The sequence below is a fragment of the Roseibium sp. genome (assembly GCF_048260565.1).
Taxonomy (GTDB): domain Bacteria; phylum Pseudomonadota; class Alphaproteobacteria; order Rhizobiales; family Stappiaceae; genus Roseibium.
The window spans coordinates 1-56,209 of record NZ_JBLXGP010000014.1; the positions used below are offsets into that span (position 1 = coordinate 1).

The window sequence follows — 56,209 nt, forward strand, 5'->3', positions numbered from 1 at the left end:
GCCTGTCACTGGTCTCCCGGAATTCCGCTCCGGGAGACCAATCCCATCATAACATCGCTCAAAACAAACAATCCCGGCCGCAGCGAAGCGGAGAGCCGTGACCCAGTACTCCGTGCCCTTTCGGATCGCACACGGATCTCTCCGTTCAAACAACAGCCCTCACGGAGTACTGGGTTCCCGCTTTCGCGGGAATGACAACAGAAGGTATGGCACGTCCGTGCCTCCCTCATATCACCATCGCACGGCAAGGCTCGGGTGATCCAATTCACCTCGCCGCGCGTCCCGAAAGCGCAAGGGAAAGCCTTTTCCCCTACTGACCGACGTTGAATTCCGTCTTGACCATCGCGGGGATATCGAGGTCCCCCTCCAACCCGCCATAGGTCTTGAGGATCTCATAGGACTCGGCCACTTTCGCGGTCTCCACGCTGCACAGGCCGTTCTTGGCCGTGTCCGCCGACTTGACAAAATTCTCTTCGAGCGCCAACTGGCGTTTCTGCTGTTCCGGGTTGAGTTCCGGATTGCGCGCCAGAACCGCGGCCACGGCTTCTTCCTGATGGCTGAACGCATAGTCCCAGCCTTTGGCCGTGGCGGCTATAAAGCCCTTGATCAGATCCGCATTGGCGGCTGCGAAGTCGGCCGTGGTGAAAATCGTCTCCGCATAGGCGTTGACACCGTAATCGGCCGGAACCAGTGTCGCCGTCTCGTAGCCCTGGACCTGAAGGGCAACCGGCTCGTTGACGACGAAGGAGGTCTTCGCATCGACCTGACCGGTCATCAGCACCTCGTTGCCGGCCATGACCACCTTGTTGACCTTGTCCATGTCCACACCGGCGGCATTCAGCATGGCCTGGGTGTAGGTCCATGGCCCGCCTTCGGTATAGGCAAGCGTCTTGCCCTCCAGATCCTTGGGCTCCTTGATCCCCGTCTTGGCGAGCGAGAGAACGCCGGCCGGATTCTTCTGAAAGCAGGCGCCGACGATCACCAGGTCCATCCCTTGCGCATTGCCGAACAGGATCGAGCTGACGTCGTTGGTGCCAAAGGTGTTCTGGCCGGAGGCGACCATGGCGGTCGAGTTGATGTTGGGGCCGCCGGGGAAAATCTCCAGGTTGATCCCGGCATCTTCGTAGAAGCCCTTTTCCAAGGCCATCACATAGCCGGCATTCTGCACATTCATCAGCCAGGAAATGCGCAAGCTGACGTCTTCTGCGGCATGGGCCGGCAGGACGGCGGACAGGGAAAGGGCCGAAACGACGGCGGCATGGCGGCAAAAGCTGGTGACTGACTGCATGGGATGGTTCTCCTCTGGGATGCGGTTTCGGTTTTTTGATTTTTCAGTTTTCGATGTCGGCCCCCGGCCAGAACAGCGCGAGCTTTTCCAGCAGGACGACGGCGTAGAAAAAGATGACGGTAGCGGCAGACGTGACGAAGATCGCGGAAAACAGCATGACCGCGTCCTGCCGGTAGCCGGCATTGACAATGATGGTGCCGATGCCCTGGTTGGCGCCGGTGAACTCGGCGACGATCGCGCCGATGACCGACATGCCCACGGTGATCTTCATCGCCGAGAACAGATAAGGGAGCGCAGCGAACAGGCGGGCGTGGCGCAGCAGGTCCGCCGGTTCGGCGTGAATGATGGCCATGAAGTCGAGCACCGACTTGTCGAGACTGCGCAACCCGCGTGTCATGTTGACGAGCGTGGGAAAGACGCAGGCGATTGCGGCGATGGCGATTTTCGGGGCGATCCCGAAGCCGAGCCAGATGGTCAGAAGCGGCGCGATCGCCAGAATCGGAATGGTCTTCAACACGATCGCCCAGGGGAAGACCGCGCGTTCGAAACTGCGCGAGTAGAGGAAGCTGATCGACAGCAGGATCGCAACCGTCGTTCCGATCACGAAGCCCAGCGAAGCAGCAAGCAACGTGATCCCGGCATTGACCGCGAGGCTATGCCAGTCCGTAATCATGCGCGCGATGATGACCGACGGTGCCGGCAGCAGGAACTTAGGAATATCCCGGAAGACCACCATCGCCTCCCAGGCGATCCCGAGGGCCAGGAACAGCAGCAGCGGCGGCCCCTTGCTCTTGAGCTGCGCCCGGAAGACATCCCCGAGTTTGCTATCCTTGCAGCTCATGACCCTTCTCCGAATATCAGGGCCTCGAGTTCGGCCACATAGGCTGCGAATTGCGCACTGGAGCGCACCGCGCTGCCCCGGGGCCGCTCCAGCTCGATCGGAATGATCTTTTCCACGCGGCCCGGGCGTGGCAGCAGCACCACGACAAAATCGGACAGGAGCACCGCCTCGCTCAGCGAATGGGTGACGAACAGCACCGTTGCCTGGCGCTGGGCGTAGATGCGCAAGAGCTCATCGCCCATTTCCCGGCGGGTGAAGTCGTCCAGTGCGCCGAACGGTTCGTCCATCAGAAGGACGTCCGGCCGGTAGCAGAGCGACCGGGCGATGGAGGCGCGCTGGCGCATGCCGCCGGACAGATGCGCCGGATACCGGTCCTCGAATCCGTTCAGATGCACAAGGTCCAGCATTTCGCGTGCGCGACGGTCACGGATCGCCGGCGTCTCGATATTGAGGATATCGAGCGGCAGGCGAACGTTCTCAAGCGTCGTCTTCCAGGGCAGCAGGCCCGCATCCTGAAACACGAAACCGAACGGCCGGTCCTTGCTGAATTCGGCAGGGCTCATGCCGTCGATCTCGATCAGGCCGGACGACGCCGTTTCCAGGCCACTCACGATCCGTAGAAGCGTCGACTTCCCGCAGCCGCTGTGTCCGACGATGGAGATGAAGCTGTTGCGCGGAAAGGAAAACGAGATCGACCTCAGCGCTTCGACGGCGCCGTCATTGCCTTTGCTACTATGGGGAAAGGTCTTGGAAATTCCGCTTAAGGTGATGAATGGGCGTGACGAACCGGTCCGGGCGGATGGCGATGGAAGGTGCGCGTCCATGGGCTTCATAAAACAACTCTCGCTCAACCGGTCGTAAAACCGGTGGTTCCCGCCTCTCTCCCTTGTTGTTTTCGATGCGTCCGGCGCCGCGAAACGCCGATCTTGACCGCTTTATTTTCACCAATTGTTATGGGCCCGACGGGAGGCGGGCAATTTGCATTTCGTAATAATACGTATAGCGAAATTCGAATGGACGACTGCGAAACCCGACGCCCCGTCCAAACCCCTGTGTCAGCTCAGGCCATGCGAATGCAGTCCCGCGCGACTGCAAGGCTCAGGAGGTGCATAGGTGATGCAAAAGAACGAGGTGGTGCGGGCGCCGAAACGCCAACCGCCCCGCCCCGTACCGCCTTCAGACGGTCGGGGCCGGGGTCAGGCAGGACCTGAGCCTCAGGCCGTCGCGGCCAAGTTACTGCCGGTGCCGTCGATATAGGCGCGCCAGCCCTTCAGGCCGGTGATGTCTTCCGCCCCGGCGACGCCGGCAGCTTCGCACACGAACCCCTGAACCTTACGGCCGTCGGACAGGGCGAGGGTTCCAAGGCCCAGCGGGGCCGGAATGGTGGCCAGGAAGGAGCCGACCTCTTTCAGCGGGACCGCCCAGATTTCCACCTCGATCTCGCTGCCCGAACCGGGTTCGGCGCGGACCAGACCCGGACGGCTCGGCGGGCCGCCGGCAAGGGCGTAGAGCCGATAAGCGTCGCTGGTCTTTGCCGCTTCCAGGAAGCGGGCGCCGCGCGAGGTCAGTTCGTGGTTCAGGGACATGCCGGACATATGCGCACCGCAGACGGCGAGTGCCAGTTCGTCCGGCTGCGCGACCGGGGCCGTTTCCGGCGCGTCGGGCAGTTCCCATCCGGTGGCGCCCAGTTCATGGGGACAGGCCTGCTCCAGCTGGATGCCGATGGAGGCGAGCAATCCGTCCTCGCCGGCGGCCGCCAGCAGGGTGACACTGCCAGGCCGCCCGTCGGAGCGCGGCGACACCGGCACGGCGAGCCCGCACATGTCGAGCAGGTTGACGAAATTGGTGTAGGTGCCGTAGCGCGAATTCGGGCCGATCGGATCGTCGATCAGATCCTGAACGGAATAGAAGGTCGGCGCCGTCGGCACGCACAGCAGATCGAGACCGGCCAGCACGGACTCCGTCTTCCGTCCCAGTTCCTTCAGCCGGTAGATGCCGCGGAAGGCATCCGTCGCCGTCAGGCCGATCGCCTTGCCGACGACTTCGCGCGTCACCGGATGCACGGCTTCCGGCTGGGTTTCCATCAGCTCCTGCAGAACGGTGTGACGCTCGGCGACCCAGGCGCCCTCATAAAGCATCTTGGCCACGTCATAGAACGGGGTGAAGTCGATCTTTTCCACCGTGGCGCCCAGCGCCTTCAGGGTCTCTATCGTTTCGTAGAACGAAGCTTCCTGCACGGTATCGCCAAAAAACTCGATGCTGGCGTCATCCGGAATGCCGACGCGCAAGGCGGGCGGCATGTCGCCCAGGGGCGCGACGCGGATGTCCCGCGAATAGGCATCTTCCGGGTCGTAGCCGGCAGCGGCGGCGAAGGCCTCATAGGCATCGGCGACAGTCAGGGCAAAGATCGAAATCGTGTCCAGCGTCCGGCAGGCCGGAACCACGCCGCTGGCAGACAGCGCGCCAAGAGTGGGTTTGAGCCCCGCGATGTTGTTCATCATCCCCGGAACCCGGCCCGAACCCGCCGTATCCGTTCCGAGCGAGAAACTGACGATGCCGTGACCGACCACGACCGCGGAGCCGGAGGACGATCCGCCCGGAACGATCTTGGGATCGACCGCGTTCAGCGGCGACTGATAGGGCGAGCGGACGCCGACGAGGCCGGTCGCGAACTGGTCGAGATTGGTCTTGCCGACAAGCAGCGCACCCGCCGCCTTCAGCCGGGCGACGGCGAAGGCGTCCGCTTCTGCCGTATATTCGAATACCGGACAGGCGGCGGTCGTCGGCTTGCCGCCATCGTCGATGTTGTCCTTGATGGCGAAGGGAATGCCCCAGAGCGGCTTGTCCGGATCGTAAGGACCAAGAGCCTTCGCGGCTTTCAGCACCTCGGCCTTGTCGTAGAGAAGAATGAAGATCCCCGGATCGTCGACCTCGGCAATGCGCCGGTAGACTTCCTCGATCACCGCTTCGGGGCTGGTTCCCGAGGCATAGGCGGCTTTGAGGGCGGAAAGGGTGAATGGAAGGTCGTTCATGGGGTCTTCGTACCTGAGTTTATGCAATGTTTTCTTTGAATTCAGGCGCGGCCAGGCCGGCCGCTGCGGGCGGATGGGGGGCGGCTGAAAGCAGCTCGCGCGTGTAGTCCGACGACGGGTTCTGCATCACCTGTTCCGACGATCCCTCCTCGACGATCTCCCCGTCCTTCATGACGATCACATGGTCGCATAACAGGCGAACCACGTGGAGGTCATGGCTGACGAACAGATAACTGATACCGAGTTTGGCCCTCAGATCCACCAGAAGATTGAGCACAACCGCCTGAATGGAGACGTCAAGCGCCGCCGTCGGCTCGTCGAGAATGAGGAATTTCGGGTTGAGCGCGATGGCGCGCGCGATGCCGACACGGGCCTTCTGACCGCCGGAAAGCTGATGCGGGAACCGGGTCAGGAGCGGCCGGGGCAGACCGACCAGATCGGCCAGCTCCTCCACCCGCGCCTTCTTTTCCGCCTTGCCGAGATCCGACAGCCGGTCCAGCGGTTCCTGGATCAGTTGCTGCGCGGCATGGCGCGGATTGAAACTGTCGGTCGCGTCCTGAAACACCATCTGGATGCTGGAGCGGCGCGGATCCCTGGCAAAGGCGCGCGCCGGCGTCTTCGCCAGATCCTCGCCGTCGAACAGGATTTCGCCGCTGGTCGGATCATCGAGACGCACCAGCATGGAGGACGTGGTCGACTTGCCGCAGCCGCTCTCGCCGACAAGCCCGACGCATTCCCCTTCCCTGATCCGGAAGGAAATCCCCTTGACTGCATGCACCGGGCCGGACTTGCCCTGGTAGGTTTTCTTGAGGTCACGCACCTCCAGAAGCACTTTGTCGGAGCGCTTCGGCGGCGCCAGCGGCGTGCGCATTTCTTGCGGAAGCAACTCGCGCACCGAGGCGCCTGCCCGCGGCGTCGCATCGACGAGCTTGCGGGTATAGGCATGCTGCGGCGAAAAGAACAGCGCTTCGGGCTTCCCGGTCTCCACGATCGCGCCGTCCTTCATGACGACGATGCGGTCGCAATATTGCGCCGCCATGCCGAGATCGTGGGTGATCAGGATCGAGCTCATGCCGCGCTCCCGGATGAGGTCGCTGACCAGATCCATCACCGCCTTCTGGGTGGTGATGTCGAGACCGGTGGTCGGCTCGTCGGAAATCAGGATATGGGGATCGCAGGCGAGCGCGATGGCAATCACGATACGCTGGCACATGCCGCCGGAGAGTTCGAACGGATAGGCGTGGTAGCGCTCTTCCGGATTGCGGATCTTGACCGCCTCCAGCGCCCGGATCGCTTCCGCCTTGGCGGTGGAGCGGGTCGCCCTGGCGTGGCGGCGCAGAACATCCTCCAGCTGATGGCCGACCTTGCGGATCGGGTTGAGCGCCGCGCGCGGGTTCTGGAAGATCATGGAAATCTCCCGGCCGCGAATGTCGCGCATGGCGGCCTCGGTTGCCGCCTTCAGGTCGACGCCCTCGTAGTTCAGTGCGCCGCCGGTGATCGTCCCGCCCTTGTCCAGGATGCGCATCAACGCATAGGAGGTGACCGACTTGCCGGAGCCGGATTCCCCAACGATGCCGAGGGTTTCGCCCTTCTCCAGCTCGAAGGAGACACCGCGCACCGCATCGACCTGCCCCCGGCGGGTCTGGAAGGAAACCTTGAGATCCTTGACGTTCAGCATCCTCAGGTCCTTTGCCGCGGGTCGACGATATCGCGCAGGCCGTCGCCCAACAGGTTGAATGTGAACACCGCGAACATCAGCATTGCGCCCGGAAAGAGCGCCAGCCACCATTCGCCGGAGACGATGAAATTCGCCCCTTCCGCGACCATGATGCCCCATTCGGCCGTGGGCGGGCGCACGCCGAGGCCGATGAAGCTCAGGCCCGCCGCATTCAGGATCGCCCAGCCGAGGTTCAGCGACACCTGCACCATCATCGGTGGCAGGGCGTTGGGGTAGATGTGAAACGCGAGCACCCGGAGATCCGAATTGCCGGCAAGCTTCGCGGCCTGGGCGAACCCGGATGTCCGGCGGATATTGACCTCCGCCCGTACCAGCCGCGCATAGAACGGAATGTTGATGACCGCCGTTGCGTAGACGATGTTTTCCACCGTGTTGCCGAGCGCCGCGACAATGCCCATGGCCAGAACGAACAACGGGAAGGCCATGATCGTGTCGAAGACCCGGTTCAGGACGCCGTCGATGAGACCGCCCCAGTAACCGGCAACAGCGCCCAGGAACGAGCCGAAGACGAAGGAGAGCGCCACGGCGGCCACCGAGATCATCAGGTCGAGGCGGGCTGCGACCAGCGTCCGGCTGAACACGTCCCTGCCCAGGTTGTCCGTGCCGAACCAGTGGGCGAGCGACGGCGGCTGCAGGGCGGAAGCCGCGTCCGACTGCATCGGATCGTAGGGCGCGATCACCGGGCCGAAGACGGCGACGAAGATCAGAACGCCGAACATGGCGAAGGCGATCAGCGTGACCGGGTTGTCCTTCAGCACGTAGACGAGATGATCCAGCGCGCCGTTCGACTTCTCGACGCCTGAGGATGTGGCAAGGTCGCTCATTGGCTGCTGAACCCTATGCGGGGATCGATCGCCGTATAGGCAAGGTCGATCAGGAGATTGAGAACGACGAAGAGCAGCGCCATAGCGAGCACGAAGCCCTGCACCGCCGCATAGTCGGAGACGACCAGCGCCTCCACCGCGTAGGAGCCAATACCTGGCCAGGCATAGACCTTCTCCACCAGCACATTGGCGCCCAGCGTGAAGGAAAACACCATGCCGAGGGTGGTGATCACCGGAAGCAGCGCGTTCCGAAACGCATATGTGAAAAGCACCGTCTCATCGGTGAGCCCGGCCGCCCGCGCTGTGCGGATGAAGTCGGAGGAAAGCGTGCTCAGCATGGCCGCGCGGGTCATGCGGGCAAGCGGCGCCAGCGTGAACAGGGCCAGCGTGATCGCCGGCAGGGCGAGCTGCTTCAGCGCGCCCAGCCAGGTTTCCCAGTCGCCGGCAAGGGCCGCGTCGATCAGGTAGAAGCCGGTGACGTGGTCCGGCTCGATGTAGATGAAATCGAGCCGGCCGAGCGGCGACGGCGCGATGCCGAGCAGGTAGTAGAACACGTAGATCAGCACGATGCCGGTAAAGAAGGTCGGCAGCGAGACACCCGCGGTCACCAGCACCCGGCAGACATGGTCGATCATGGAGCCGGGATGGGTGGCCGCGAGTACGCCGAGGGGGATCGCGATCGCGCAGGAGAGGATAAGCGCGGTCAGCGTCAGTTCGAGCGAGGCCGGCAGGCGGCTCGCCAGGTCCTGGGCCACCGGTTGTCCGGTGGAAAGCGATGTGCCCATGTCGCCGGCGGCAAGATCGCTCACATAGACCAGGAACTGCTCGGGCAGGCTTTTGTCCAGCCCGAGCTTTTCGCGCACCTGCGCGATGGAGGCTTCGTCGGCGGTCATGCCGGCGAAATAGACGGCCGGGTCGCCCGGTAATGCCCGCGTCAGCACGAAGCTGATGATCACGACACCGATCACGACAGGGATCGCCTGCGCAATTCGGGTCAGCACTGTTTTCAGGCGGCCCGGCATGGCCGTCAGACCTTCTTCAGGCTGCGGCCGTCGAGCTGGCGGTGGAACCAGTACTCGTAGCCTTCGACATTCCGCATGCCGACGTTGACCGCGGGCTGCCACAGGGCGATGCGCGGAACCTCGTCCCAGGCGATCTCGATCATGCGCTTGATCTTCGGCGCGTAGTCCGGATCGTCGACGGAGAGATACAGCGTCTCGCCCGTCAGCTTCTCGATCTCCTCGTTGCGGTAGTTGGAGGCGTTGAAGAGATGGCCGTCGAGATAGGCCCAGAAGAAGTAGTAGCAGGGATAGTTCAGCCAGCCACCGAAGGTTTCCAGCGGCAGGGCCAGGCGCTTTTCGACCAGCGAGGCCGTGCGCCAGTTGGCGCCGGGGATCTTGTCGATCGGGGCCTTGATGCCGATCTTGGCGAGGTTCTCCTGGATCAGCAGCGCTGCCGGTTCCATCCAGTCGGACTGGTCCAGGGCGATGGAAAGCGGCACCTCGAAGCCGTCCTTGTAGCCGGCTTCCTCAAGCAGGGCCTTCGCCTTGTCGAGATCGGTCGAATAGGGAAATTTCTGCGGCCAGGCGATATCGGCCGGGCTCGTGCTCTCCCCGCCCCACATGGGGTTGCCCCGGCCATAAGCTGCCGTCTGGAACACTTCCTCGTAAGGCACCGACCAGGCGATGGCCTGACGGACGCGCTTGTCCTTGAACGGCTCAAAAATCAGGTTCGGGCACAGGCAGTAGATGGCGTTTTCGACCGGCGTGGTGTTCACGGTCAGGCCGTCGGTGCCGGCCAGTTCCTTGGCGTCCTTGTTGGGCATGTCGAAGGAGATCTGGATGTCACCGCGTTCCAGAAGCGCGCGGCGGGTCGCCGGGCTCGGAACCTCGCGGATAACCACCCGCTTCACCGCCGGCACCGGACCGGAGGTGTAGTTGTCGTTGCGCTCGTAGACGAGCTGCTCGCCCGGCTTCCAGGCCGCGACCTTGAACGCGCCGGACCCGGCCGGGTTCTTGTGTAGGTATTCCATCGCCCAGGGATCGTCGGCGGTGGCGTGTTCCTTGGCGACCTTGGAGTTGATGATCATCGGCACCGGCACGGCGAGATCCGGCAGGCTGAGCTTGGAGGCATGGGGCAGCGTGACCACGAAGGTCATGTCGTCGACCGCCTCGAACTGCTCCGGCTTTTCCAGGGAGCCGGCCTTCATCTGCACGGTCGGGAAGCCGCCGACGGAGACGGCCCGGTCGAAGGACCATTTCACGTCATGGGCGGTGATCGGCGAGCCGTCCTGGAACTTGCCGTCGGGGCGCATCTTGAAGGTGATCTTCGTGCCGTCCTCGGAGATTTCCCAGCTTTCGGCGGCTTCCGGCTCGATCACGGAATAGTCGTAGGACAGGCTGCCGTCCGGCAACGTCTTGGTGCCGAAGCTGACCAGCCGGTCATAGGCATTGACCGCGACCTGGTAGCTGGCGCGGTTGGTGCCGGTGCGGTGCAGGTCGAGACTGTTGATGGTCTGGCCGGTCACGGCGACGATCACGTCATTGCCGGCGGCAGCGGCCGGCAGGCTTTTCAGGAAAGGCAGCATGGTTGCGCTGAGCACCGTGGCGCCGCCCGCTTTCAGGAAGGATCTCCGGGAAGTTTCAAGTGTCATTTCTGGTCCCCTCTTGGCTGAACGAAGCCACCTGGAAGGCGATGGCCGCGCCCTTGGGGGAAAGCTTGATTGGAAAAAGCGCTTCTTTCTAATGCTATTTTTGCAGTAACCTGCTTCCGAAAATGCAGCACTCGACAAATTGGCGCGCGATATGAAGCACTTGACGACCCTGTCCCTGATCGAGGCCGTGGCGAAAGCCGGTTCGATCCGCAAGGCGGCGGAAGACATGAACATCACCTCGTCGGCGCTGAACCGGCGGATCCAGAGGTTCGAGGAGGAATTCGGCGCGCCGATCTTCGAGCGCCTGCCCCGTGGCGTGCGCCTCAACCCGGCCGGCGAGCTTCTGATCCAGCATATCCGCGCCCAGATGGCGGATCTGGAACGGGTGCGCAGCCAGGTGGCGGATCTCTCCGGCCTCCGCCGCGGCCATGTCTCCATCGCCTGTTCCCAGGCGATCCAGCCCTATTTCATGCCCCGTCACATCGCCGCCTACCGCACCGAGCATCCGGGCGTGACCTTTTCCGTCCACGTGCGCGACCGCGACAGCGCCGAGGAGGACCTGCGCAGCTTTCAAAGCGATCTCGCCCTGGTGTTCGAGCCGCAGCACCTGGAAGAATTCGACGTGATCGTGTCGGTGGAACAGCCGGTCTATGCGGTCATGGCGGTGGACCACCCGCTGGCAAGCAAGGAAACGTTGCGCCTGCGCGACTGCCTGGAATTCCCCCACGTGGTCCCGTCGCGCCACATCGGCATCCGCTACCTGCTCGACCTCGCCACCGGGCGCATGACCAAGAAGCTCGCCCACACCATCGAGGCGGATTCCTTCGAATTCATGCGCCACTACGTCCAGAACGAAAAGGCGGTCGGCTTCCAGTTCCCCATCGGCCTCGACATCGCCAACGACACCCGCCTCGCCTTCCGCCCCCTGCCCCGCCGCGACATCGACTTCGGCCACCTGGCGCTGTTACAGGCCAAGGGCCGGACACTGTCGGTGGCCTCGGCACGCTTTGCCAACCAGCTGGCGCTGGCGTTGAGTGAGGAGGGGTTGGGGGTGGGTTAGGATTGGTGCCCGTTCTAGACCGGATCACCAAGAACTCCTTATCTGCCAAGCCATGCTACTACCGGCATTCAGGAACCCAAGAGAGTACGGAATTGTTTTATTTCGTGTCAGTATAGACAAAATCAATTATAGGTTGTTAATATATTTTAATTGCATCATTTATTTATTTTACGAGGGAAGTGAGATGGAATTGCTTCGCGACTATATGAATGAACACTATGCCGCAGCACGAAATCAGCAAATGTTGCGCATGCAAGGAATGGCGCTTTATGTATCTGCATCATCCATTCTTTTCGTTCAGGCTATTTTGAATTTCAGAAACGATTTTGCCGTTTATACAATAGGGGGCGTTTTAATCTTATTGGCTGCGCTTTGCTTGTATCAAAACTTGGTTTTTCATCGCACCAATCGCTACCATGTTGAGATAGCACGCCACTCTAGAAAACAAATCACCAAAATCTTATCGGGCGGCTCTAGTTTAGCTCAGAATGACCCCAACCTAATTGGAGAGGTGGTTCGCAGTAATCGTGGATTACGGTTGGATGATGAAGAATTTGAGCATCAATTAGATTGCGCGGTGCGTAAGACCCTCAAAAAAAGTAATTTTAAAGTCGAGAGTCGTTTGCATCGATCTCTATTTGCAATTCCTGTAATAATAGGGTTCGCAGGATTGATGCTTGTCGTTTCCATTAATTGGATTAATGAAGTAATCTGCGGGCTATGCTCGATCTGCCAGTTCGGACATTAGTCGGCTTGCCTTCTAACTTTTCGGTTCGATTTCTGACGAACATGGTTAGAAATCAAAAAAAGCCTCAATCAATTACCTGACATTCATGACGCTCCTCCAGATCAAAGACCGGACGTGGCGTCGGCCCACTCTTCCAACCAGTCGGCTCTGGCGTTGAGTGCGGAAGGGTTGGGGGATAGGATTGGTGTGGGAACGGCTAGAAAATGGCCGCTTTTCGAATGTCCTTCGTGGGTGAAAAATGAATACCGATAGCATCTTGAGATTTCGAAGCTATTCAATTCGGGTGGCATTTTCGGCAATACGCTGGAAAAGATACTAAAACGCATTCAGGCAAGGAAAAGAAATCTTGCTAGTGCTATTAGTCTGGCAATATGCCAACCTGAGGCAGATGTCTCTCAACGTTAGGCTGCTTCAGAGAACGCAATAAATGCGACCCGATCGACAAATCTCAACTATTGTTATTGGCTTCTGCCTCTCACTTATTTCATCAATTGCATCTGCTCAGTCTGAGGCAGAAGACGCGGCTATCCGCTTAAAGCGGGCCCACGTTATTCGCTACCTTGAAAAATGTATCGATCGCGGGCGCTCTGATGTGGAATGCCGCGCTGAGATATCTGCCTTACATCCGCGCGAAAAAGCGGCGCTTAACAGCATCATGATCAACTCCGGCCATTATGATGAATTCGAGGTGAGCAAAGCCAGCGCCGCCTGCTACGATCCTGCCCACGATTATAGGGACCTGATTGAATGCTGGGAGCGACTTGCGAGCAAGATGACCGCTGGGCAAAACATTGAACCTGAAGCGCCCAAGCCCGTTGTAAGTCTGAGTGAAAAAGCTGCCGAATTATTCTCAAAACTAGCTTCAGTCGAGCAGAAATCGGTCATTTTGTGTGTTCGAGGAAGGGTCAATCTTAACTATCGGGATACAGTCGCCCACAACCTCCAACTCGGAGGAAGCGACGCGTTATGGGCACTTAAGATATACGGCATCGAGAATGCTCAGATGTCGAGATTGGCAAAAGCTGCGAATTGGACGGTAATGGCGAGCTACTATGAGCTGGAAGCGGAGAACGTTTCAAAACTCATTCGCGGCGAGATAGAATTTGACAATTATCGGACGATATCCAAGGACAGCCAAAAGCTCCTAAGTGCTGCGCTTGCACCTGAAAGCTCAAAACAGTACGTGCATAGCAGGAACTTTGAAAAGTTTGCGGATGAATGCGGAGAATTGGCCACGGAGGTAATCGGCAGCGCAAAGGTAGCTGCTTCCAATTAGCACCAGTCGAAAGGCGCTGGTTCGTTCAACAAGACTCCCCCTAAAACCGCCCCCATCATTGGCAGGCTCCTCTGGCAGCGTATGCCTCAAACCCACGCCCTCACTTGACCGGACGCAGAGGCGGCAGGCGGCTTTCGAAGATCGAAGACTTCACGATCGACGTATGTGTTTCGGCGCGCTCGTGGAACGGGAGCAGGATGGCGTCCAGTTCCGCCACATCCGCCAAAGCAAGGCGCGTGACGTAACAGTCGTCTCCGGTCACACGGTCGCAGGATAGGAACCGGGGCTGTTCCTCGATCATCTTTTCGACCACGTGAAGCGGACCGCTGCGGGGCTTGATCCGCACCAGCGCCTGGATCGTGTAGCCGAGCGCGCGCAAATCGACCTTCACGACAGCGGCTGGCCCCACGGCGGCGCCTTCACCATCCGCCAGGGCGAAGACATGGGCACCCCCTCCCTGATCCGGGTGACCATGGACGACACCAAAGGCGCGCCCGTGCGCGTGTCCGGAGGAACCCGGGCGATCGGGTGATGGCCGGTTAGCTACGGAGAGACAGTCATTAAGTCTCTCGCGTGCGCAAAAGGCACGACCTCCCCTCCCCGCAGGCCGTCATCACACGGCGAAGTCCGGGTGATCCAATCCACCTTGCCATACGGGAGATAGAGGAAAAGGACCTGAGCGCAAGCAACCCCCTCCAGCAATAGAGCCGCGCCGCTCTGGAAACGAGTGGATCACCCGGACTTCGCCGGGTGATGACACCTGGAGGAAACGCCCTCCTCCCCCTCGGGCAGTCATCCCGGGCGAACGTAAGTGAGACCCGGGACCGGCGAGCCCGGATCTATGCCGAGACCGATATCACCCCTCGCCCGGGCAATGGCGAACGATCACGAAACCTTCGGACTCGGACGGGACGACAAAGTGCCTGGTGAGTTGGTCGAACTGCTCGTCCGTCACGGAAAACGGATGCGCGCCGCTGGCGTTCCGCGCCCGCAGCCGTGCCTTGCAGATGTCGTCCGGGACATCCAGGAAATGCAGCCGATGCGCCGCCTGCGCACCTTCGGCAAGGCTCAGCATCCAGGCCCGGGTCGCGACCGTGTTAGCCGGAAAATCCAGCACGACCGACAGGCCGGCCCTGAGCAGGGAGACCACATGCGGCCCCATGATAGCGCGCAATTTGGCGGAACAGCGCACGTAGTCGGAAATCGACACCATCTCATCGCCATAGAGCGCGGCCAGCCAGTCATCTTCGGCAATGACGACCGTTCCCGCGGCCTGACCGAGGCTGGCGGTCAGGGTCGATTTGCCCGAGGCGGCCTTGCCGCAAACGAGGTGAAGTGTTGGAAGAGCTTGTGTCATGAAAACCCCTGTCCGGCGCGTGGCGCACCAATGCAATTTCGGAAACAGTCGGCCCGGCCCGGCTGATCAGGCCGGGAGAATAATTCGACCGGGACGGTCGCCAAAAAGGATCCGAACAAAGGGTTTCATAAGCGGGAGATGTGACACGGCCCCGGCCCGATGTCCAGATCGGCATCGGACGCGGGCCTGTGTATCCGGAGGCCTTTTGAGGACAGGACCCCGGGGTCAGTAAGCCCGGTCGCCCAGGACCGAGCCGACCGGCAAATAGGAAGAAAAGACGCTACCGTCAGCATAAACGCCGATCGTGATTTTCGTCTGGAGCTCCCTGTAAACAAGCAGGCTACGCGAATCCGACCCGTGCGGACCACTGGACGACGGCCTCGCCAATCGGAATTCACCCGACCCAGGCGTTGTTGCCGTTTTTTCTGAAGAGCCCCACTTGCTGCCCGACCGGCTTTCGAATGGCAAAAGCCGTCAGACCGCCCGGCTTCTTTTGTTGCGCGGCCGGCCGCACGCAATCCGTCCCGTCGCTGTTGGCGACCAGCGGCCGCGTACATCTGAGGATAATCTGCTGCGCCTGTGCGGGGCTGGACAGAAGGCCCGAAAACCCTGCGACCAAAGCAAGGGCAGCCACGGCCGGAAGTTGAACGAAACTACGTGGTCGGACCCTTTCAAAAGCATATGTCATGCCTTCTGTTTCAGGAAAGTTTGGCGTGAAAAGCACTGTATCGAAGCACGGCGAACTTCAAATAAGCCCTAGATGAACCGGCGATGAACGGTTGGCCGCGGGCCGATACGAGGGGGAAAGGGCTGTAGACGGCGACGTCTTCGAACGTCCTTTATGGGCGAAGAGGGATCAAACCGATTTGCCCTGAGGAACGACCGGTTTTCAAGCCTGGAGCTGTCCTCGCTGGAGCCGCAGTTTCATGTTGATCACACGCTCATCGCCGGCGCCAAACACATTCGGATCGACATACCGCTCAAACCCCAGACTCTCGTACAACGGCAATGCCTCGCCTTCGCCTGTCCTCCATGGGCGGGAAGATGCCGACCAAGCAAAGAGACTCGTCCGTTACATTTGGTAAGGGTACGAAACAACGCGAACAAAATCAGAGAGACCCGAATAACGCTTGGGACGATGGTACTTACAGCCCAGTGGGCAACATGATCATGGCTGTGTGGATTGATCATCTTTCCTTATTGGCTGTAGCGACTCCGGCATGATGAGCTTCCGCCTGACCGCATTAATAGTGGCAGAGATTTTGCTGTTTACCCCCATCTTGCTGAAGATGTTATTCCAGTGAAATCGTACAGTTGCTGTCGAAATTCCGGTTATTTTGGCAATCTCCCAGTCGGTCTTTCCTGATGCGGACCAGCAAAGCACATCCTTCTCGCGTTGCGTCAGACGGGGCAGGCATTCTGTTTCGTAATAGCTCATATATTTTTCGTGAAGAACTGCGGCCAGAAAATAGATGTCCGCCAAGCTCCTGACGTCCTGATCGCTTTCACAATGCGGGCGGGAAACGCCAATTCCGGCAACCTCCCCCCAAGCATTAATAATTGAAACGCCAATACCGTCAGCCATACCCGCATCCCCGGCTTCCCGCATCATTTTCTGAGATTTTTCGAGTACTGATTCATCAAATACCTGATGATCGCGTAATGAAGCGATCGCCTGCGACCAGAAAAACCCGCCTGGTTTGTTGAGGATAAGCTGAAAGACCGGGTCGATGGTGTGAAAGTCTTGTTCCCGGTAGTGTGCCATCCAGTCATCAGGATAGCTCGTCGATACTCCGTGAAATGCTTTTTCACCGATAGAAGGGTGATCTGAGATCAAAGAGAAGGCTGCTCTGTCGTAGCCGTATTCTCTGATGAAATCACAAAATCTACCAAAAGCCTCTGCCTGCGACTGTGCATTTTGAATGGCTTCGATCGCGGATTGCAGCTTGCTCATCGGCCCTCCTAATAACGTTGCTAGGTTTTGCGTCCGGCGTGGAGCTGCTAAATGCACCCTAAGAGCAATTAGGGGTTACCGCACTTTCAATAGGCAACAAGGGTTGCCAAAATCGATCTAAAGACAAGGATTTTAGAGCTCCATCCAATCCTTTAATAGTAAATAATGAGTTTTCTTTATCAATGCTGGAAATCTTTAGACCTGAACTCTTGACGTTATACGCTCTCATAGCATCCTTTATGGCCACTATGACTTATGCGGAAGGCAGGGGTAATGGCTGGAGCCTATACCGCGTCCTCGGGTTATCACTGTCGCTTGTCTGGCCGCTTGTGATTGTCGTTTTTACCCTACTGGTTATGCTAGGCGTAAAGCATCAATCTCGTAAGAGCTTGAACAACTAGGCCCACATTTCCCGCCCGTCATATTGAAAACGAAAGCGAACTCGGTATCGGTTCCGGTCGAGAACCGCATTGCAATACTGCTTTTCGATCTTCTCCGCTGTCCGCTTTGGCAGATTGCTCGCCTGTAAGCCACCGGTCAGCAACCGGTTCCCATTCCAGATTGGCCGGTCGCGGCATTCGCTGCCGGTGACTTAGAAACCCGCTTTGTGCGTAAAACCGTTGTCATTTCTGCCCTTCGGGGCCTGAAGCCCGCTAAAACAACCTCACTCGATGACAAACCCTGCCATCAACTTTGACAATCTTTGCCATTCTCTCGTAACCTGAACAGAGAAGGAGCAAAGCACGATGGCAACGATGAATGTGTCTCTTCCCGATCCGATGAAGGACTGGGTGGAAGCCCGGTTGAAAGACGGGAAGTTCGCCAACACCAGCGACTACGTGCGCCACCTGATCCGTTGCGATCAGGAGCGCGTCGAAGCCATTGCCGATGTCCAGCAGGCGATCGACGAAGGTCTGGAAAGCGGCGAGCCTCGCCCGTTCGATTTCCGCGAGTTCAAGGCGCGCATGCGGGAGCAGCATGGCAAGCGGTAGGCTCTCGCATTACCGCCTGACCCCGGCAGCAGAACGCGATCTGGAAGATATCTGGCTTTACACCGCTCAAAACTGGTCGATGGAGCAGGCAGACCGCTACACGGACGCGCTGGAAGATGCCTTCGCGACCATCTTGTCCATGTCGGAAATCGCACGGGAGCGGCTGGAATTTACCCCACCCGTCCGCATTCACCCCAGCGCGCAACATGCGATCATCTACCGGATTGAAGCCGATCGCATCGCCATAATCCGCGTACTTGGCGGACAGCAGAACTGGAAAGTGCTGCTTGAAGATTAATCGAGGTTAGCCTGCCGGTCCCCGGACCTTTCCGGGAACCGACTGTTTCCAATCCCTCAGAACGACATCACGCGGGTATCGTCCGCCATGATGGCGCCGGCGATTTCCGGCGGCTTGGCGACACCGATGCCGTCGAGAAGCGCGTCCGCGGCAGCGCCCTTGTTCGGCAGATAGATCGCGCAGACCTCCACCCTGGCGCCCGCTTCCATGATCTTCTTCATCAGCCCTTGCGGGCTCATGCCCTTCGGCGCCTGGGGCGCGGTGGCGCTTTCCGGTGCGTCCTTCAGGGCGAGATCGCCGGCCGGACCGCACAGCAGGATCCGGGCGGAGGCCTTCTGCTGGACGGACTGCATGGTCAGCACCATGGCCATCAGCTGGGTCTGCGGCTCCGGTGCGGTCACGATGGTGACCAGCTTGTCGGGCCCCTCCGCCTTGACCGGCGCCAGGGACATCACAACGCCCGACATCAGGACGCCCGTCATCAGGGCCGCGGTAAAGAGTTTCCGTTTCATGGTCCGATCTCCTATTTGAGATTATTCAGGCAGGCAGATTTCCCGGCGGCTGATCGCCAGTCCGGTTCGGGCAAGCAGGAAGACGATGATCGCGGCAAGCAGCGCCAGCGCCAGCGTGCCGATGATCCGGTAGGCGTCCGAGCCCGTATGATGGGCGTGCAGGAAACTGCTGATCGCCAGCGCCGCCACCGGAAACGACAACGCCCACCAGGACAGCGCAAACGGGAGCGTCCGGATGCGGCCGGCCTGGGTCAGCACGATCAGAAAGAACACGTAAGCGAGGTTCAACAGGATCTGACCGAACGGCCCCGGATCTCCGACCATATGGCTCCAGGACACATAGGCGACCGCCGGCGGCGCAATCAGGATGGTCAGGGTCGGCATCAGTTTTCCGGGCAGCGGATCGTGGAACACCAGCCGGTTGAAGACCAGCGTCAGAAGCACGATCCAGAACAGCAACCCTGCCGAAAAGAACAGCCAGCTGAGGTCCGTGTAGCCGAGCTGCATGCCTGCGATGGGCACCAGCACATTGCCGACGGCCGGGATGAACCAGGCCGGCGACAGATGCGGCGTCTGGAACGGCCGGTGGCCGATCCACACCCCGATGACGGCAAGCGCGAGCACGCCCTGAGCGATCGTGCCGATCAGCCAGAACACATGGGCGGCCGCCGGAGCGATCGGCAACAGCACCATCGACAGCAGGATCGTCGAAATCGAGATCGTCGGAAAGAACGCGACCTTGACCGGATGATGCCATTCCTTGGCGACCGCGCCGGGCGCCTTGATCGCCTTGGCCGCATAGCCGATGGTCACCAGGACGAGCACGCCGCAGGACAGGACGAGCGACCAGGTCGACAGCATCGCCGGCAGCGACCAGGCCTTTTCCGCCGCGCGCAGCGCCAGCGTCAGCCCCATCAGGCCCATGACGATGGCAAAGAAGGTTACAGGATAATGGTCCAGCCGGCTCACGGCCCCGTCCGCCGGCGCCGTGTCATGAGCGATGGTCATGTCTACTTTCCTCGTTGAAGGCCGGTCCCCGGCGCACCAGGGACTGGAGCGTGTAGACCAGGACCGCCATGCCGACGGCGCCGAGCGCGCCGATGCCGAGATAGGCGATCAGATCGATGGGGCCGCCCAGGTCCTTGTGGCTGGAGTGGGTGACTTCCTGAACGAAGAGGATCGCCGCCACCGCCCCGACGGGCATGGACAGCTGCGCCAGGAAAAACTTGCGCATGGAGAGCGACCGGTCGCGGATCAGCACATAGAAATAGGCGAGCGTGATTGCGCCGGCCGCGGCCACCATGGCCCAGAACAGGACCGGGCCGAACATCTCCTCGAAAACGGCAATCAGCATGCCAGGTGTGAGTTCTTGCATGGACGTTTCTCCCAGTTCAGGCGCGGCCGCGCAGCATGGCGTTATAGGTCGCCTTCAGGGCGACTTCCTTCATCAGCCACGACACCCACAACTCTTCCAGCGGCGCGATAATGCCGGGGAAGGACGGGGTCAGATTGTTGTTGTAGTCGAACTCCACCAGCATCGCCCGGCCGACCCGGGTGATCAGCGGACAGGAGGTGTAACCGTTGTAGGTCCTGGTCCCTTCCCTGCCCTCGATGGCCGCAACCAGCTGATCCTCGACCACCGGCACCTGCCATTTCACGCTGGCCGCCGTCTTGCCTTTCGGCACCCCGGCGACATCACCGACGGCGAACACATTGTCGAACCGTGTGTGGCGCAGGGTATGCTTGTCGACCTCGACCCAGCCCTGGTCCACCCATTTGCCGGTCTTCCAAGACAGCGGACTGTCCTTGACCACGTCATGGGCCCGCATGGGCGGAATGACGTTGGTGAAATCGAAGCCGATTTCCTGCGGTCCGTCCGGCGTGGCGAAGGTGGCGACCTTCCGGCCCGGATCGATGGCGGTCATGACGTGGTTGTAGGCCGTCTTGAAACCGCGCTCCTCGTAGAGCATGCGGACCTTCTCGTTCACGATCGGAACGGAAAAGAAGGCATCGTTATGGGCGGCGTAAAGGATTTCCACCTTACCGCGCGCGCCCTTCCGCCGGGCGTGATCGTCGGTCAGGAAGGTGTATTTGAGCGGCGCGCCGGCGCATTTCATTTCCGTGGCCGGCCGGGTGAACAGGCCGACACCGCCGGTATCGGTAAACGTCTCCATCGCCGCCCAGGTCTTGGCCGCATACTCCGGCCCGGCATAGACGGAGCCGATGCCGTTGGTGCCGATCAGATCGAGCGACATGCCCTCGATGGCCACGTAGTCGAGCTTCAGGCCGATCGCCACGACCAGATAATCATAAGACAGCGTCTTCCCCGACGTGGTGGTGACCGCTTTTGCCTCCGGGTCGATCTCCGCGGCCCCCTCGGCCACCCACTCCACCGACCGGGGCAGCCAGTCGGACGTCCTGCTCACGGAATAGCCGGACGGCTTGAGGCCGGCGGCGATCAGGGTGAAGCCGGGCTGGTAATGATGGTCGGGACGCGGATCGAGCATGGTGATCCGCGCGCCTTCCAGCCGTTCCGACAGCCGGTTGGCAAGGGCCGTTCCGGCAGCGCCCGCGCCGAGTATCAGGATGCGGGCATGGGTCTTGACGGGTGCGGCCTGCGATTGCCCGGCCACGGTTGCTCCGAGACCCGTCGCCCCCGCACCGAGGGCTGCCAGCTTCAGGAACCGGCGGCGATCCAGAAAAGCCTTATCCATCCGCTCGCCCTCCCGCTCGATGATTGTCGGCGGGCGCGCGGCGCCGTGCGAACAGCCGGTTGTCCTGCTGCAGTTCCAGCCACATGGCGTTCACGACCGCGAAGATGGCGGCGGCGAACAGGCCGAGGATCCAGGTGAAATACCACATCGTCTTTCCTCCTTTTCAGTAGACGTTTTCTTCGTTGTTGCGGATCTCGTCCTCGGTCACCTTGCCCCACAGCACCTTGTAGACCCAGGCGGTGTAGGCGAGGATGATCGGCATGAAGATCACCGTCACGACCAGCATGACGAACAGGGTCAGGTGGGACGACGAGCTGTCCCAGACCGTGAGCGAGGACCGCGGGTCGATGGTCGACGGCAGGATGAACGGGAACATGGTCAGTCCCACTGTGGAGATCATGCCGAAGATGGCGAGCTTGGACGCCAGCAGCGTGCTGACCTCGCGGCCGGACCGCAGCCCGAAATAGGCAAGCACGGTTCCGACGAGACCCAGAAGCGGCGCGATCGCGATCCAGGGGCGTTGCGCATAGGCGACGAGCCAGGAACCGCCGCGCGCGACGTCCGAATAGAGCGGGTTGGACGGGCCATCCGTCACGTTGGGGCCCATGAGCGTATAGCCGTCCAACCCGATCGCCAGCCAAAGGCCGGCAACCATAAATCCGAGGAATGCTCCAATCGCGCCGTAGCTGCCATAGATCCGCGCCCGGCGGGCGACGGCGCCGTCGGCCTTCAGCGACAGCCAGGCACCCCCGTGCATGATCAGCATGGCGAGCGAGGTCAGCCCGGTCAGCAGGGCGAAGGGATTGAGCAGTCCGAAGAACGAGCCTTCGTAAAGCGGCATCAGGTTTTCCGTCAGCCGGAAGGGCACGCCCTGAAGCACGTTGCCGACCGCGACCCCGAAGACCAGCCCCGGCACGGCACCGCCGACGAACAGCGCCCAGTCCCAGCCCTGACGCCAGCGGGCATCGTCGCGCTTCGAGCGGTACTTGAACCCGACCGGACGCAGGATGAGCGCTGCCAGGATCAGGAACATGGCCATGTAGAAGCCGGAAAAGCTGACCGCGTAGAGCGGCGGCCAGGCGGCGAAGATGGCGCCGCCGCCAAGGATGAACCAGACCTGGTTGCCTTCCCAGACCGGGCCGACCGTGTTGATGGCGACCCGTCGTTCCAGGTCGGTCCTGGCGACGAAGGGTAAGAGCGCGCCGACGCCCATGTCGAAACCGTCGGTCAGGGCGAAGCCGATCAGCAGGACGCCGAGCAGCAGCCACCAGATGACGCGCAGGACGTCGAAGTCGATGAGTTGATGCAGGATCATGGGGTTTACTCCGCAGGCGTGAGGCCGGAGACCGGCGCGTTCGGGGCGTGCGGCGTCGAAACGCCGGACCAGTCATCGGTGTCGGAAACGTCCATGTAGGGGCCCTTCCGGATGTATTTGATCATGAGGCCCATCTCGATCAGGAACAGGACGCTGTAGAGGGCGACGAAACCGGCAAGCGTCAGCGCGACCTGGGTGATGCTGAGATGGGAGACCGACAGGACCGTCGGCAGGACGCCGTCCACGGTCCACGGCTGCCGGCCGAATTCGGCGACGAACCAGCCGAGCTCTGCGGCAAGCCACGGCGCAGGCGTCAGGAGAACCGCCAGCATCAGCGCCGGTTTCGGGAAGGTCATCGCCTTGAAGCTGGCGACATAGAAGAAGTAGACCATCACCCCGATGAAGCCGAAGCCCAGCGCCACCATGATCCGGAACGCCCAGAACAGGGGCCAGACGGTGGGAATGGTATCTTCCGCGGCCATGGTGATCTGCGCATCGCTCGCCTGGCGCGGATCGTCGATGTAGCGCTTCAGAAGCAGGGCGAACCCGAGATCGGCGCTGTGCTCCTCGAACCGGGCCTTGGCCTCTGCCGAGGCCGCCGCCGGGTCCTTGCGGATCTCCGTCAGGGCGTCATAGGCGATGAGGCCGGACCGGATCCGCCGCTCCGCGTCCTGTTCCAGCTCGTTGATGCCGGGGATTTCCCTGGTCATCGACCGGGTGCCGATCAGGCCCATGGCATAAGGCACATGCAGGGCGAAATGGGTCTCCCGCGTCTCCTGGTTCGGGAAGCCGAACAGGGTGAAGGGCGCAGGTGCCGGCTCCGTGTCCCACATGGCCTCGATGGCCGCCAGTTTCATCTTCTGGGAATGGGTGACCGAATAGCCGCTTTCATCGCCAAGCACGACGACGGAGAGCGCCGAGGCCAGGCCGAAGCTGGCGGCAACCGTGATCGAGCGCCGGGCCAGTTCCGTGTGCCGGCCCTTCAGCATGTACCAGGCAGAAACGCCGAGCACGAACATGGCCGCCGTGACGTAGCCCGCCGAAACGGTGTGGACGAACTTGGCCTGCGCCACCTCGTTGAAGACGACATCGAAGAAACTTGTCATCTCCATGCGCATGCTGAACGGGTTCAGTTCGGCACCGACCGGGTTCTGCATCCAGCCGTTGGCGATCAGGATCCACAGCGCGGAGAAATTGGAGCCGATGGCGACCAGCCAGGTGACCATCAGGTGCTTGACCTTCGACAGCCGTTCCCAGCCGAAGAAGAACAGCCCGACGAACGTCGCTTCCAGGAAGAAGGCCATCAGGCCTTCGATGGCCAGCGGCGCACCGAAAATGTCACCGACATAATGGCTGTAATAGCTCCAGTTCATGCCGAACTGGAATTCCATTGTGATCCCTGTCGCGACACCGAGAACAAAATTGATCCCGAACAGGGTGCCCCAGAATTTGGTCATCTGCCGCCAGATCAGGCGGTCGGTCATGACGTAGACCGTTTCCATGATGGCGACGAGAATGGATAGCCCCAGCGTGAGGGGCACAAACAGGAAGTGATACATGGCTGTCATCGCGAATTGCAGGCGCGACAGCTCGACGACATCGAGTTCCATGACTTGGCTCCGTTTAAATGTGTATTTGAAATACACCTTAAATCAGAGCTAGCATCCCTGCCGGACGAATGCCATACGTAAAAACATTCACACTTTCGAAATTAGCTGCGCAGAGTGTCGCACCTTGCCTTAATGTTTTGTTTTTATACATCTTTATGAGTTAATTGCACCCGCAAATCCGACCGAAATATGCGCCACTCCCCTCTCTTTGACATTCGGCAGGTATCCACCACCTAAACCCGTCAACGTTGCAATGAGGGGTTATAAGGTATATCTTGGCTACATATTCACCCGTCTAAGGTTTCAGCCATGCGCCTGACCACACGAACAAATCTCGCCATGCGAATCCTGATGTTTTGCGGCGTCAACCAGGACAAGGTCGCGACCAAGGGCGAAATCGCGCGCGTCTGTCATGCGCGCGAAACCCACATCGCTCAGGTGGTCAACGTCCTGGCCCAAAAGGGCTATCTGGCGACGACGCGCGGGCGCGGCGGCGGCATCAAGCTGGCCCAACAGCCTGTCGACATAAATGTCGGCGAGGTGATCCGCACCTTCGAACCCTCTGCCGAGTTCGCGGAGTGTTTCAAGAAGGAAGGCAACACCTGTCCGCTGACCCCGGCGTGCCGGCTGAAGTCCGCGCTGGTGGTCGCCCTCGGCGCCTTTTACGGCGCGCTCGACGGCCTCACCCTGGAGGATTTCATCGTCGGCAACGATACCCTTGCGACCCTTCTGGAAGGCACCGCGCCTCAAAAGGCGGTGGCCTGAGCCGCAACTGACATCCCGGCGCCCTTCTCTCTCAGGTCGGCTCCGGAAAGAACGCCCGGGCCGCGTGTTCGCGGCTCTGCTTCTCGATGGCGTCGAAGTGGTCCAGGAGGCTGGTAAAGAAGACCTCTTCCTCCTGGGCGAGGTCGATGATGATCTCGAATTCCCCGGGCAGAATGTCGAGCTTCGCGGCGATCTTCTTTAGAAACTGCAGCTCGTTTTCGTGGAAAAACCGGTCGACCACCGCCATGTGATAGGAGGCCTCCAGCAGGATGGCCCGCGCCTTGCGGTCCAGGTAAGGCAGATAGCGGTCGAGATTTGCGAGGATCCCGTCTTCCTCAGGCGGATTCTGCTGCCAGTCCTCCATGCGCTTCAGCAAGGGCCCGTGAGGGATATGCAGGGCATCGAGGATGCGGAAGATCAGGTCCAGTTCCGCGTCCAGCACCTCGCCGTCGCTAATCACCATACCGGCCAGAAGATCGGTCACCGAATGCCTGAGCGCCGCCGCGGCGATCGGGGTACCGTTGCTTAAGGCCGCGGCCACCGGCGTCACTCCCTGACAGCCCTCGCATTCGAACGCGGGCTCGCCCTTGGCTCCGAAGAACCGGCGCACGAAGATGGTGCGCTGGCTGCCGCCGTGGGAAATGAGCTGAAAGCCCTGCGCCTCGCCGCAGTTGGGGCAGTCGAACAGGCCGTCTTCGAAATGAGCATCGAGATCCGTCATGTTTTGTCCAGAGCTCCTCGGATATAAGGGCGCAGCGTGGCCCCGCCCTTGCTCAGGCTGGCGATGATGACGACCACCAGCAGCGACACCGCGCCCGCGGCGGCGAAGGTGCCGGCGTTGCCCAGGAGGTCGACGGAGATACCGTAACCCCAGTAGCCGGCAGCGATCATCAGCGTCAGCACCAAAGACCCCGCCGACAGGGCCGAGGCCCGGATCGACGACGGCAGCTTGCGGTGCAGGTAATGCAGCGCGACGATGTCGAACACCGGTGACGTGAACACCACCAGGAAGAAGCCGACCAGCAACCACGGCAGCGTGCCGAAGGACGCCGCGAAGAAAGCAACGGCAATCACCGCACAGAAGACCGCGCCGATGGTGGGAAAGGTGTAGCGCCGCTCGATCGGCGCCGAAGCCAGCACAGCGAGGCTGGCGATGAACTCGATGCCGCCGTAGAGGACACCGATGATCTTGAAGTCGAGGCCGTAATCGGCCATCGCCGCCTGGGCGAAGAAATAGAACGGCGCCACGATCGCACCCATCAGGGCCATGCCCAGCACCGCCAGCGAGAACGCACGTCCCTTGCGCGTGCGAAGCGCGAAATCGAGAAGCTGCTTCGTCGGCTTGGGCGCATCCTTCTTGTCGTCGCGAACCAGGTCCTCCCCGGCCTTGCCCGCAGCTGATAGCGAGACCGCCGCCCAGATCGCCATGCTGACGAAAGTTGTCGCCAGATAGACCAGGAACAGCATGTTCCAGCTGAGATCCGCCAGGATACCGCCCCCCGCCATGGCGAGGCTCAGCGAGATGCCGCCGACCGAGCGCGCCCGCGCCTCCACCTTCAGGAAATCGGCATTCTCCTTGCCCGCCTTCAACGCGTCGTAGAGCAGTGCATGATCGGAGCCGGAAACGAAGCTGCGGCCGATACCGACCACCACGAACAGGGCCACGAAATGACCGAAGGAGCTGGCGACCGTCATGCCCGCGCAATAGATCGCCCGGCAGACAAGCCCAAGGGCGACCGAGACCCGTCGGCCGAAGTGGTCACCGATCAGGCCCGTCGGGAATTCGGTCGCCATGGCGGTCAGAAACATGATCGTCTGCAACATGCCCACCTGGCCGCTGGTCAGCCCCTGCGCCACCAGGAAGATCGCCAGCACACCCCGGTCGAAGGCCGCCCGGTGGGCAGCCACATAGCCGATATAGGAGATTTTCAGGAAACGGGTCTGGGCGTCGGTCAGCATCTGCAAATTTCGAATCGATGTCGCTGGGGTGACAGCTTATTGGTGCCGGATTGCCGCACAATCTCAGGCACCCGTCAATCTTTGCCGAACGGCAGTTGCCTCGGCAAGTACGTTACGGTCTATATGGCTGCCGAAAACATTTTTTGCCTGGGATGACCGGATGAGCTGGGAATTCGAATACCATCACGTGCATGACCTCCTCCATTCGATCCACCGCGACAACAAGCTGTTTCACTTGCTTAAAGGAACCGAGCACGAGGCCAAGTCGATCATGGCCGACATCCTCGTCTCCCACACCTTGCGCGGCGGCAACGGCTTCATCCGCGGCGGCTATTCCTGCGTCTGCGCCGGAGAACTGCCGATGTCCCAGATCTCCCAGTATCTCGCCGATCCGAACGCACTCGATCAGGAATACCGTGCGATCGGCGTCATCTTCGACAAGCACTGGTTCTTCACCCAGGGCGGGCGGCCGGTGATCTATCAGCCGGAAAACGAATTCGACCTGCTGCACGACGAAATGAAGCACCTGCACATGCTCTACGATCCGCACGCGGAATACGACTTCTCCTGGATCCGCGAATGGCGCGTGAAGGCCGACACCCTGACGCTCGACCTCTCCAACGCGCTTGCCGTCTTCCCCAACCGGAGCTGGAAACGCGAGGTGCTCGCCATGGCCCGGGAGCGGGCGAACGACCCGGAAACGGTCAACGCCTGGGAAACGCTGGCGCTGACTGACATCGGAATATCGGTTCTGGAAGGCGATTGATGCGAAAGACGATTCGGCCCGACCTATGGCGCCATCCGCTATCCATTCGCACCCTTCTCCCCCTTTGAGGTAAAGATGTCACCTTAGGTGACAAAGGGGTGTTCGACGATGGCATTCCATTCAGGCGCCGTGACAGGCGCAGAGGCCCAACAACTCCCTTTTTCCCCTACTCCGGATATCTCCCCTTCAAGGGGGGAGAAGGACCCTTGGGTCATGGCCCTGCCCACTCCGCACACATCATCGGCATGCCCGGACATGGAGCGAATGTTCCGCCACCCACCGGTTGTTATACGTGTCGACGCACCTCAAATCCGAGATCGCGGAAACCCTGAATTTTTTGCATCGCACTGAAATAAATATGTTTTCGGGTCTTGAAATCCCGTTGCCGCGAGGTAATCTTCTCAAATAGCCCTTACGGGCTGACGTGTCGTGGCTCATCGCAAACTGACATCAATTTTTGAGGAATTCAAATGAGCAAGAAGATTGAACTGAAGTCCATCAAGACCACCGCAGCTTCTTCCAAGAAGGCGACCAAGGCCCTCAACCTGCTCGGCGGCGTGCGCGGCTGATTGGATGAGATGACCCGGCCCCGTTTTAACGGAGCGTGTCGGGTCCGGACCTCTAATGGACCGGCTTCGTAAATTTGCGTCTCGACGGGTCCGCCCGTCGGGACGTTTTCGTATAAGGAACCGCGTTCAGGGCGCGCGGCCACTCATCGCGCGGGACTGTTTTAATGAACGAACACGTGGATCCTTTAGGATCGGCCATCTTGCATTTGCGCGAGGGCTCGGCTGGTCTGACCCGGCCTTTCGTACTCAAATCCTTTCCCTTTGCCGGACTACTGGGCGAAAACGACATCTGCCAAATGCTGCGCGCCCTTGGCCGGCATCCGCAACGGGAACTGTTGCTCAGGGTCTTCATCGGCGCACGTCAGTGTTTCCAGTCCGAGCGGCGGGTCTTCGATACCCCGCCTGAAGAGGACAGCGGGCTTGAGGCCTGGGGCACGGAAATGTTCGGCCCCGAGCGCTGGGGCTGCACCATCTACCGGGCGGAGCAGCTCAATCCCCTGCTCGCCGAACGGATTGCAAGCCCCTGGAAGACCCTTAAGGCCGGGACGGCAGAAGAAAACTGCGGCCAGGAAATTTTCGTCTTCGCCGGAAACTACGGCAAGACACCCTTCGGCGTCCATGAGGACAGGGAACAGGGCGCCGCGGTTCATTTCCACCTGGGGCCGGGACTGAAGCGCATGTACATGTGGACGCGGGAGGCGTTCGAAGCTGCCACCGGAGGCACTTCCACATTCTATGATCTGGCGGCGATCGCCCATACAGCGGAGATCTATGAGATCCCCGCCGGTTCCGCCTTCGTCCTGCCTGCAGGCTATTTCCACATCGGCGAGACGGAAGACTATTCCGCCGGCATCGTGGTGACCAATGTGCTCCTTCCCGAAAGACGCCTGCGGGACATGGCGGTTTCCAGATTTCTAGACTGCATGGGGTTGGACGAGAACGACGACACGTTTGATGATGATACTCTCTCCTGCACACTGGGCGAGATGATCGGAACCGGCCGGCGCATCCGCGAGGCGGAGCGCGTCAGCAATGCCGGCTTCACTCCTCCCCCCCTTGGGATTTCCGAGGTGCCCGAACCGGCCGAAAACATGCGCTTCCGGCGGCGGACGGCTTTCCCGCTCGTAGCACAGGACGATGCAATCTCCGGCAGCAGTGGCGAACTCTCTCTCTATGCGCGCGGGAACCGTCTCACCTTGCCCGAAAGCCAGTCGTTGATGGACTTGGCCGATGACCTCAACACCCTTCAAACCATCACTTGGGGCGACATGATCGCGCGGCTGGAAACCGAATTCGAGCCCGATGCCGCGGCCTTCGTCTGCCGCTTTTTGCTCGACACCCGCGCGATCGAGGAAACCGACAGGGGGGACCGCCCCGATGATTGATCCGGAACGCATCCGAGAACTGGCTGCATTGAGCGACAACTTCCGCAAGGCCTGCGTGCTGAAGGGCGCCTTTTCAGACCAATTCCTGAGTGCCGGGGACATCACGAAAATCTTCCGGGCCGTCTCCGCTGACGAAGGCCGGCTGAGCTGCCTGCGCGCCTATACCGAAACCGCCCAGCGCCCGGACCTGCAGCAAAAGCTGTTCCGCGAGCCGCCGGAAACGGAGGATCTGGAGACCTGGGGCCGCAGCCGCTTCGGCGGCGCTCGCTTCGGCATCGTGCTCGACCGCCCGCCCCTTGAAAACGACGCCTTCGAGGCGCGTCTGAGCGAGGTCCTGACCGGGATCTACGACACGGCGGGCAACGCCTTCGGTGCCGCCGAACCCCATATTTTCATCGGCGACTACGGCTACAGCCCCTTCGGCGCCCACCACGACCAGGAGGTCGGCCGCATCCTGCACTTCCACTTAGGCCCTGGCGTCAAGCAGATGTACATCTGGGACGAAGAGGACTACGTCGCCGCCACCGGCGGCACCATGGCCTGTTTCGATCCGGGCCCGATCCTGGACAGGGCGACGCGCTACGACATCGGCCCCGGCGACATCATGGTGCTGCCGACGGAAGGCTTTCACGTCGGCTACACGCCCGACTTTTCCATCGGCTTCGCCCTGTGCCTGATGGATGCCGACGACGGCGACACCCTGCGCCGGGCCGCAGACCAGGCCCTCGCCCACACCCTCGAGGACATGGAAACAGGTTCGGAACCGAAAGCGGCCGGTCAGAGCGGCAACGGCCTTCAGGTGACGGTCGACATTTCCCGTGCCCTTTGGATCGAGGCCGCGCGCGCGGCCTCCAACCTGTCGCTGGTGCCGCCCCCGCCCCCGCGCGAGGCATTGCCGCCAGAAAACTCGAAGCTTGCCCGTCTCGGCCGCTTTCCGGTCGTCTACCGGGAACGCGAAGACGAGGCAGTCCTTGCCGGGCGCGGCCACTCCCTCGAACTACCGCCGGCCAGGTCCCTGGCCGGCCTTGCCGACCGCCTCAATGCAGACGAGGAATTGACCCTGGCCGAAATGGCCGCGCTTCTGACTGCGGATTTCTCCGAAGACGCGGCGGAGTATATAGCGGCCCAGCTCTGGGCCTGGCACGCGGTCGTGCCTGTTTAGGTATCCAGCCTGAATTCCGGCAGGTCCGAGAGATCGCCGGTCAGGCTTTTCAGGATCTCGATATCGGTGATGTCCTGCTCCCTGAGCGGGTCCTTGGAGCCGTGCCGTGAAAAGCCCATCTTGATGTGCCAGTGGCCATAGGCGTCCCAGCCAGGGACAGTGATGCCACGGAAGCTGAGCAGCGGCCCTTCGAACGAGCGTGCCGGCCAGGGCCAGTCCAGATAACGCCCCGGCGTCGCGATGCTGCCATCGGCCTTTCGGACCAGACGGGCCAGTTCAACGTAGTAGCCGTCCTTGCGGACGAAGCCGGACTCGTTGACGAAGTCCCCGGAGGCCTCAGGACGAAATTCATAGCCCAGTGGCGCCAGCACTGTCAGCGCCTTGTCGAAGTCTCCATCCCAGATGAAGAAATCGATGTCGTCATGAGGCCGCGTGACCTTTCCGGCCAGGAAATCCAGCCCCCAGCCGCCAAACAGCCAGTGCTCGATCCCCTCGTTGCTGAAGGCGGTCGAGATTTCGCCGATCATGGCAAGCTGCGTCTCGGGGTCGGGGGCGGTGTTCGACATCTCGAAAATCCGATTTTAAAGGAAGAAAGTTAGGGAGCGGCAGCTACCAGATCCGCGCCAACAGGTAATTGTCGATCTTCTCGCCGCCCACTTCGATAGCACGACGCATGGTGCCTTCCCGCTCAAATCCGGTCTTTTCCAGGAGCGAAAGCGCGGCCTTATTGGTGGCGAAGACATCGCATTCGATGCGCGACAACAGCGGATCTGCTTCCGCCCAGGCAATCAGCCCGTTTAGGAGACGAAGACCGACGCCCTGACCGCGCCAGGGCTGCGCCACGCCGAAGCCGATGATACCGGCATGGCGAAGTTGCGGCCGGCCGTGTCCCTTGAACCCGACCATACCGACAATCTCATCGCCTCTGGCGGCGACAAGCAGCTTGGCGTTTTCAGCCTCGAAGCCTTCGATAAAGCGAAGCTGGTCCTCTTCCGTGGGCGGGTTGTCATGCAGGAACATCGTCGTTAGCCGCTCTGCAAACAGCGCCCCGGCATAATCGGCCAGCGCCTTCGCATCGCCCGTCACCGCCTCGCGTATGTCTATGGACCTGTCGCTCACCCGTCCGTCCCGTGTCTGATAGCCGTTGCGGCCTACCCGCGCCGATTCCCGTTTTCGCGGAAGAGGTTACCCGTGACCGGACTTCACGATCAACCGGTGAAGAGAAGGATCAATCCTCGAACCGGGTCGTCGGGTCGCGATCACGGTCGTATCGCCTCGAAATCGGGAAGGTCGGCAGCCAGGATTCCCGGCGGATGATCCAGCTTTCATAGGTCGGTGTCAGTTGATCCGGGGCATCGAGCGAGCCCAGGTTCACCTCGATCTCGTCCTCGGTCCGATCGAAAACCGTCGAACCGCATCGGGGACAAAAGCTACGCCCGGCGTAACAGTTCGTTTCGCCCTCAATCGTCACGGCCTCTTCGGGGAAGATTGCCGAGGCGTGAAAAAGTGCGCCGTGATGCTTGCGGCAATCGAGACAGTGACACAGGCCGACCCTGTAGGGCCGGCCGGTCGCCACGAACCGCACATTGCCGCACAGGCACCCGCCCGTGAACCGGTCCATTCTGCGTCTCCCTGCAAATTCAAACCGGCGGCATGTTAACAGGGAATAGGACCGGGAATGCAATCGCCTGGGGTGATGAAGTCCGGCAAACGGACTTGCCGGACTTCATCCAAGTCAGATCCAGATCCAGAGCCCGAAGCCAATCATCGCCGCGCCGCTCACTTTCGAGAGCACCTCGCTTTTCGGCAGGATTTTCTCGATCAGGACATAGACGGTGATGGCCACGATCCAGGCCGCGTTCATCACACCGCCGACGAACAGCAGACCCATGAGCGCCCAGCAGCAGCCGATACACAGGAGACCGTGCTCCGCCCCCATCCGCAGGCAGCCCCAGGCACCATCTCGCCACCGGGTCATCAGAAAGCTGAGCGGCGTGCGGCACTGGTTCAGGCAGGCCTGTTTCAGCGAACTGAACTGGTAGAGCCCGGCCGCCACGAGAATGCCGCCGCCCAGCGGCGCCGTCACTTTCATCATCATTGGCGACATCAAGGCAAGCGTCGTGAAACCCGCCTGCAGCACGGTGGCAGCCAAGCTGAACCCGGTCCAGGCCAGGACGTAGCCGCCGGAAAACGCCGCGACCGGCAGCCAGCCTTCATCCCGGGCGCGATCGGCCGCCTGCATCCGCGCATAGGCGAGGATCATCGGCACCGCCGTCGGCAGCATCATCGCCGCCATCATGATCGCCCACATCGCGAACAGGCCGGTAAACTGAACCGGGCTGAACATCTGCGGCGACATCATCATTGCCTTCATGCCCGGGATCGCTGACATGTCGCCGATCATGAGCGCGAGATAGGCCCAGGACGCCAGCGCCACCGCGGCCGGTCCGGCCAGCAGCAGCGCGAGACGTGCCGGGTCGGACTTCTGCCGCGCGCCGCCTGTCAGTACATCGCCCGGCATCATTGGTCGCTCTGGTAGGCGAAGGGAGAGAATACGCCAGTCTTTTCCGACAGGTTCCACGCCATGCCGTGATCGTTGAACACCATCTTGGTCGATTTCGCCGCGGTGGCGGGAAAGCCCGGCGCGATGCAGAGCGGATGGCCGGAAATCGTGATCGGACCGTCCCCCTGCCCCGTCATGGTCTCGATTTCGACATCGGCGATTTCCGGGATTTTCAGCGCATGTTTTCCCGCCGTCACGGTGAACTCGATCGGGACGGAACGCACGCCGGCGATGGCGCCGATATGGGTGGCAAGCCGTGCCGGATGGCCCCCGCCCTGACCGCCGAAAATCTTCATCAGGCTGGCATTCTGGTCCGCGTCCGCCCGGCTGTCGACATAAACTGCCACCGTCCATTGGGTCGTGGCCATGTGCCCCGGCGAATGGACCGCCAGTGCGATATTCAATCCCGACAGCGACACGCCGTCGTCGTCGCCCTCCTCGATATGCCAGCCGACCAGGGCAGTGCATTCCCCCTCGGTTGGCGGGCTGAGAAACAGGCAGGGGCAGGCCACCTCGCAATTACAGCTTTCGAAATAGGTTCCCTTGAGCGTCCAGGTCATCTTGCATCTCCTCATTTGGATCGTTGGCTGACCTGACGCTACGCAACTTCCGGTATCGTTGCTTGAAGCTGCCATTGAGATTACGCTGAGATTCCATCGTTTTTCGGTCAAGGGAGGATTGCGCTGAATGATCTACCGGTTCGGCGCTTATGAGCTTGATACCGCGATGTTCGAACTGCGATGCGGCGGCGCGCCCGTCGCCATCGAGCCCCAGGTATTCAATGTGCTGACGCATCTGGTGGAGCACCGCGACCGGATCGTATCGCGCGACGACCTCATCGCTGCCGTCTGGGGCGGCCGGGCGGTTTCCGACACCACTCTCAGCAGCCGGATATTCGCATTGCGCCGCGCCGTCGGGGACACCGGCGAGGCGCAGGACGTCATTCGCACCGTACCCCGGCGCGGCTTCCGGTTTGTGGCCGATCTCGACCCCGGTCCTGCCGGTCCGGCACCGGACGGCGGAAACGGAATCAACGGTGAAGGCGCGAACCTTCATACGCCTGCGGTTCCCGCAGCGCCGCCCGAGACCCATCTGGCGACCGCCATGCCCATCCTCGCCGTGCTGCCGTTCAAGATCGCCAGCGAAGGCCTGGACAGGTATTTCTGCGACGGCCTGACCGAGGACGTCATTTCCAACCTCACCCAGTTCCGCGAGTTGCGGGTGATCGCCAGCGGTTCGTCCTTTCACTTCAGGGAGCGCGACCTGCCGCTGCCGGAGATCGCGAAGTCACTGGGCGCAGACTACGTCGTCGACGGCAGCGTGCGTCGCGAAGGCGACCGGCTGCGCGTGGCCGTTCATCTGGTGGAGACTGCGACAGGCCTGACACTTTGGGCGGACCGCTACGACCGGGAACTTGAGGATATTTTCGTGCTCCAGGACGCCATGACCCACATGATCGCGGCCTCCCTCGGGGTCAGGATGCAGACGACGGCCCTCTCGCGCGCAATGCGCAAGAGCCCGTCCGAACTGGACGCCTACGACTGCCTTTTGAAGGCGCGGCGCTACACCGTAACGCTGAACGAAGACATGCACGCGGAGGCGCGCGACCTGCTGGAAAAGGCGATCGCACTCGACCCGAACTATGCGGAAGCCTTCGCCCTTCTGGCCAATGTCTATCTGGCCGAGCACCGTTTCAATGCGAACCCGCGCCCCGATCCGATCGGCCGGGCTCTCGCCATGGCGCTCAAGGCGGTTCAGCTCGATCCGCAAAGCGCCTATGCCCACTGCTGGCTGGCCATCGTGCATTTCTTCAGCAAGGACAGCGCGCAGTTCGAGGCGGAAATGCAGCGCGCGCTCGACCTGAACCCGAACGATCCCGAAATCCTTGCCGAAGCCGGCCACTACCTGTCCTTCCTGGGAAATTTCGACCAGGGAACCGAACTGTCCAACCGCGCCCGCCAGCTCAACCCGCTGCACCCCGGCTGGTATCATTTCAGCTTCGCGCTTCTGCATTATCGGCAGGGCCGGTTCGAGGACGTGCTGGCCGATGTTGAGCGCATCAGCATGCCGAGCTTCTACTGGACCCATCTTCTGAATGCCGCCGCCCTCGGGCAACTGGGGCGCAAGGAAGCTGCTGCTTCGCTGGACCAGATGAAGTCGGTAAAAGCCGGCATTTCGGCTGCGAGCGAAATCCGGAAATGGAATATTCCGGACGCCGATTTCGAGCACCTCATGCAGGGCCTGCGCAAGGCCGGGCACGACGAGTAGAACCACCATTCACCGGCTGCCCCCTTTGCCGGATCGGTCCGAATTTCGCCGTCAGCGCACCGGCGACCTTGCCTCGGGCCAGTGCCAGTGCAGGTCGTCGATCACCACGGGATGCCGGTGGTCTCCCGTGCCATGCTCTTTCAGATGCGGGTGGTCCGGCGGAAGGTCCGGATGGCGGTGCGGCAGGACATCGGCCTCCTTTGCCGGCCAGAGCCGGAATGCCCCGATGACGCCGAGTGTGGCCAACCCTCCCATGACGACAAACGTGGTATCGAGCCCGAATGCCGCCCCGAAACGGCCCGCCATGGGATAGGCGACCAGCCAGCAGGCATGGCTCAGCGCAAACTGGGCTGCGAACAGCGCCGGACGGTCTTCCGCGTGGGCCGAACGCCGCAGCAGGCGTCCCGTCGGCGTCTGGATCAGGCTGTAACCGAAACCGATGACCAGCCACAACGCCATCAGCGCCTCGAGCGAGGTCACGAATGGTCCGGCAAACGTCCCGGCGGCAAGCACTGCGGCGCCTGCCAGCATCGGCGGACGGTCGGGACTATGGTCGAGGATCCGCGGCAGAAGCAGTGCGGCCGCCATGGAGCCGCCGCCAAACGCCGCGAGGGCCAGCGCCACCTGCGTCTCACCGAGTTCGAGCCGCGCCTGGACGATGACGACGGTGTTGACGATCACCATGGCCCCGGCAGCGGCGACAGCAAGGTTCAGGGACAGCAACCCGCGCAGGCGCGGCGTGGCGAGGTAAATCCGGATACCGCGTGTGGTTCGGTCCCAGATGCCCCGGCGAACGGACGGTCTGGGTGACGGTAAAGTGACGGAAACCACCAGCATTGCCGAGGCCAGGAACCCGATCACCGTACCGCCGAAGAGCACCGGAAAACTGACGACGGTCAGCAGAGCTGCGGCGAGCATGGGCGAGAGCAGGCTTTCAAGGTCGTAGGCCAGCCGGGAAAGCGACAAGGCGCGGGTGTAGTCCGCCTCGTCGGGAAGCACATCCGGAATGGTTGCTTGAAACGTCGGCGTAAACCCGGCCGAGGCCGCCTGCAGCAGGAAGATCAGCAGATAAACCTGCCAGACCTCCGTGACGAAAGGCAGCCCGACTGCGATGGTCGCCCGGATCAGGTCGAGAGCAACCAGCATCGCCCGGCGGGGCACCCGGTCGGCAAAGGCGGATGCAATCGGCGCCAGCGCGACATAGGCGATCATCTTGATCGCCAGTGCCGTGCCGAGCACCAGCCCCGCGTTGTCTCCGGCGATCCGCCATGCCAGCAGGCCGAGCGCGACGGTGGCAAGACCGGTGCCGGTCAATGCGATCACCTGGGCCGCGAACAGGTGCCTGTAGGTCCGGTTGGCGAGAATGCCCAGCATGAAAGGCCTCTCAGAGCAACTTGGCGATTGCCCGCATCTCGGTGAGATCCTGCTCACCGCCATGGCCGAGGCAATGGTCGATATGGTCATGGATCAGCGTCCGCTTCGCCGCCGTGATTGCCCGCTCGACCGCCTGGAGCTGAATGGCGATATCGGCACAGGGCCTGGCGTCTTCGATCATCTCGATGACATGGCGCAGGTGACCGTCGGCGCGCTTGAGGCGCTTGACTAGGTTCGAGTGTGTTTCGTGCCGATGGCTGTCCGTCATGCTGAATATATATCCCCCCTGGGGGGATGAGGCAAGGTCATGCGATAGCGGCCGGACGCCTCCTCTTCTCCCTGCTCCCCACATTTCCCCCCTCCCCGCCTTGCCTGACCCGGCTGCGGACAGGCAAGATCATGCACGGGCGGGAAAAGTCGAAGGACAAACATCATGAGTCGGCAGAGGACGGGTTTCCTCCTGGTCAGTCTTTTCATAGGGCTCGCGATTGCGCCGGCCGGCCAGGCAGTCGCACAGAGTGCCGTTGTGCAGGAACCCGCCACACAGGAGGCGGGCGCCCCCCAGACTGCCACCTCCGAAACCGTCGCTCCGGAATCCGCCCCCCCAACAACCGCAACGCCGGAAACAGCCGCCTCTGCCTCCGACATGGTTCCCCCGGCCGGCGACGAAAGCCCGGTGGTCGCCTGGAACCGGACGGCAGACCGGGCGGAGCAGATCCTCGCCAAGGCGGTCGCCTCGAACGGCATCCTGGAGCAGCTGCGCGCGGAACTCGCAGACCAGCGGACCCGGGCCTTCGCCATCGCCGAGGCCGGCAGCATTTCCGCCCAGTCGCTCAAGGCGCAACTCGATGCGCTGGGGCCGGTCCCGAAGGAAGGCGAGACGGAGCCGGCCTTTATTGCCGAAAAACGCGCGGCACTTGATCTGGCCCTGGCTGCGGCACGCGAGCCGGTGGTCGCTGCGCGGCAGGCCTATTCCAGGGCCGACGTGCTGATCGCCGCGATCGACCGGCTGATCCGTCAGCGCTTCGCCGACCGGTTGTTCCAGCGCGACCCCTCGCCGCTCAACCCTGCTCACTGGCCCAAGGCGGCCTCGGAACTCGGTGCCTTTGCCGAAAAGGTCCGCGAGGAATTGAAGGTCGACACCTCCCCCTTCGCCCTCGGGCTCGCAGCGGCCCTGACGCTCGCCGGTCTTGTCATACTTGCGTTTCAAAAGCGGATTTTCCGCCGGTTCGAGACCCTGTCGCGTGAACACGGCCTGACACTGCACGCCCGGGCCTATGGCGCGCTGGCGGTGACCCTGCGTTTCTTCGTACCGGCGGTCGCAGCGTTTCTCATCGTCTTTGCGTTCCGCACCCTTCAGCCCACGTCTTTTTCCGCCCGCTTTATCATTGCGATCACTGTCCTCTGGCCCATCCTGATCGTCACCTTCTATTGGCTCGGCCATGTGATCTTTGCCCCGACAGCGCCCGGCCGGCGCGTGCTGGAGATCGATGACAGGAAGGCCGCGCGCGCCGTGCAGCTGTGCGTCGGCCTCGGATTTGTCCTTGTGGCAGAAGGCTTCATCGAAGCCGCCGGCAAGGGCTATGTCTTCTCGCCGGAAACCCAGTCGGTCGTAACAGGCGTTGTCGTTTTGGCCGGCAGTATCTGTCTCTGGCGGCTGGCGACAATCCTGATCGGCTCCGGCCAAAACGGCGGCGTCGGCGAGGATGGCGAAGCCGCGGAAGAACAGGAAGACACAGGGCTCAACTTCCCGCTCTATATCGGCCGTTTCATCGAGGTTGCCGCGGTTGCCGCCGTCCTGGCCGTTGCCGTCGGTTATGTGGAATTCGCCCGCCAGGCGCTGGTGCCCTCCATCCTGACCCTCGGCCTGTTCGGTTTTGCGATAACCGCCCATCGGCTGATCCTGATCGTGTTCGGCCCCGTGCTCGGCCGCAGCCCCCAGTTGGGCGCCGTGCTGCAGTCCTTCCTGCCGCTCGCATCCGGCGTGGTGCTGGCACTGGCCATCACGCCACTGCTGGCACTCACCTGGGGTGCCAGACCCTCCGATATTTCCGAAGTCTGGACGCTGCTTTCCCAAGGGGTGGAAATCGGCAATACGCGGATATCTGTCGGCGTGATCCTGGTGCTGCTCATCATCTTCGCCGCTGGTCTGCTTATTACCCAGTGGCTGCAGCGGGTGATCAGAAGCTCCGTCCTGCCCAAGACCCGGCTGGACACCGGAGGCAAGAATGCAATCGTCACCGGGACAGGCTATATCGGCGTCGTGCTGTCGGCGCTGATCGCCTTTTCCGCAGCAGGGCTTGATCTGTCCTCGCTCGCCTTCGTGGCGGGTGCCCTTTCGGTCGGCATCGGCTTCGGCTTGCAGGCGGTCGTGTCCAATTTTGTCTCCGGTATCATCCTGCTGGTGGAGCGGCCGATCAAGGTGGGCGACTGGATCGAGGTCGGCGGCCATTCGGGCATCGTGCGCAAGATCGCCGTGCGCGCCACGCGGGTGGAAACCTTCGACCGGCACGAGGTGATCGTGCCCAATTCCGACATCGTCGCCGGCGCCGTCACCAACATGACGCTGAGTTCCAAGACCGGCCGGGTGATCGTGCCCGTCGGTGTCGCCTACGGCAGCGACCTGGAAAAGACCCGCCAGGTCCTGTTGAAGGCGGCGGAAGACAACCCGATGATCATGGCCTACCCGGCGCCCTTCGTGCTGTTCATGGGGCTCGGCGACAGCTCGCTCGACTTCGAACTGCGCGGCTATCTCTACGACGTCAGCAACATCCTCACCGCCCGCTCCGACCTGCTGTTCTCCATCTACAAGGCTTTGAACGAAGCGGACATCGAAATTCCCTTCCCGCAACGGGATCTGCACCTGCGCGATGCGGAGGATCTGGTCAAGGCGATCGCATCGCTGTCGAAAGAAGGCGGGAAGGAGAACCGCAACAAGAGCCCCACGTGAAAGGCGGAGCCGCAAACACCAGCCTCACCTGGAGTTGACGCGACGATCCCGCCTCCCCTTCGAGCCTCGGCCCTAAGCTTCCCGGCCGGGCACTTCAATTATACGCATATCGCGTATTTTTCTTGACTGTACGCATTTTGCGTATTATGGTGACGATCAACCTACGGAGGATCGCCCCTATGTCGCGCAACTTCAGCCATTTCCTTCAAAGAACCGGACGAACCACCGGCGGAACCACCGGGCGGCGGGCGTTCCAGCTAAATCCGGACCGTACGTTTTATAGCGTGATCTGCCACCTGACGGGAGAGGCCTACGCTCGCGAAACAGACCTGGTGGACATGGATTTCGATCAGATCGTCAAAGATATAGTCGATGGACAGATTGAGGAAATTCTCGCTGTTTTCGCATTCAACCCGGCAGAAGGCTGGGCAAATGACGTGACCGAGGACGTGCTGGCCGCCGCCTTCCCGGAGGAGGACGACACGGGTTCCGATGGTTCCGAGGGCGGAGGAGATCCCTGCGCCTACACCCGCGAACGCCTCGGCGCCTTTGAGGCCGGTTGCGGCCGCTGGGCGGCATGAGTGGCTGAAATATACGCACTTTGCATATAAAACACTGAAAAGCTGCTCAAGGGGGTGCGCCGTCCGCCCCCTGCCCTGTGGGTATTCATGCGGGCGGGGTGCATCCCCCGGCCGCCCTATCCGTCCTTTTTCCGAATTCCAGAATTAATGGAACAAATCATGAACAAAAGAATGGAAATCGTGCCGCCGGTCAACAGCGACGTCTGCGGGAACGAGATCGTCCTGTGCCCCGGCGGCCCGCATCTGAAGCCGATCGTCATCCGCACGGAGGTCGTCGAGCAGACAAACCACCATTACCTGCGCCAGAAGGGCACCGTCCGCGGCCGCCCGACCGAAGAGCCCGAAAAGGTCATGATCACCCTGCCCCGCGTCGACGCCTTGAAGAAACCATCTCAATGAAGCTGATCCCCCGCCGCCCAGACAGGCAACCTCTGCCGGGCAATGTCGGCTTTCCTCTCTCAACCTTTTGCGGCCACAAGGAAAGTTGCAATGCGAACCTAACTTTGCGACATTTGGAGCAGGTGCTGGAATTGGGGGAATTTGAGCATGTTCGAACCGCAGAGGAATGCCAGGAACCTTGCGGAAGCGCGCGCTGTTTTTGCTGCGTTGATGCTCGCTGTTCTGACGCTGCTCCCGGTCTCGGCTTACGCTCAGGACACCCCCTTCAAAGGCGGCTGGACGCTGCAGCCGGAAGGCTCCTCGCTTCGGTTCCAGTCGGTCAAGAACCTCACCAAGGTGGAGTCCAGCCGCTTCGCCGGGATCGAAGGCTCGATCAATGAGGCGGGCGAAGCTGCCATCCATGTCTTCCTCGATTCCGTCGACACCAATGTCGATCTGCGCAATGTCCGCATGCGCTTCCTGTTCTTCGAGACCTTCCAGTTTCCCGAAGCCGTGATTACCGCCAGGATCGATCCGGTAGCGCTGAGCGATCTACCGACCCTCAAACGCAAGATCCTTCCGCTCGACTACGACCTCGAGCTTCACGGGGTAAAAAAGAGCTTCGACACCGAGGTCGCGGTCACCTACCTGAGCGACGACCTCGTCGCCGTCTCCACGACCGCGCCGATCTCTGTGGCGGCTGCCGATTTCAGCCTGGAGGAAGGCATCAAGAAGCTGGAGGAAGCCGCCAATGTGGTGATCGTGCCTTCGGCGACCGTGTCCTTCGACTTCGTCTTTGCCCGCAATGCTGCCGCAGACACGACCGTGGCGGCAGCCCCTGCAGCAGCGCAGTCGACCGCAGCAAAGCCCCCTGCTTCGAAGGCTCTCGAGCCTGAAGGCAATTTCGACCCCAAGGCCTGCAAGGGCCGGTTCGAAATCCTGTCACGGACGGGAAACATCTATTTCCCAAGCGGCAGCGCGAAATTGGATGCGCGCAGCAGCCCGCTGCTGAACAGCCTGACCGACATTATCTCGCGCTGTCCGGGCCTCGTCATCGAGGTCGGCGGCCATACCGATAGCGACGGCAGTGCGACGGCGAATAAGCGCCTGTCGGAGCAACGCGCGTCGGCCGTAACCAAATATCTGATTTCCAATGGAATACCGGAAGACCGGATCGTCAGCGTCGGATACGGAGAAGCAGACCCTGTCGCTCCGAACGACACCGCTGACGGCAAACGCCGCAACCGTCGTATCGAGTTTGTCGTTGTCGAATAGAACCCGCCCTCGCCGCCACGCGCAGATCCTCTTTGCCGCCCTGGTGCTGCTATCGGCTCTCCTGCCGGTCAGGGCGATGGCCGAGGCGCGCCTGGCCCTGGTCGTCGGCAACGGCGCCTATGTCAACGTCACCGCCCTGCGCAATCCGGTCAACGACGCCATCCTGATGGCGGACTCCTTGCGCAAGGTGGGGTTCGAAGTCACGCTCATCACCGAGGCCAAGCAGGATGAGCTGATCCGGGCCATTTCCGAATTCGGCCGCAAGCTGCGCGGCGCCGGCGACGATGCTACCGGTCTGTTCTACTACGCCGGCCACGGCGTCCAGTCCTTCGGGACCAACTTCCTGCTGCCGGTCGACATCGCGCTACAGGACGCGGCCGACCTGAGCCTCGTCGGCGTTCCGGCCCAGGCCGTACTGAGGCAGATGTTTTCCGCGCGCAACCGGACGAATATCGTCATCCTCGACGCCTGCCGGAACAATCCCTTCGTGACGATCCCGGATCTGAGCGACAACGGGCTTGCCGAAATCAAGGCGCCGCGGGGCACGTTCCTGGCCTATTCGACTGCACCGGGCGATATCGCCGTCGACGGCACTGGCGCAAACAGCCCGTTCACGGAAGCGCTCGCGACCCATCTGTCGGCGCCCGGCGTACCGATCGAGGCGCTGTTCAAGGATGTGCGCGTCGAGGTCGTCGAAACGACCGGCGGCAGACAGACCCCGTGGGACACGTCCTCGCTCACCGTCGACTTCCAGTTCGTGCCGGCCAAGGCGCCGACACCGGAAGAAATCCAGATGCGCCAGCTCTGGGAATCGGTGCAGATGAGCTACGACCCGGTTCAGGTCCTCCTGTTCTTGCGCGCCAACCCCGACAACATCTATGCCGATGACGCCCGCGCCCTGTTGCGCGACCTGATGGCCAAGACCCTGAAACCGGGTGAGAGCGTCGCGGAAGCAGCAAAGCCGGCAGAAGCTCCATCCGAAACAACAGCGGAGAAGCCCGAACCGGTCGATCCGGTGCAGTCGGAGCGCGACCTGATCGAACAGGCCCGTCAGGCCGGCACGGCAGACGCCTATCAGGCCTATCTCGACGCCTATCCGGAGGGCGCCTTTGCCGAACTAGCGCGTCTCGAACTCAGAACGATCGAGAACAACGCGCCCCGAACAGATCCGATCTCCAGGCCGCCCGAGCCGGTCGCACCGGAGAAACAGACCCCCGACGTTGCCGCGACCGGCATGCCCGACACCGTGGCCTTCAATACGCCGCTCGGCATCGGCGATCCGGAGATTGCGACCCGGAGCATTGCAGAGATCATCACCGGCTCACCGCTGTTTCCGCCCATCGACGGCCTCCCTGACATCGCCTGGAAGGACAAGGCCTGCGCCAACTGCCATCACTGGAACCAGGAAAACCTGTGCACCCAGGCCAAGACCTACCTCGCCGGCGGCAAAGCCGCCCTGGCGAAAAAACACCCCCTCGGCGGCACCTTCAAACAGGCCCTCGCCATCTGGGCAAGGGACGGCTGCAAGTAAGCGAAGGGAAGGCACCCCATCCCACCCTCAGGCTGTCATCCCGGTTTGGAGGGACGCGATAAGACCGGGATGACAACCGAGGGAAACAGCAAGCACCCTGGACGCAGGAGAGCCCCCCCTACCGCGCTCCTCACCCCACATTCCCGATATCCTCCACCACCATATCGACGAACAGTTTGCAGGACGGCGACAGCGACCTTCCCTTCTTGGTCACCAGAGCAATGCTGCGGCTGACTTCGGGGGCGACGAGAGGACGGGTGGCGAGGCCCTGGTGGCGGTGCATGGCCGCAAGCGCTGCCGGCAGGATCGCGACACCGAGGCCGCTGGCCGCCATCCAAGCGGCGGTTTCCAGGAAGCCGACCTCATGGGAGACCTCCGGCTTGGCGCCAACCTGCATCAGCGTGCGGTCGACAAGGTCGCGCACGCCATAAGGGCCGCCGCGAAAGGTGATGAGCTGAACATCCGCAAGATCCCGCCAACGCACCTCTGCCCGTGCTGCAATCGGATGGTCTTCCGCGCAAACCACCTGCAGCGCATCCGACAGGATCAGACGGTTGTCGCAGCCAGCGCCCGCTGGAGCCGGTGTGCCGATGCCCATTTCCACCCGCTCGGAGACGATATGGGGCAGGAACTGGCTCGGCGCGCAGTCGTCCAGCACCAGTTCGATATTGCCGTACTGCTGGGAAAAGCGACGGGCGGTCCCCGGCAACAGGGTCGCGGCAGTCGCCGGCGTAGCGGCCAGATGCACACGGCCGCGGCTGCCCTCCGACAGGTCGCGGAAATTGCTGCCGAGCGTCACCACGTCCTGCAGGATCCGTTCCGCGATCCCGAAGGCCTCGTCGGCGGCGCGCGTCGGCGCAAGGGTACGGGTGCTGCGGTCGAACAGGCGCGTGTTCAGCGTCTCCTCGATCTGGCGGATCAGGGCGCTGACGGCCGACAGCGATACGCCCAGTTCGTCCGCCGCGCCGGCGAGCTTGCCGAGCCGGTAGACCGCGACAAACGCCCGGAGCTGTTTAAGAGTGAGACGGGTCTCAATATTCATTGCATGTTATCTTCATAATCGTTCTGAATTTTTCGATTTTATTGAGAATAATTCTGGCGTTCAATCATTCTCGTGACAGCGCCAAAGGGAAGCTATTCGGAAACGGATACCGGGAGGGAACCCGGCCCCGCACAGGCGCTCGCATTGGGAGGAAGAACAATGAACTTGCGCCGCACCGCTGCGCTGGCTCTTGCCGGCGCATTAAGTTTTTATACGGCCTCGGCCATGACCGCGTCCGCCGCAGGCCGGCTGACCCTTGGAACCAACCCGCAAGGTTCGATCTATTACACCATCGGTGGCGGCATCGCCGCCGCCCTGCAGGACAAGCTCAGCCGTCAGGTCACCGTTCAGCCCTTCACGGGCTCATCCGTCTACCTGCCGCTGATCAGCGCGGGCGAAGTCAACATGGGGCTCAATTCCAGCCTCGACCTCGGCGGCGCGCGCCGGGGCGAAAACGGCAAGCCGCTTGAAAACCTGCGCGTCCTCGCCCGCATATGGCCGCTGAAAGTGGCTTTCGTCACCCGCGCGAACGAAGGTCTCGCCAAGGTGTCGGACCTGAAAGGCAAACGGGTCGTCACCGACTTCAGCGCGCTCGCCGCCATGAGCAAGTTCAACAAGATGATGCTGGAGCTGAGCGGCCTGAAGACAGATGACGTCACCGCGGTTACCACCGCCGGCCTTGGGCCGGGCATGGCCCAGCTCACCGAGAACAGCCTCGACGCAACGTCGGTCGCCGTCGGCATTCCGCTGACCCAGCAGGCACAGGCCTCCATTCCCGGCGGCATTCGATACCTTTCGATCGAAGGTGCTGACGCAACGAGCGCGAAGGCGGACGAACTCTATCCGGGCATGTATCTGGTGGAAGTGAAGCCGTCCAAGCGCCTTCCGGAAGTGACCGAACCGGTCACCGTCGGCGGATTTGACGTGTTTCTGACGGTCAGCGCCGACATGCCGGATGCGGATGCCGCGGCCATCGCCGAAGCGTTCTACGACTCCCTGCCTCAGCTCAAGAAGGACTATCCGCCGCTCGGCGCTGCGTCCCAGGAAAAGCTGTCGGCACCGTCCAACACCGTGCCCTATCACCCGGCCGCGGTCGCCTTCTACAAGTCGAAAGGCCTGTGGAGCGACGAAAACACGGCCCGCGATGCGGCGCTGAACAAGAACTGATCCGAACACCCGGACCAAGATCATGACCGTGCGTTTTCCGGCGGTGGCCACCCTCGTGGCCGCTCTGACCGCCCTTGGCATCCTGTGGCTGCTCGACGTGCCCCGGCACTTGGGGTTCGTCGTTCTGACCGAGCAATATCTGGCGCTGATGATCGGCCTGGCGACGCTCGCCGGGCTGGTGACGGTCCCGCTCAAGGACAACGCCCTGCTGCGGTCTCTCGACTGGCTCTTCGGCCTCGCCTGCCTCGCCTCCTGGCTGTGGCTTGCCTGGAACTACGAGGCCTGGCTGCTCGACCCGGTCAACCGCGGTCCGGAAAAATGGATCCCCGCCGTCATTGCCCTCCTTGGCATTCTGGAGGCAACACGGCGGCACTGTGGAGCGGTGCTGGCGCTTTTGGGCGTCGCCTTCATCGCCTATGGCCTGTTCGGTCATCTGGCGCCGGGCATCTTTTCAGCCGCCGAAATGGCGCCGGCCCGCTTCACCCTTTATCTTTACAACGACACCAACGGCGTCCTCGGTCTGGTGCTGCGGGTCGGCGCCACCCAGATTCTCGGCTTCATCGTCTTCGGTGCAGTCCTGAACGCCGTCGGCGGCAGCCAGCTCCTGACCGACCTCGCCATGGCTTCCATGGGCCACCGGCGCGGCGGCCCGGCCAAGGTGGCGATCCTGGCTTCCAGTCTGTTCGGCACTCTGTCGGGCTCCACCGTCGCCAATGTCATGAGCACCGGCATCGTCACCATTCCGATGATGAAGCGCTCCGGCTTTCCCGCCCGCTATGCGGCGGCCATCGAGGCCGTCGCCTCCAACGGCGGCCAGATCGCCCCGCCGGTCATGGGCGCCACCGCCTTCGTCATTGCCGAATTCCTGCAGGTCTCCTATGCGGACGTGGTGCTCGCCGCTCTGCTGCCGGCCGTCGCCTATTACGTCATGCTCTATCTGCAGGTCGACCGCTACGCTGCCGTCCACGGTCTGGAAGGCGCGCCCCGATCCGAACTGCCGCCGCTCGGCAAGAGCCTGATCCGCTCGTGGCCGCTGCTCCTGCCCCTCGGCGTGCTGATGTATTTCCTGTTCGGCCTCGGCTACGCGCCGGGCAAGGCCGCCCTCTACGCCGCCTTCGTCGCCTACGGCTTCCACCTCGTCATGGCCCCGCGCGGCGCCCCGCGCTTTTCTCTCCTGTTCGAGATTGCCCGCACAGCCGGCAAGACCATGGTGCCCGTGCTGCTGGTCTGCGCCGTTGCCGGCATCATCATCGGCACCATCAATGTCACCGGCCTCGGCTTCGCCCTGACCCTGGCGCTGGGCAAGATCGCCCAGGTCGGCGGCGTCCTGCCGCTGCTCGCGGTCACGGCCCTGATCGCCGTCATCCTCGGCGTCGGCATGCCGACCACCGGCGTCTATGTGGTGGTCTCCGTGCTGCTGGCGCCTGCACTGGTCAAGGCCGGCATCGGTCTCATGTCCGCCCACCTGTTCATCTTCTACTTCGGCCTGCTGTCCATGCTGACCCCGCCGGTCGCCATCGCGTCCTACGCAGCCGCGTCCCTGGCCCAGAGCGACATGTGGCGCACCGGCGTCACCGGGGTGCAGCTTGCCATCGTCGCCTATCTCATCCCCTTCGTCTTCGCCTTCAACCCGGCGCTTCTCTTCGACGGCACCTGGGAGGAGATCGCGGTCTCCTGCCTGAGCGTGGGTGCCGGCGGCATCATCCTCGCCGAGGTGCTCGCATGGAAAGGCGCTTATGGTGGTGGCTGGAGACGGCTTGCCATGGCGGTCGTGGCGCTCTTCATCGGCGGCAGCAGCGCCCTCTTCGGCGCCGCCGCAATAGCGACACTCGCCGTCGCGCTGGCAGCCCTGCCCCTGATCTGGATCCTGCGCCGCTTTTCTGCCGGCCACGTGAGGACAACGCCGGCAACGGCACGCCCCCAGCCCTCATCCCAAGTCTGACCAAACCGGCCTAACCACCTGACCGGACTCATCGAACGGAGCGACAATGACCGAGAGAAATCCCAATCCGCCCTACAAGCGCATCGCCACCGAGGAGGCCTGGGCACCTGCCGAGATGATCGAACTCTACCGCAAGGAGATTGAGGAAAAGGCGATCAACGATCCCGGCTTCCAGTCGCTCTGGGGTTTCTTTTCCGGCGACAGTCCCAAGGCGAAAGCCCATCACGCGCGCATCCAGGACCTGGGCGAAATCCGCCTGAAGGATATGGACGACAGCGGGATCGACATCCAGGTTCTGTCGCTGACCTCGCCGGGCGTACAGATTTTCGATCCCGCGACCGCCACTTCGCTCGCCACCCGGTTCAATGACGAGCTCGCCGAAGGCATCGCACGCCATCCGGACCGTTTCGTCGGCCTCGCCGCCTTCAGCCCGCTCGACCCGGCCAATGCGGCCAAGGAGCTTGAGCGCGGCGTCAAGAAGCTCGACATGCGCGGCGGTATCCTCAATTCCCACACGCTCGGCACCTATATGGACGACGAGAAATACTGGGAGGTCTTCGAGGCCGCCGAAGCCCTGGACGTGCCGATCTACCTGCACCCGAACACCCCGCCGGCCCAGATGATCGAGCCGTTCCTGAAACGCGGTCTCGATGCGGCCGTCTACGGCTTTGCCTGCGAGACCGGCCTCCACGCCCTGCGCCTGATGGTCGCCGGCCTGTTCGACCGCTTCCCCAAGCTGCAGATCATCCTCGGCCACTGCGGCGAGGCCCTGCCCTTCTGGCTCTACCGCATCAACTACATGCACAGCCACATCTCGGTCACCGGCCGCTATCCGAATGTCGGCCCGCTGAAGCGCAAGGCCGAAGAGTACCTGCGCGAGAACTTCATCTACACCAACAGCGGCGTCGGCTGGGCTCCACCGGTCATGTTCGTCCGCGACGTTATCGGCCCGGACCGGATGATGTATGCCATGGACTACCCCTGGCAGTTCGTACCCGAAGAAGTCGCCTGGATGGATGACCTGCCCCTGGACGATGCGGGAAAAAAACAGTTCTACGAGGACAACGCCCGGAGAGTGTTCAAGATCGCCGAATAACGGCGAGACCGGTGGCGCGGCTTCCCGCGCCACCTTCCAGGATCTGCAACTGACCTGAATTGTCCGACGTCACCTATATTTTTTGACATATTTGATCCGTATCAAGATCGGGAAGCGCGTTTCTTTTCAGAATATGCCCATTCATTTCCGGCCGGAAACGGACCGGGCGGAGTTTGGAGGTCCCGATGATCAAAACGATATGGAAATCCAGGTTATTCAAGTTTGCGGGTTCCGCGCTTTTGGGACTGTCCGTCCTTGCTCTGGCACCGCAGGCCAATGCGGAAACGGCTCCGGTATCCGGATCGTCTGCTGCGGCTCCTGCGCCTCAGGCTGGCGCCGAAAATACGATCCAACTCGCCCAGTGGGGTCCTCCGCCGCCTCGCGGATGGGAATACCCGCCGAACAATCGCAGATACCCTCCTCGCTACTATGACCGGCGCTATTACGGTCCGCGCTATGCGCCGCCGCCGCCGCGTTACCGCCGCTCGCATGCCCATGTGCGCTGGTGTCTGAACCGGTACCGGTCCTACAATCCCAGAACCGACCAGTATCTGGGCTACGACGGCTATTACCACTATTGCCGCAGCCCTTACCGGTAGGAAGCTTTCCGCCACACGAAAATGGTGAAAGGCCGCTCAAGGAATTGGGCGGTCTTTTTTGCTCTCCTGAAGAAAACCAGACGTCTTCCAGGACAGCCACCTCCCGGAAATAATCATGCGGGAAGTGCGGTAAATTTCAAAATCAAACGCCAAAAAGAAAATAGGCAACGGCGCGGGAGGAGGAGCGCCGTCGCCTTATCCGGAGGAGCCGGGTGTCCGGCTGGCCCCCCTCAATGCATCGCCAGCCATTCGCGCGCCGAGCGCTGGGCTTCCGCGATTTCATCGCGGGTCATTTCAAAGGAAATTTCCTTGCGGTAGCGGGCTGCTTCCATGCTGCCCTTCAGGGCCGCAATGTTGAACCACTTGTGGGCGCTGACCAGATCGGCGACGCCGTGATGACGGCCGCAGGCGCTGTCCAGACCCATCTGGAACAGGATATCTGCCGATGCGGGCTGTTCGCCCATGATCGCCATATCGGCGGAGTACACTTCAAAACGAGCCATTACGCTCTCCCCTTGTTAAAGACCGCCTTCCCCCGAAGGCATCCCTGAAACTGCGAGCGGTAAAGTCCCGCGTTTCATGGGCTTATCTTGGGAAAAGCCGTTGAAGGCGCCGTTAAAATTTTAAATTAATGCAATGCGAACAAAGACTTAAGAGTTCCTGAAGTTTACTTCCCGGTAAGGCTGTCAGGGCAAAAAGCTTCGTCTTTTCAATCGCCTTTATCTAAAAGCCGTAAGTTGCTGGAAAGACTCTGATTACCATAGATCATGTTTGCAGGTTTCCGTTGCGGCCGGATGGACGAAAGCCGATCCGACCCGGAACGGATTTCATGGTCGCCGGGTCTTCCGCTATAGTCCGCTCGGAAATGCGTTCTGACAGGAGATGCGGCATGAAGGCCTGCTTCAAACCCGAATGGGCAACGTATCTGCCAGTGACGGCGATTATTATGTCAATATTTATGGGTGCCGCTCCGGCCAGAGCGGATCTCGACGCCTTCGCCGGCGACTGGCTCACACCCGCAGGCGCAACCGTGCGCATCGGCCCCTGCGGTGAAAGCCCCTGCGGCCGGATCGTCAATTTTGTTCCCCCACCCGGCTACTCCGTGGAGAACACCCCAGACCTCAACAACCAGGACACTTCCAAGCGCAATCGCAAGGTGCTTGGCCTTGCCGTTCTCTACGAGCTGCGGGAAGCCGGCCGCAATTTGCAGGGCCGCGTCTACGATCCCCGCCGCGGCTTCAGCGCCGATGCCACCGTCACGCGGTCCTCAAGCGACCGCCTGACCATCAAGGGCTGCGTCCGGGTCATATTCAAAATGTGCGAAAAGGAAACCTGGCGCCGAGCACGGTGAGAGATCAGAAGACCTCTTGTCGATTGCTTCGATCCTCCAAAGTCATCCCGGAAAAACCTGCAGCCAATATCCGGGACCGGCGAGCTCGATTGTTACCGGGCTTGCCAGAAGCGCCTGCTGGAAGCCGGGGCTCGCCGGTCCCGGGTCTTACTTGCGTTTGCCCGGGAAGACGATCGAGAGGTGTTTGGGCGCGCCCTACCGCTGCCCGAACAGAACGCTTTGCGCTTGCTTGTCGTCGGCGAGCTGCAGCTTTTCACGCTCTTCCTTGCCCACGGCAAGGCCGGCCTGAACCGCCGGACGGGCTTCCAGCAGCGCCTTCCAGGCTTTCACGTTGGGGAATTCCTCAAGGTCCATCCCTTGCCGTTCCCAACCCTGCGCCCAGCCGATGATGGCCATGTCGGCGATGGTGTATTCCCCGGCTGCCACATAGTCTTGTCCTTCGAGACGGGTGTTCAGCACCCGGTAGAGCCGGTGGGTTTCGTTCAGGTACCGGTCCATGGCATAGGGCAGCTTTTCCGGCGCGTAGACGCGGAAATGGTGGTTCTGGCCGAGCATCGGGCCGAAACCGCCCATCTGCCACATCAGCCATTCTTCCGTTTCCACCCGCTTGCGCTCGTCGGCGGGATAGAACTTGCCGAACTTGCGGCCGAGATACTGCAGGATCGCGCCGGATTCAAACACCGAGATCGGCTCGCCGCCCGGACCTTCCGGATCGATGATCGCCGGCATGCGGTTGTTCGGGGCGATCTTCAGGAAATCGGGTTCGAACTGGTCGCCCTTGCCGATGTTGATCAGCTTAAGATCATAAGGGACACCCAGCTCCTCCAGCATGATGGAGATCTTCCAGCCGTTCGGTGTCGGCCAGTAATAGAGTTCAATCGGCTTCGTCTGCGTCGTTGCCATGGTCGTCCCCTTGTCTTCGCCGGCCAGTCGGGCCGCGATTGATCGTAGAATAACGATGGATTTAGGACGCTGCGGCGGACAGCACAAGCGGTGAAGCGAAAAAACTTCCGTAAAATTCCGGATCGCTCATAACATCTTCTTGAAACCAAGGTGGCTCTGGTCGAAGCCAAGCCGCACATAGAACCGATGGGCATCGGTGCGCACCCGGTTGGATGTGAGCTGCATCAGCCCCGCGTTTGCTGCCCGGGCGAGTTCCTCCGCATGGGCCATCATCATCGCCCCGATCCCCTGCCCGCGCCGGTCTTCGCGGGTGTGCACACTTTCAAGCTCAACCCGCGGGCGCCCCTGGAAGGTCAGCCCTTTCATGAAATGGATCTGGTAGGTGCCGACCACCTCGTCCCCGTCGAGCGCTACATAGACATCCATCTCAGGCGCCGCCAGCATGGCGTCAAACGCGTCCCTGTAGTCCTCGGCCTTCCCCGTCTCCTGCCCCACCCGCGCGCCTGCAGCGCCGGCGATCAGAAGCGCCAGGATATCGGCCAGATGCTCCGGCCGGGCTTTTTCAATGCGGATGTCGGCAGTCATGGAAAGTCCTGAATACTCATTTGGCGGGAAGCCCATAGAGCACAGGCACAGGAGGGAAAACAAGCTGGATTGGGTCGTGGGAGACGTCCGCGCCTCCGGTTTCCATTTCCTCATCGGAAACGGAAACTGGAGGCAGGACCATGCGCGCCGTTCCCTCCCCAAGGCGCGCGCACGGTGCGGACGCCTGTCCTTATTCGGCCGCGTCCCGCGAAGCGCCGAAGTGGCGGGCGAGATCATCGGCAAGGTCGGTGCGTTCCCAGCCGAAGCCGCCGTCGGCGTCCGGGGCCCGTCCGAAATGGCCATAGGCGGCGGTGCGGGCGTAGATCGGCTTCAGCAGGCCGAGCTGCTCGCGGATACCGCGCGGGGTCAGCCGCACCATTTCGCGCAACACCCGGGCAAGCTCGGCCTCGTCCACCTTGCCCGTCCCTTGCGTGTCCACATAGACGGCAACCGGCTCGGGCATACCGATCGCATAGGCGAGCTGGATCAGGCAGCGATTTGCCAGACCGGATGCGACCACGTTCTTGGCAAGATATCGGGAAGCATAGGCCGCGGACCGATCCACCTTCGTGGGATCCTTGCCCGAAAACGCCCCGCCGCCGTGCGGCGCGGCCCCGCCATAGGTATCCACGATGATCTTGCGGCCGGTGAGGCCGGCGTCCCCGTCCGGACCGCCGATCACGAACCGGCCGGTCGGATTGATGTAAAGACGGTCCTGCGGCGCGCGCCAACCTTCCGGAAACGCCTTCTGGACATAGGGCAGCACGATCTCGCGCACCGTCTCCTGGTCCACGTCCTCTCCGTGCTGGGTGGAGACCACCACCGCGTCGACGCCGACCGGACGGCCGTTCTCGTATTTCAGGGTCACCTGGCTTTTCGAATCCGGCCCCAGGCGCGGTTCGGCACCGGATTTCCTGGCCTCGGCCATCAGCCGCAGGATCTTGTGCGAGATCTGGATCGGCGCAGGCATCAGTTCCTCGGTTTCATCGCAGGCGTAACCGAACATGATGCCCTGGTCGCCGGCGCCTTCCTCGCCCTTGTCGCCTTCATCCACGCCCATGGCGATGTCGGAAGACTGCTTGTGGAGCCGATTGATCACTTCCAGCGTCTTCCAGTGGAAGCCGTCCTGTTCGTAGCCGATGTCGCGCACTGCATCGCGCACGAGTCCCTCCACGTCCTTGAGGACACTGTCGGGCCCGCGCACCTCGCCGGCGATGGAAACATGGTTGGTGGTGGTCAGGGTCTCGCAGGCGACCCGCGCCTCCGGGTCCTGCGCCAGAAAGGCGTCGAGGATGGTATCGGAAATGCGGTCGCACACCTTGTCGGGGTGACCTTCGGAAACGGATTCACTGGTAAAGAGCCAGGACTTCTGCGCCATTAAGCGTTCTCCCGTGGTTTGTTGATTGGCAGGCGGACGGCAGACATATGCTGCCGTCCTCTCGATTGGTCGGAATAATCGGAATCGGTTGGTCCCGATCAGGCGGGTTTGCGGAACAGCTGGATGCCCCAGGAAAGCTGACCCGCATCGGCAGCATCCACCCAGTTCTGTAGCCCTTCAGCCATCTTGTCCAAATATTCCGCGGATGCGCCGTCGTCGCGCAGACGCTTGTAATTGGCGATCAGTTCCTCGCGGACGCGGAAATAGTGAGTCCGCAGCTGGTTGGTCATGTCGCGCTGTTCGACCACCTCGAAGCCGAGCGCTTCCGCCGCTTCCCGATAGAAACGCATGGACCCAAGGCTGTTGAGCTGAATACGGTCGTAAACCCGCTGCAGCGCGGACGGGTCCGCATCGTCGGCCTGCATCGGGTCGGTGAAGATGAAATAGCCGCCGGGCTTCAGCACCCGGAACACTTCGGACAGCACCTGTTGGCGCTGGTCGGAGTGCAGGATCGCGTCCTGGCTCCAGACGACGTCGAAGCTGGCCGGCTTTTCCGGGATGTCCTCGAACGCCCCATGCACGACCCGGATCCGGTCGGCGTAGCCCTTCTGGCGATTGCGGTGCCGGTTGGTGTCGTTCTGCACCTCGGAGATGTTCAGGCAGACAGCCGTATCGTCTTCACGGTCGCCCCGTCGGCTCAAGACCTTGCGCATGGCGCCACCGTAGCCGGAGCCGATATCCAGGAAGGCCGCCCCATCCTCCAGTCTCGGCAGCATCTTCAGCATCTCCTCGATGGTGAGATCCGACGCGGTCCGAATGTCCTTCGTCGTGTCGTAGAGGCCGATGTGCAGATCCTGACCGCCCCAGACGGTGCTGTAGAACGTGTCCGCATCGTCGCTGTCGTAATAGCTTTCGGCAACCTCGCGGATATCCGTCTGCCCCTCCTCAAGAGTCGCGCCGCCCCAGCGCACCAGGTGCAGGCTGGATTTCTCGGCGATATGGATAAAGAAGTCCGGATCTTCCTCCGCATAGGTTTCCTGGAAATCGCCGTAGGTCCGCACGCGCTCGAACCCGGCTTCCGACAGAAGCCGGCGCATGTAGTTCTTGCGGATCGGAAACATGTTCAGCGTGTATTCAGCGCCGTCGGGAAAGCTGTATTTGAACCGCGCCAATCCCTCGTCGATATGTTCCGGCTCCGCCTTCACCTTGTCGCCGGCATAGTAGTACTTGTGCTTGGAGCTGAAACCATGGTCGAGCATGGCGTCGTAATTGCGCTGGTCGATAATCAGGATGCCGTCATGTTTGAGCGCGGCATAGAATTCGGCGAGCGCCCGGCGGCGGTCCTTTTCCTCGTGCAGGTGCGTAAAGGAGTTGCCGAGGCAGATGATCGCGTCGTACTTGCCCTGGATGTCCCGGTTGAGCCAGCGCCAGTCGGCCTGGACGGTCTTGAGGATCATGCCCCGCTTCTGCCCATTCTCGAACGCCTTGGCGAGCATGGACGCCGACCCGTCCGCAGAGGTCACGTTGAAACCGGATTGGGTCAGACGCACCGAATGGAAGCCGGTGCCGGTCGCCACATCGAGCACGGTCTCCTTGCCGCGCGCCCGCAGGATGTCGATGAAGAACTGTCCCTCACTGTTCGCCCGGGCGTCCCAGTCAATCAGTTCGTCCCATTTCTCGACGAAGGACATGATGTACTCGCCCCGGTAGAGATCGGTTTCCCGATTCGCCGTGGGGTCCTGGCCGTAGGCCTGTTCGTCGAGTTCGAACTCTGCATTCTGCGGTACACGGACTGCACGCATGATCTGGTCTCCTCTAGATTTACAACGCCGTCGCGCGGACCGACGGCGGGCGCGCACCTTCGCACTGCCGGGCGGACCTGGCAGCCGGAAGGGATTTGTCTTCATTTCGTCGGTCCAGCAGGAATCGCGCGATGCGCTGCAGGGTTACGGCCGGACCGGCGGATAGCCGGCCTGAACTGCTGAACCTTGTGGCGACGGGCGCAATCCGAAGGACTTCACGGCCCGGAACATGTGCCGAACACCGTTGTTGGAAGCCCCGGAGAGACAGGCATGTCTGATGCGCCCTCTAGCCAGGAACGGCCGGAGGGTATCAGCCTGCGCTCCGATTTCAACAGCTGGAGACCTGCAGAGGGTGATACCATCCGCAGAAATTACGATAAGGCCTTGAAATAAATGGAAAATTATTTTTCTTGAATTTTTCCTGACAGCACAAATCGGAAAGACAAAAACCCTCAAACTGAAAATAATGAAGGAGGATATTCAAAATTTAGATTTATAAAAACAGAAACTATGGGCGCAATACATACATAAATACGAAAAAATCATTCAGAATTCAAAATTTGAACTTAATTAACCTATAATCAGAAAGAATTATAATCGTAATAA

Annotated in this window: 53 protein-coding genes; 20 read left to right on the plus strand and 33 right to left on the minus strand. The window is 61.6% G+C overall.

The genetic code is table 11. The features are described from left to right. Positions 1-310: 310 nt before the first annotated feature. The 8 genes from ACN0SO_RS22305 to ACN0SO_RS22340 all read right to left on the minus strand — a co-directional run bounded on the left by ACN0SO_RS22305 (position 311) and on the right by ACN0SO_RS22340 (position 10,376). A complete protein-coding gene (locus ACN0SO_RS22305; RefSeq protein ID WP_417681247.1) occupies positions 311-1,288 on the minus strand; it encodes an ABC transporter substrate-binding protein in 978 nt (325 codons plus the stop codon). A gap of 43 nt (positions 1,289-1,331) precedes the next feature. Then, positions 1,332-2,129, minus strand: a complete 798-nt coding sequence (locus ACN0SO_RS22310) for an ABC transporter permease (protein WP_417681249.1) — start codon at positions 2,127-2,129, stop codon at positions 1,332-1,334. Beyond that, the gene (locus tag ACN0SO_RS22315) at positions 2,126-2,962 is read right to left on the minus strand and encodes an ABC transporter ATP-binding protein (RefSeq protein WP_417681251.1); all 837 of its coding nucleotides are present in this window, start codon (positions 2,960-2,962) and stop codon (positions 2,126-2,128) included. The genes ACN0SO_RS22310 and ACN0SO_RS22315 overlap by 4 nt, the downstream gene beginning before the upstream one ends. 381 nt (positions 2,963-3,343) lie before the next feature. Then, a complete protein-coding gene (atzF, locus tag ACN0SO_RS22320; protein ID WP_417681253.1) occupies positions 3,344-5,161 on the minus strand; it encodes an allophanate hydrolase in 1,818 nt (605 codons plus the stop codon). A gap of 19 nt (positions 5,162-5,180) precedes the next feature. Further along, positions 5,181-6,839, minus strand: coding sequence for a dipeptide ABC transporter ATP-binding protein (locus ACN0SO_RS22325; protein WP_417681254.1), 1,659 nt, complete (start codon positions 6,837-6,839; stop codon positions 5,181-5,183). Between the two features lie 2 nt (positions 6,840-6,841). Then, positions 6,842-7,723 (minus strand): ABC transporter permease, encoded by an 882-nt coding sequence (locus ACN0SO_RS22330; protein WP_417681256.1) that lies wholly within the window; start codon positions 7,721-7,723, stop codon positions 6,842-6,844. After that, positions 7,720-8,745, minus strand: a complete 1,026-nt coding sequence (locus ACN0SO_RS22335; RefSeq protein WP_417681258.1) for an ABC transporter permease — start codon at positions 8,743-8,745, stop codon at positions 7,720-7,722. Before ACN0SO_RS22335 ends, ACN0SO_RS22330 begins: the two co-directional genes overlap by 4 nt. Before the next feature lie 5 nt (positions 8,746-8,750). Then, complete coding sequence (locus tag ACN0SO_RS22340) at positions 8,751-10,376, minus strand: ABC transporter substrate-binding protein (RefSeq protein WP_417681260.1); 1,626 nt, start codon at positions 10,374-10,376, stop codon at positions 8,751-8,753. A gap of 151 nt (positions 10,377-10,527) precedes the next feature. Between ACN0SO_RS22340 and ACN0SO_RS22345 the strand changes: the two genes are divergently transcribed. From ACN0SO_RS22345 to ACN0SO_RS22355, 3 genes are all read left to right on the plus strand, one after another. Further along, on the plus strand, positions 10,528-11,436 hold the full coding sequence (locus ACN0SO_RS22345; protein WP_417681262.1) for a LysR family transcriptional regulator: 909 nt from the start codon (positions 10,528-10,530) through the stop codon (positions 11,434-11,436). A gap of 184 nt (positions 11,437-11,620) precedes the next feature. Next, a complete protein-coding gene (locus tag ACN0SO_RS22350; protein WP_417681264.1) occupies positions 11,621-12,184 on the plus strand; it encodes a hypothetical protein in 564 nt (187 codons plus the stop codon). A 427-nt stretch (positions 12,185-12,611) separates the two neighbouring features. Next, entirely contained in the window at positions 12,612-13,460 is an 849-nt protein-coding gene (locus ACN0SO_RS22355; protein WP_417681266.1) for a hypothetical protein, read from the plus strand. Between the two features lie 100 nt (positions 13,461-13,560). Here the strand turns inward: ACN0SO_RS22355 and ACN0SO_RS22360 are convergent, their stop codons facing one another. From ACN0SO_RS22360 to ACN0SO_RS22370, 3 genes are all read right to left on the minus strand, one after another. Next, positions 13,561-13,869 (minus strand): Lrp/AsnC family transcriptional regulator, encoded by a 309-nt coding sequence (locus ACN0SO_RS22360; protein ID WP_417681268.1) that lies wholly within the window; start codon positions 13,867-13,869, stop codon positions 13,561-13,563. Positions 13,870-14,316: 447 nt separating this feature from the next. Further along, positions 14,317-14,817, minus strand: coding sequence for an AAA family ATPase (locus ACN0SO_RS22365; RefSeq protein ID WP_417681270.1), 501 nt, complete (start codon positions 14,815-14,817; stop codon positions 14,317-14,319). Positions 14,818-15,985: 1,168 nt separating this feature from the next. Then, a complete protein-coding gene (locus ACN0SO_RS22370) occupies positions 15,986-16,771 on the minus strand; it encodes a helix-turn-helix transcriptional regulator (RefSeq protein ID WP_417681272.1) in 786 nt (261 codons plus the stop codon). A 746-nt stretch (positions 16,772-17,517) separates the two neighbouring features. Here ACN0SO_RS22370 and ACN0SO_RS22375 point away from each other — a divergent pair. Together ACN0SO_RS22375 and ACN0SO_RS22380 are read left to right on the plus strand one after the other, a co-directional pair. Then, positions 17,518-17,763: a type II toxin-antitoxin system ParD family antitoxin gene (locus tag ACN0SO_RS22375; protein WP_417681274.1), complete on the plus strand. Its 246-nt coding sequence runs from the start codon at positions 17,518-17,520 to the stop codon at positions 17,761-17,763. After that, the gene (locus tag ACN0SO_RS22380; protein WP_417681276.1) at positions 17,750-18,061 is read left to right on the plus strand and encodes a type II toxin-antitoxin system RelE/ParE family toxin; all 312 of its coding nucleotides are present in this window, start codon (positions 17,750-17,752) and stop codon (positions 18,059-18,061) included. The genes ACN0SO_RS22375 and ACN0SO_RS22380 overlap by 14 nt, the downstream gene beginning before the upstream one ends. A 56-nt stretch (positions 18,062-18,117) precedes the next feature. Here ACN0SO_RS22380 and ACN0SO_RS22385 read toward each other — a convergent pair whose 3' ends face one another. The 7 genes from ACN0SO_RS22385 to ACN0SO_RS22415 are packed head-to-tail and all read right to left on the minus strand — an operon-like array spanning position 18,118 to position 24,212. Beyond that, a complete protein-coding gene (locus ACN0SO_RS22385; protein ID WP_417681278.1) occupies positions 18,118-18,573 on the minus strand; it encodes a hypothetical protein in 456 nt (151 codons plus the stop codon). Positions 18,574-18,594: 21 nt separating this feature from the next. After that, the gene (locus ACN0SO_RS22390) at positions 18,595-19,581 is read right to left on the minus strand and encodes an SLAC1 anion channel family protein (protein WP_417681280.1); all 987 of its coding nucleotides are present in this window, start codon (positions 19,579-19,581) and stop codon (positions 18,595-18,597) included. Further along, on the minus strand, positions 19,565-19,948 hold the full coding sequence (locus ACN0SO_RS22395; protein ID WP_417681281.1) for a DUF5368 domain-containing protein: 384 nt from the start codon (positions 19,946-19,948) through the stop codon (positions 19,565-19,567). Before ACN0SO_RS22395 ends, ACN0SO_RS22390 begins: the two co-directional genes overlap by 17 nt. A gap of 16 nt (positions 19,949-19,964) precedes the next feature. After that, positions 19,965-21,287, minus strand: coding sequence for an FAD-dependent oxidoreductase (locus ACN0SO_RS22400; RefSeq protein WP_417681283.1), 1,323 nt, complete (start codon positions 21,285-21,287; stop codon positions 19,965-19,967). Next, on the minus strand, positions 21,280-21,435 hold the full coding sequence (gene cydX / locus ACN0SO_RS22405; RefSeq protein ID WP_417681284.1) for a cytochrome bd-I oxidase subunit CydX: 156 nt from the start codon (positions 21,433-21,435) through the stop codon (positions 21,280-21,282). Before cydX ends, ACN0SO_RS22400 begins: the two co-directional genes overlap by 8 nt. A gap of 15 nt (positions 21,436-21,450) precedes the next feature. Continuing rightward, positions 21,451-22,602, minus strand: coding sequence for a cytochrome d ubiquinol oxidase subunit II (gene cydB / locus ACN0SO_RS22410; protein ID WP_417681286.1), 1,152 nt, complete (start codon positions 22,600-22,602; stop codon positions 21,451-21,453). 5 nt (positions 22,603-22,607) lie between these two features. Further along, on the minus strand, positions 22,608-24,212 hold the full coding sequence (locus ACN0SO_RS22415; RefSeq protein WP_417681288.1) for a cytochrome ubiquinol oxidase subunit I: 1,605 nt from the start codon (positions 24,210-24,212) through the stop codon (positions 22,608-22,610). Between the two features lie 309 nt (positions 24,213-24,521). Here ACN0SO_RS22415 and ACN0SO_RS22420 point away from each other — a divergent pair, with 309 nt between their 5' ends. Then, positions 24,522-24,977, plus strand: coding sequence for an RrF2 family transcriptional regulator (locus ACN0SO_RS22420; RefSeq protein ID WP_417681290.1), 456 nt, complete (start codon positions 24,522-24,524; stop codon positions 24,975-24,977). 31 nt (positions 24,978-25,008) lie between these two features. Here the strand turns inward: ACN0SO_RS22420 and ACN0SO_RS22425 are convergent, their stop codons facing one another. Together ACN0SO_RS22425 and ACN0SO_RS22430 are read right to left on the minus strand one after the other, a co-directional pair. Next, positions 25,009-25,698 (minus strand): hypothetical protein, encoded by a 690-nt coding sequence (locus tag ACN0SO_RS22425; protein WP_417681292.1) that lies wholly within the window; start codon positions 25,696-25,698, stop codon positions 25,009-25,011. After that, a complete protein-coding gene (locus tag ACN0SO_RS22430) occupies positions 25,695-26,936 on the minus strand; it encodes an MFS transporter (RefSeq protein WP_417681294.1) in 1,242 nt (413 codons plus the stop codon). Before ACN0SO_RS22430 ends, ACN0SO_RS22425 begins: the two co-directional genes overlap by 4 nt. A 160-nt stretch (positions 26,937-27,096) precedes the next feature. Here ACN0SO_RS22430 and ACN0SO_RS22435 point away from each other — a divergent pair, with 160 nt between their 5' ends. The 3 genes from ACN0SO_RS22435 to ACN0SO_RS22445 all read left to right on the plus strand — a co-directional run bounded on the left by ACN0SO_RS22435 (position 27,097) and on the right by ACN0SO_RS22445 (position 30,818). Further along, positions 27,097-27,702 (plus strand): hypothetical protein, encoded by a 606-nt coding sequence (locus tag ACN0SO_RS22435; RefSeq protein ID WP_417681296.1) that lies wholly within the window; start codon positions 27,097-27,099, stop codon positions 27,700-27,702. A gap of 733 nt (positions 27,703-28,435) precedes the next feature. Beyond that, complete coding sequence (locus ACN0SO_RS22440; protein ID WP_417681297.1) at positions 28,436-29,656, plus strand: hypothetical protein; 1,221 nt, start codon at positions 28,436-28,438, stop codon at positions 29,654-29,656. Continuing rightward, positions 29,649-30,818 (plus strand): hypothetical protein, encoded by a 1,170-nt coding sequence (locus ACN0SO_RS22445; protein WP_417681299.1) that lies wholly within the window; start codon positions 29,649-29,651, stop codon positions 30,816-30,818. The genes ACN0SO_RS22440 and ACN0SO_RS22445 overlap by 8 nt, the downstream gene beginning before the upstream one ends. Here the strand turns inward: ACN0SO_RS22445 and ACN0SO_RS22450 are convergent. The 5 genes from ACN0SO_RS22450 to ACN0SO_RS22470 all read right to left on the minus strand — a co-directional run bounded on the left by ACN0SO_RS22450 (position 30,815) and on the right by ACN0SO_RS22470 (position 33,941). After that, complete coding sequence (locus ACN0SO_RS22450; RefSeq protein ID WP_417681300.1) at positions 30,815-31,384, minus strand: nucleotidyltransferase domain-containing protein; 570 nt, start codon at positions 31,382-31,384, stop codon at positions 30,815-30,817. The genes ACN0SO_RS22445 and ACN0SO_RS22450 overlap by 4 nt on opposite strands. Before the next feature lie 43 nt (positions 31,385-31,427). Further along, positions 31,428-31,937, minus strand: a complete 510-nt coding sequence (locus ACN0SO_RS22455; protein ID WP_417681302.1) for a GNAT family N-acetyltransferase — start codon at positions 31,935-31,937, stop codon at positions 31,428-31,430. A gap of 109 nt (positions 31,938-32,046) precedes the next feature. Beyond that, a complete protein-coding gene (locus tag ACN0SO_RS22460; RefSeq protein ID WP_417681304.1) occupies positions 32,047-32,439 on the minus strand; it encodes a GFA family protein in 393 nt (130 codons plus the stop codon). Positions 32,440-32,553: 114 nt separating this feature from the next. Continuing rightward, on the minus strand, positions 32,554-33,342 hold the full coding sequence (locus ACN0SO_RS22465; RefSeq protein ID WP_417681306.1) for a DUF2182 domain-containing protein: 789 nt from the start codon (positions 33,340-33,342) through the stop codon (positions 32,554-32,556). Continuing rightward, positions 33,339-33,941, minus strand: a complete 603-nt coding sequence (locus ACN0SO_RS22470; RefSeq protein ID WP_417681307.1) for a DUF1326 domain-containing protein — start codon at positions 33,939-33,941, stop codon at positions 33,339-33,341. The genes ACN0SO_RS22465 and ACN0SO_RS22470 overlap by 4 nt, the downstream gene beginning before the upstream one ends. A 127-nt stretch (positions 33,942-34,068) precedes the next feature. On the opposite strand from ACN0SO_RS22470, the gene ACN0SO_RS22475 reads away from it, so the two are divergent. Beyond that, the gene (locus tag ACN0SO_RS22475; protein WP_417681309.1) at positions 34,069-35,649 is read left to right on the plus strand and encodes a winged helix-turn-helix domain-containing tetratricopeptide repeat protein; all 1,581 of its coding nucleotides are present in this window, start codon (positions 34,069-34,071) and stop codon (positions 35,647-35,649) included. Between the two features lie 51 nt (positions 35,650-35,700). On the opposite strand, the gene ACN0SO_RS22480 is transcribed toward ACN0SO_RS22475, so the two are convergent. Together ACN0SO_RS22480 and ACN0SO_RS22485 are read right to left on the minus strand one after the other, a co-directional pair. Then, positions 35,701-37,023, minus strand: a complete 1,323-nt coding sequence (locus ACN0SO_RS22480; protein ID WP_417681311.1) for an MFS transporter — start codon at positions 37,021-37,023, stop codon at positions 35,701-35,703. Positions 37,024-37,033: 10 nt separating this feature from the next. Continuing rightward, positions 37,034-37,291: a metal-sensing transcriptional repressor gene (locus ACN0SO_RS22485; RefSeq protein WP_417681313.1), complete on the minus strand. Its 258-nt coding sequence runs from the start codon at positions 37,289-37,291 to the stop codon at positions 37,034-37,036. A gap of 165 nt (positions 37,292-37,456) precedes the next feature. Between ACN0SO_RS22485 and ACN0SO_RS22490 the strand changes: the two genes are divergently transcribed. The 5 genes from ACN0SO_RS22490 (at position 37,457) to ACN0SO_RS22510 (ending at position 43,738) form a co-directional block, all read left to right on the plus strand. After that, complete coding sequence (locus tag ACN0SO_RS22490) at positions 37,457-39,973, plus strand: DUF3772 domain-containing protein (RefSeq protein ID WP_417681315.1); 2,517 nt, start codon at positions 37,457-37,459, stop codon at positions 39,971-39,973. 179 nt (positions 39,974-40,152) lie between these two features. Next, positions 40,153-40,554 (plus strand): hypothetical protein, encoded by a 402-nt coding sequence (locus tag ACN0SO_RS22495; protein WP_417681317.1) that lies wholly within the window; start codon positions 40,153-40,155, stop codon positions 40,552-40,554. 159 nt (positions 40,555-40,713) lie between these two features. After that, positions 40,714-40,953 carry a hypothetical protein gene (locus ACN0SO_RS22500; RefSeq protein ID WP_417681319.1) on the plus strand — a complete coding sequence of 80 codons (240 nt, stop codon included), beginning with the start codon at positions 40,714-40,716 and terminating at the stop codon, positions 40,951-40,953. A 147-nt stretch (positions 40,954-41,100) separates the two neighbouring features. Continuing rightward, positions 41,101-42,207 carry an OmpA family protein gene (locus ACN0SO_RS22505; protein ID WP_417681320.1) on the plus strand — a complete coding sequence of 369 codons (1,107 nt, stop codon included), beginning with the start codon at positions 41,101-41,103 and terminating at the stop codon, positions 42,205-42,207. Beyond that, positions 42,197-43,738 carry a caspase family protein gene (locus tag ACN0SO_RS22510; protein ID WP_417681322.1) on the plus strand — a complete coding sequence of 514 codons (1,542 nt, stop codon included), beginning with the start codon at positions 42,197-42,199 and terminating at the stop codon, positions 43,736-43,738. Before ACN0SO_RS22505 ends, ACN0SO_RS22510 begins: the two co-directional genes overlap by 11 nt. Positions 43,739-43,868: 130 nt before the next feature. On the opposite strand, the gene ACN0SO_RS22515 is transcribed toward ACN0SO_RS22510, so the two are convergent. Then, positions 43,869-44,780 (minus strand): LysR family transcriptional regulator, encoded by a 912-nt coding sequence (locus ACN0SO_RS22515; protein WP_417681324.1) that lies wholly within the window; start codon positions 44,778-44,780, stop codon positions 43,869-43,871. A 159-nt stretch (positions 44,781-44,939) separates the two neighbouring features. On the opposite strand from ACN0SO_RS22515, the gene ACN0SO_RS22520 reads away from it, so the two are divergent. From ACN0SO_RS22520 to ACN0SO_RS22535, 4 genes are all read left to right on the plus strand, one after another. Beyond that, complete coding sequence (locus tag ACN0SO_RS22520) at positions 44,940-45,947, plus strand: TAXI family TRAP transporter solute-binding subunit (protein ID WP_417681325.1); 1,008 nt, start codon at positions 44,940-44,942, stop codon at positions 45,945-45,947. A gap of 22 nt (positions 45,948-45,969) precedes the next feature. After that, positions 45,970-47,889, plus strand: coding sequence for a TRAP transporter permease (locus tag ACN0SO_RS22525; protein WP_417681327.1), 1,920 nt, complete (start codon positions 45,970-45,972; stop codon positions 47,887-47,889). A 46-nt stretch (positions 47,890-47,935) separates the two neighbouring features. After that, the gene (locus tag ACN0SO_RS22530; RefSeq protein ID WP_417681329.1) at positions 47,936-48,985 is read left to right on the plus strand and encodes an amidohydrolase family protein; all 1,050 of its coding nucleotides are present in this window, start codon (positions 47,936-47,938) and stop codon (positions 48,983-48,985) included. 185 nt (positions 48,986-49,170) lie between these two features. After that, complete coding sequence (locus tag ACN0SO_RS22535) at positions 49,171-49,584, plus strand: BA14K family protein (protein ID WP_417681331.1); 414 nt, start codon at positions 49,171-49,173, stop codon at positions 49,582-49,584. 230 nt (positions 49,585-49,814) lie between these two features. Here the strand turns inward: ACN0SO_RS22535 and ACN0SO_RS22540 are convergent, their stop codons facing one another. Beyond that, complete coding sequence (locus ACN0SO_RS22540; RefSeq protein ID WP_417681333.1) at positions 49,815-50,087, minus strand: hypothetical protein; 273 nt, start codon at positions 50,085-50,087, stop codon at positions 49,815-49,817. 386 nt (positions 50,088-50,473) lie between these two features. Between ACN0SO_RS22540 and ACN0SO_RS22545 the strand changes: the two genes are divergently transcribed. Further along, the gene (locus ACN0SO_RS22545; RefSeq protein ID WP_417681335.1) at positions 50,474-50,935 is read left to right on the plus strand and encodes a DUF2147 domain-containing protein; all 462 of its coding nucleotides are present in this window, start codon (positions 50,474-50,476) and stop codon (positions 50,933-50,935) included. Between the two features lie 195 nt (positions 50,936-51,130). On the opposite strand, the gene ACN0SO_RS22550 is transcribed toward ACN0SO_RS22545, so the two are convergent. The 4 genes from ACN0SO_RS22550 to ACN0SO_RS22565 all read right to left on the minus strand — a co-directional run bounded on the left by ACN0SO_RS22550 (position 51,131) and on the right by ACN0SO_RS22565 (position 55,603). Next, the gene (locus ACN0SO_RS22550) at positions 51,131-51,838 is read right to left on the minus strand and encodes a glutathione S-transferase N-terminal domain-containing protein (protein WP_417681337.1); all 708 of its coding nucleotides are present in this window, start codon (positions 51,836-51,838) and stop codon (positions 51,131-51,133) included. Between the two features lie 126 nt (positions 51,839-51,964). Continuing rightward, positions 51,965-52,423: a GNAT family N-acetyltransferase gene (locus ACN0SO_RS22555; protein ID WP_417681339.1), complete on the minus strand. Its 459-nt coding sequence runs from the start codon at positions 52,421-52,423 to the stop codon at positions 51,965-51,967. 190 nt (positions 52,424-52,613) lie between these two features. Further along, positions 52,614-53,801 carry a methionine adenosyltransferase gene (gene metK / locus ACN0SO_RS22560; RefSeq protein ID WP_417681341.1) on the minus strand — a complete coding sequence of 396 codons (1,188 nt, stop codon included), beginning with the start codon at positions 53,799-53,801 and terminating at the stop codon, positions 52,614-52,616. Positions 53,802-53,899: 98 nt separating this feature from the next. Further along, entirely contained in the window at positions 53,900-55,603 is a 1,704-nt protein-coding gene (locus tag ACN0SO_RS22565) for a methyltransferase domain-containing protein (RefSeq protein ID WP_417681342.1), read from the minus strand. Positions 55,604-56,209 lie beyond the last annotated feature (606 nt).

Coding starts and splice junctions, on each gene's coding strand:
- ACN0SO_RS22305 (WP_417681247.1), bottom strand. CDS start 1,288: ATGCAGTCAGTCACCAGCTTTTGCCGCCATGCCGCCGTCGTTTCGGCC.
- ACN0SO_RS22310 (WP_417681249.1), bottom strand. CDS start 2,129: ATGAGCTGCAAGGATAGCAAACTCGGGGATGTCTTCCGGGCGCAGCTC.
- ACN0SO_RS22315 (WP_417681251.1), bottom strand. CDS start 2,962: ATGAAGCCCATGGACGCGCACCTTCCATCGCCATCCGCCCGGACCGGT.
- atzF (WP_417681253.1), bottom strand. CDS start 5,161: ATGAACGACCTTCCATTCACCCTTTCCGCCCTCAAAGCCGCCTATGCC.
- ACN0SO_RS22325 (WP_417681254.1), bottom strand. CDS start 6,839: ATGCTGAACGTCAAGGATCTCAAGGTTTCCTTCCAGACCCGCCGGGGG.
- ACN0SO_RS22330 (WP_417681256.1), bottom strand. CDS start 7,723: ATGAGCGACCTTGCCACATCCTCAGGCGTCGAGAAGTCGAACGGCGCG.
- ACN0SO_RS22335 (WP_417681258.1), bottom strand. CDS start 8,745: ATGCCGGGCCGCCTGAAAACAGTGCTGACCCGAATTGCGCAGGCGATC.
- ACN0SO_RS22340 (WP_417681260.1), bottom strand. CDS start 10,376: ATGACACTTGAAACTTCCCGGAGATCCTTCCTGAAAGCGGGCGGCGCC.
- ACN0SO_RS22345 (WP_417681262.1), top strand. CDS start 10,528: ATGAAGCACTTGACGACCCTGTCCCTGATCGAGGCCGTGGCGAAAGCC.
- ACN0SO_RS22350 (WP_417681264.1), top strand. CDS start 11,621: ATGGAATTGCTTCGCGACTATATGAATGAACACTATGCCGCAGCACGA.
- ACN0SO_RS22355 (WP_417681266.1), top strand. CDS start 12,612: ATGCGACCCGATCGACAAATCTCAACTATTGTTATTGGCTTCTGCCTC.
- ACN0SO_RS22365 (WP_417681270.1), bottom strand. CDS start 14,817: ATGACACAAGCTCTTCCAACACTTCACCTCGTTTGCGGCAAGGCCGCC.
- ACN0SO_RS22370 (WP_417681272.1), bottom strand. CDS start 16,771: ATGAGCAAGCTGCAATCCGCGATCGAAGCCATTCAAAATGCACAGTCG.
- ACN0SO_RS22375 (WP_417681274.1), top strand. CDS start 17,518: ATGGCAACGATGAATGTGTCTCTTCCCGATCCGATGAAGGACTGGGTG.
- ACN0SO_RS22380 (WP_417681276.1), top strand. CDS start 17,750: ATGGCAAGCGGTAGGCTCTCGCATTACCGCCTGACCCCGGCAGCAGAA.
- ACN0SO_RS22385 (WP_417681278.1), bottom strand. CDS start 18,573: ATGAAACGGAAACTCTTTACCGCGGCCCTGATGACGGGCGTCCTGATG.
- ACN0SO_RS22390 (WP_417681280.1), bottom strand. CDS start 19,581: ATGACCATCGCTCATGACACGGCGCCGGCGGACGGGGCCGTGAGCCGG.
- ACN0SO_RS22395 (WP_417681281.1), bottom strand. CDS start 19,948: ATGCAAGAACTCACACCTGGCATGCTGATTGCCGTTTTCGAGGAGATG.
- ACN0SO_RS22400 (WP_417681283.1), bottom strand. CDS start 21,287: ATGGATAAGGCTTTTCTGGATCGCCGCCGGTTCCTGAAGCTGGCAGCC.
- cydX (WP_417681284.1), bottom strand. CDS start 21,435: ATGTGGTATTTCACCTGGATCCTCGGCCTGTTCGCCGCCGCCATCTTC.
- cydB (WP_417681286.1), bottom strand. CDS start 22,602: ATGATCCTGCATCAACTCATCGACTTCGACGTCCTGCGCGTCATCTGG.
- ACN0SO_RS22415 (WP_417681288.1), bottom strand. CDS start 24,212: ATGGAACTCGATGTCGTCGAGCTGTCGCGCCTGCAATTCGCGATGACA.
- ACN0SO_RS22420 (WP_417681290.1), top strand. CDS start 24,522: ATGCGCCTGACCACACGAACAAATCTCGCCATGCGAATCCTGATGTTT.
- ACN0SO_RS22425 (WP_417681292.1), bottom strand. CDS start 25,698: ATGACGGATCTCGATGCTCATTTCGAAGACGGCCTGTTCGACTGCCCC.
- ACN0SO_RS22430 (WP_417681294.1), bottom strand. CDS start 26,936: ATGCTGACCGACGCCCAGACCCGTTTCCTGAAAATCTCCTATATCGGC.
- ACN0SO_RS22435 (WP_417681296.1), top strand. CDS start 27,097: ATGAGCTGGGAATTCGAATACCATCACGTGCATGACCTCCTCCATTCG.
- ACN0SO_RS22440 (WP_417681297.1), top strand. CDS start 28,436: ATGAACGAACACGTGGATCCTTTAGGATCGGCCATCTTGCATTTGCGC.
- ACN0SO_RS22445 (WP_417681299.1), top strand. CDS start 29,649: ATGATTGATCCGGAACGCATCCGAGAACTGGCTGCATTGAGCGACAAC.
- ACN0SO_RS22450 (WP_417681300.1), bottom strand. CDS start 31,384: ATGTCGAACACCGCCCCCGACCCCGAGACGCAGCTTGCCATGATCGGC.
- ACN0SO_RS22460 (WP_417681304.1), bottom strand. CDS start 32,439: ATGGACCGGTTCACGGGCGGGTGCCTGTGCGGCAATGTGCGGTTCGTG.
- ACN0SO_RS22465 (WP_417681306.1), bottom strand. CDS start 33,342: ATGATGCCGGGCGATGTACTGACAGGCGGCGCGCGGCAGAAGTCCGAC.
- ACN0SO_RS22470 (WP_417681307.1), bottom strand. CDS start 33,941: ATGACCTGGACGCTCAAGGGAACCTATTTCGAAAGCTGTAATTGCGAG.
- ACN0SO_RS22475 (WP_417681309.1), top strand. CDS start 34,069: ATGATCTACCGGTTCGGCGCTTATGAGCTTGATACCGCGATGTTCGAA.
- ACN0SO_RS22480 (WP_417681311.1), bottom strand. CDS start 37,023: ATGCTGGGCATTCTCGCCAACCGGACCTACAGGCACCTGTTCGCGGCC.
- ACN0SO_RS22485 (WP_417681313.1), bottom strand. CDS start 37,291: ATGACGGACAGCCATCGGCACGAAACACACTCGAACCTAGTCAAGCGC.
- ACN0SO_RS22490 (WP_417681315.1), top strand. CDS start 37,457: ATGAGTCGGCAGAGGACGGGTTTCCTCCTGGTCAGTCTTTTCATAGGG.
- ACN0SO_RS22495 (WP_417681317.1), top strand. CDS start 40,153: ATGTCGCGCAACTTCAGCCATTTCCTTCAAAGAACCGGACGAACCACC.
- ACN0SO_RS22500 (WP_417681319.1), top strand. CDS start 40,714: ATGAACAAAAGAATGGAAATCGTGCCGCCGGTCAACAGCGACGTCTGC.
- ACN0SO_RS22505 (WP_417681320.1), top strand. CDS start 41,101: ATGTTCGAACCGCAGAGGAATGCCAGGAACCTTGCGGAAGCGCGCGCT.
- ACN0SO_RS22515 (WP_417681324.1), bottom strand. CDS start 44,780: ATGAATATTGAGACCCGTCTCACTCTTAAACAGCTCCGGGCGTTTGTC.
- ACN0SO_RS22520 (WP_417681325.1), top strand. CDS start 44,940: ATGAACTTGCGCCGCACCGCTGCGCTGGCTCTTGCCGGCGCATTAAGT.
- ACN0SO_RS22525 (WP_417681327.1), top strand. CDS start 45,970: ATGACCGTGCGTTTTCCGGCGGTGGCCACCCTCGTGGCCGCTCTGACC.
- ACN0SO_RS22530 (WP_417681329.1), top strand. CDS start 47,936: ATGACCGAGAGAAATCCCAATCCGCCCTACAAGCGCATCGCCACCGAG.
- ACN0SO_RS22535 (WP_417681331.1), top strand. CDS start 49,171: ATGATCAAAACGATATGGAAATCCAGGTTATTCAAGTTTGCGGGTTCC.
- ACN0SO_RS22540 (WP_417681333.1), bottom strand. CDS start 50,087: ATGGCTCGTTTTGAAGTGTACTCCGCCGATATGGCGATCATGGGCGAA.
- ACN0SO_RS22545 (WP_417681335.1), top strand. CDS start 50,474: ATGAAGGCCTGCTTCAAACCCGAATGGGCAACGTATCTGCCAGTGACG.
- ACN0SO_RS22550 (WP_417681337.1), bottom strand. CDS start 51,838: ATGGCAACGACGCAGACGAAGCCGATTGAACTCTATTACTGGCCGACA.
- ACN0SO_RS22555 (WP_417681339.1), bottom strand. CDS start 52,423: ATGACTGCCGACATCCGCATTGAAAAAGCCCGGCCGGAGCATCTGGCC.
- metK (WP_417681341.1), bottom strand. CDS start 53,801: ATGGCGCAGAAGTCCTGGCTCTTTACCAGTGAATCCGTTTCCGAAGGT.
- ACN0SO_RS22565 (WP_417681342.1), bottom strand. CDS start 55,603: ATGCGTGCAGTCCGTGTACCGCAGAATGCAGAGTTCGAACTCGACGAA.